The sequence below is a fragment of the Candidatus Hydrogenedentota bacterium genome, assembly GCA_019637335.1.
GTDB lineage: Bacteria > Hydrogenedentota > Hydrogenedentia > Hydrogenedentales > JAEUWI01 > JAEUWI01.
Window position 1 is genome coordinate 57,672 of record JAHBVV010000018.1, and the last position, 57,671, is coordinate 115,342.

Annotated in this window: 38 protein-coding genes (2 of these 38 cut by a window edge); 23 read left to right on the forward strand and 15 right to left on the reverse strand. The window is 64.9% G+C overall.

Annotated elements, in window-relative coordinates; translation table 11 throughout:
* Both dnaX and KF886_17735 read left to right on the forward strand, forming a co-directional pair.
* Positions 1-158 carry the 3' portion of a DNA polymerase III subunit gamma/tau gene (dnaX, locus tag KF886_17730; GenBank protein MBX3179198.1) on the forward strand. It extends 1,627 nt beyond the left edge of the window, so only the last 158 of its 1,785 coding nucleotides appear in the window; its start codon lies off the left edge, out of view; its stop codon occupies positions 156-158.
* A 233-nt stretch (positions 159-391) separates the two neighbouring features.
* Entirely contained in the window at positions 392-1,654 is a 1,263-nt protein-coding gene (locus KF886_17735) for a Gfo/Idh/MocA family oxidoreductase (protein MBX3179199.1), read from the forward strand.
* 652 nt (positions 1,655-2,306) lie between these two features.
* Here the strand turns inward: KF886_17735 and KF886_17740 are convergent.
* From KF886_17740 to KF886_17750, 3 genes are all read right to left on the reverse strand, one after another.
* Complete coding sequence (locus KF886_17740) at positions 2,307-2,894, reverse strand: sel1 repeat family protein (GenBank protein ID MBX3179200.1); 588 nt, start codon at positions 2,892-2,894, stop codon at positions 2,307-2,309.
* A gap of 291 nt (positions 2,895-3,185) precedes the next feature.
* Complete coding sequence (locus KF886_17745) at positions 3,186-3,899, reverse strand: hypothetical protein (GenBank protein ID MBX3179201.1); 714 nt, start codon at positions 3,897-3,899, stop codon at positions 3,186-3,188.
* An 871-nt stretch (positions 3,900-4,770) separates the two neighbouring features.
* Positions 4,771-5,067 (reverse strand): flagellar biosynthesis anti-sigma factor FlgM, encoded by a 297-nt coding sequence (locus KF886_17750; protein ID MBX3179202.1) that lies wholly within the window; start codon positions 5,065-5,067, stop codon positions 4,771-4,773.
* A 335-nt stretch (positions 5,068-5,402) separates the two neighbouring features.
* Here KF886_17750 and flgK point away from each other — a divergent pair, with 335 nt between their 5' ends.
* The 7 genes from flgK to KF886_17785 all read left to right on the forward strand — a co-directional run bounded on the left by flgK (position 5,403) and on the right by KF886_17785 (position 14,552).
* Positions 5,403-7,103, forward strand: a complete 1,701-nt coding sequence (gene flgK, locus KF886_17755) for a flagellar hook-associated protein FlgK (GenBank protein ID MBX3179203.1) — start codon at positions 5,403-5,405, stop codon at positions 7,101-7,103.
* A 1,226-nt stretch (positions 7,104-8,329) separates the two neighbouring features.
* Positions 8,330-9,448, forward strand: coding sequence for an IMP cyclohydrolase (locus tag KF886_17760; GenBank protein MBX3179204.1), 1,119 nt, complete (start codon positions 8,330-8,332; stop codon positions 9,446-9,448).
* Between the two features lie 380 nt (positions 9,449-9,828).
* Positions 9,829-11,229, forward strand: a complete 1,401-nt coding sequence (locus KF886_17765) for a hypothetical protein (GenBank protein MBX3179205.1) — start codon at positions 9,829-9,831, stop codon at positions 11,227-11,229.
* A gap of 222 nt (positions 11,230-11,451) precedes the next feature.
* Positions 11,452-12,846 carry a DUF3748 domain-containing protein gene (locus tag KF886_17770; protein MBX3179206.1) on the forward strand — a complete coding sequence of 465 codons (1,395 nt, stop codon included), beginning with the start codon at positions 11,452-11,454 and terminating at the stop codon, positions 12,844-12,846.
* A 163-nt stretch (positions 12,847-13,009) separates the two neighbouring features.
* Entirely contained in the window at positions 13,010-13,369 is a 360-nt protein-coding gene (locus tag KF886_17775; GenBank protein MBX3179207.1) for a hypothetical protein, read from the forward strand.
* Positions 13,357-13,929: a helix-turn-helix domain-containing protein gene (locus KF886_17780; protein MBX3179208.1), complete on the forward strand. Its 573-nt coding sequence runs from the start codon at positions 13,357-13,359 to the stop codon at positions 13,927-13,929. Before KF886_17775 ends, KF886_17780 begins: the two co-directional genes overlap by 13 nt.
* Positions 13,930-14,078: 149 nt before the next feature.
* On the forward strand, positions 14,079-14,552 hold the full coding sequence (locus KF886_17785; protein MBX3179209.1) for a cyclic nucleotide-binding domain-containing protein: 474 nt from the start codon (positions 14,079-14,081) through the stop codon (positions 14,550-14,552).
* A gap of 355 nt (positions 14,553-14,907) precedes the next feature.
* Here KF886_17785 and KF886_17790 read toward each other — a convergent pair whose 3' ends face one another.
* From KF886_17790 to KF886_17815, 6 genes are all read right to left on the reverse strand, one after another.
* Positions 14,908-23,826 (reverse strand): tetratricopeptide repeat protein, encoded by an 8,919-nt coding sequence (locus KF886_17790; protein ID MBX3179210.1) that lies wholly within the window; start codon positions 23,824-23,826, stop codon positions 14,908-14,910.
* Between the two features lie 926 nt (positions 23,827-24,752).
* Positions 24,753-26,603, reverse strand: a complete 1,851-nt coding sequence (locus KF886_17795) for a phosphoenolpyruvate carboxykinase (GTP) (GenBank protein MBX3179211.1) — start codon at positions 26,601-26,603, stop codon at positions 24,753-24,755.
* A gap of 153 nt (positions 26,604-26,756) precedes the next feature.
* Entirely contained in the window at positions 26,757-27,776 is a 1,020-nt protein-coding gene (locus tag KF886_17800) for a hypothetical protein (protein ID MBX3179212.1), read from the reverse strand.
* A gap of 1 nt (position 27,777) precedes the next feature.
* Positions 27,778-28,539, reverse strand: a complete 762-nt coding sequence (locus KF886_17805; GenBank protein ID MBX3179213.1) for an ABC transporter permease subunit — start codon at positions 28,537-28,539, stop codon at positions 27,778-27,780.
* A complete protein-coding gene (locus KF886_17810; protein ID MBX3179214.1) occupies positions 28,539-29,501 on the reverse strand; it encodes an ABC transporter ATP-binding protein in 963 nt (320 codons plus the stop codon). Before KF886_17810 ends, KF886_17805 begins: the two co-directional genes overlap by 1 nt.
* 101 nt (positions 29,502-29,602) lie before the next feature.
* Complete coding sequence (locus KF886_17815; protein MBX3179215.1) at positions 29,603-30,925, reverse strand: Gfo/Idh/MocA family oxidoreductase; 1,323 nt, start codon at positions 30,923-30,925, stop codon at positions 29,603-29,605.
* A gap of 125 nt (positions 30,926-31,050) precedes the next feature.
* Here KF886_17815 and KF886_17820 point away from each other — a divergent pair, with 125 nt between their 5' ends.
* The 10 genes from KF886_17820 to KF886_17865 all read left to right on the forward strand — a co-directional run bounded on the left by KF886_17820 (position 31,051) and on the right by KF886_17865 (position 44,505).
* Positions 31,051-31,515: an Rrf2 family transcriptional regulator gene (locus KF886_17820; GenBank protein MBX3179216.1), complete on the forward strand. Its 465-nt coding sequence runs from the start codon at positions 31,051-31,053 to the stop codon at positions 31,513-31,515.
* Positions 31,516-31,676: 161 nt separating this feature from the next.
* A complete protein-coding gene (locus KF886_17825) occupies positions 31,677-32,585 on the forward strand; it encodes a c-type cytochrome (protein ID MBX3179217.1) in 909 nt (302 codons plus the stop codon).
* Positions 32,586-32,589: 4 nt separating this feature from the next.
* Positions 32,590-36,207, forward strand: a complete 3,618-nt coding sequence (locus KF886_17830; GenBank protein ID MBX3179218.1) for a nitrate reductase subunit alpha — start codon at positions 32,590-32,592, stop codon at positions 36,205-36,207.
* 25 nt (positions 36,208-36,232) lie between these two features.
* Positions 36,233-37,729 carry a nitrate reductase subunit beta gene (narH, locus tag KF886_17835; protein MBX3179219.1) on the forward strand — a complete coding sequence of 499 codons (1,497 nt, stop codon included), beginning with the start codon at positions 36,233-36,235 and terminating at the stop codon, positions 37,727-37,729.
* Positions 37,730-37,757: 28 nt separating this feature from the next.
* Positions 37,758-38,276 (forward strand): molecular chaperone TorD family protein, encoded by a 519-nt coding sequence (locus tag KF886_17840; GenBank protein MBX3179220.1) that lies wholly within the window; start codon positions 37,758-37,760, stop codon positions 38,274-38,276.
* Positions 38,270-39,589, forward strand: coding sequence for a respiratory nitrate reductase subunit gamma (gene narI, locus KF886_17845; protein ID MBX3179221.1), 1,320 nt, complete (start codon positions 38,270-38,272; stop codon positions 39,587-39,589). Before KF886_17840 ends, narI begins: the two co-directional genes overlap by 7 nt.
* A complete protein-coding gene (locus tag KF886_17850; GenBank protein ID MBX3179222.1) occupies positions 39,589-40,695 on the forward strand; it encodes a cytochrome bc complex cytochrome b subunit in 1,107 nt (368 codons plus the stop codon). The genes narI and KF886_17850 overlap by 1 nt, the downstream gene beginning before the upstream one ends.
* On the forward strand, positions 40,695-41,309 hold the full coding sequence (locus tag KF886_17855; protein MBX3179223.1) for a hypothetical protein: 615 nt from the start codon (positions 40,695-40,697) through the stop codon (positions 41,307-41,309). Before KF886_17850 ends, KF886_17855 begins: the two co-directional genes overlap by 1 nt.
* Positions 41,310-41,342: 33 nt before the next feature.
* Positions 41,343-42,881, forward strand: a complete 1,539-nt coding sequence (locus tag KF886_17860; GenBank protein MBX3179224.1) for a NarK/NasA family nitrate transporter — start codon at positions 41,343-41,345, stop codon at positions 42,879-42,881.
* A 10-nt stretch (positions 42,882-42,891) separates the two neighbouring features.
* Complete coding sequence (locus KF886_17865) at positions 42,892-44,505, forward strand: hypothetical protein (GenBank protein MBX3179225.1); 1,614 nt, start codon at positions 42,892-42,894, stop codon at positions 44,503-44,505.
* 846 nt (positions 44,506-45,351) lie between these two features.
* Here KF886_17865 and KF886_17870 read toward each other — a convergent pair.
* From KF886_17870 to KF886_17895, 6 genes are all read right to left on the reverse strand, one after another.
* Positions 45,352-46,275, reverse strand: a complete 924-nt coding sequence (locus tag KF886_17870; protein ID MBX3179226.1) for a TIGR01777 family oxidoreductase — start codon at positions 46,273-46,275, stop codon at positions 45,352-45,354.
* Positions 46,272-46,967 carry a TetR family transcriptional regulator gene (locus tag KF886_17875; protein ID MBX3179227.1) on the reverse strand — a complete coding sequence of 232 codons (696 nt, stop codon included), beginning with the start codon at positions 46,965-46,967 and terminating at the stop codon, positions 46,272-46,274. The genes KF886_17870 and KF886_17875 overlap by 4 nt, the downstream gene beginning before the upstream one ends.
* Before the next feature lie 136 nt (positions 46,968-47,103).
* Positions 47,104-47,712 carry a cytochrome C554 gene (locus tag KF886_17880; protein MBX3179228.1) on the reverse strand — a complete coding sequence of 203 codons (609 nt, stop codon included), beginning with the start codon at positions 47,710-47,712 and terminating at the stop codon, positions 47,104-47,106.
* A gap of 138 nt (positions 47,713-47,850) precedes the next feature.
* Positions 47,851-48,972 carry a hypothetical protein gene (locus KF886_17885; protein ID MBX3179229.1) on the reverse strand — a complete coding sequence of 374 codons (1,122 nt, stop codon included), beginning with the start codon at positions 48,970-48,972 and terminating at the stop codon, positions 47,851-47,853.
* Between the two features lie 11 nt (positions 48,973-48,983).
* Positions 48,984-50,588, reverse strand: coding sequence for a hypothetical protein (locus tag KF886_17890; GenBank protein ID MBX3179230.1), 1,605 nt, complete (start codon positions 50,586-50,588; stop codon positions 48,984-48,986).
* Positions 50,589-50,683: 95 nt separating this feature from the next.
* On the reverse strand, positions 50,684-51,751 hold the full coding sequence (locus tag KF886_17895) for a hypothetical protein (protein MBX3179231.1): 1,068 nt from the start codon (positions 51,749-51,751) through the stop codon (positions 50,684-50,686).
* A 614-nt stretch (positions 51,752-52,365) separates the two neighbouring features.
* On the opposite strand from KF886_17895, the gene KF886_17900 reads away from it, so the two are divergent.
* The 4 genes from KF886_17900 to KF886_17915 all read left to right on the forward strand — a co-directional run.
* Positions 52,366-54,438, forward strand: a complete 2,073-nt coding sequence (locus KF886_17900; GenBank protein MBX3179232.1) for an OmcA/MtrC family decaheme c-type cytochrome — start codon at positions 52,366-52,368, stop codon at positions 54,436-54,438.
* A gap of 115 nt (positions 54,439-54,553) precedes the next feature.
* Entirely contained in the window at positions 54,554-55,993 is a 1,440-nt protein-coding gene (locus KF886_17905) for a cytochrome C (GenBank protein MBX3179233.1), read from the forward strand.
* A 96-nt stretch (positions 55,994-56,089) separates the two neighbouring features.
* The gene (locus KF886_17910) at positions 56,090-56,725 is read left to right on the forward strand and encodes an ankyrin repeat domain-containing protein (protein ID MBX3179234.1); all 636 of its coding nucleotides are present in this window, start codon (positions 56,090-56,092) and stop codon (positions 56,723-56,725) included.
* Positions 56,726-56,873: 148 nt separating this feature from the next.
* Positions 56,874-57,671 carry the 5' portion of a VCBS repeat-containing protein gene (locus tag KF886_17915; protein ID MBX3179235.1) on the forward strand. It continues 387 nt past the right edge of the window, so only the first 798 of its 1,185 coding nucleotides appear in the window; it begins with the start codon at positions 56,874-56,876; its stop codon lies beyond the right edge, outside the window.

The following is a 57,671-nucleotide window of genomic DNA, read 5'->3' on the forward strand; positions in this document are numbered from 1 at the left end:
ACCCCGTCGACGCGCGCGAGGTCCTCGAAGACCCCGATATCGCCGCCGTCGTCAAGACCTTCCGCGGACGCCTCGCCCACATCCAGCTGCCCGGCATCCCCGGACCCGACGCCATCGGCATCCCCGACACCGCCGACGCCACGGACACCCCGGAATAGTCCACCCCGCCCCCAGGCCCGCCAAGGCGCCGGGCCGTAAGTCCCTCCCGTCCCTGCACCCTAAAGCCTACAGCCTACAGCCTACAGCCTACAGCCTAAAGCCTCCAGCCTGAAGCCTCCAACACTTGAATTCCCGCCCCGGTATGCTATGCTGTCGGGGACTGCACCGCGCGGGCCCTGCGCTGCGGCGCGCCAGTCACGCGATTTCCAACCCATCAAACAGGAGAGCATTCATGTCAGAACAACGCCACGCGGGCATCTCCCGCCGGAACTTCGCGAAGGCCTCGGCAGCCGCCGCCGGCTTCGCCATCCTCAGCGCGCGATCCGGGGTCGCCGAAACCAACAGCGGCACGCTCAAGGCGGGCCTCATCGGGTGCGGCGGCCGCGGGACGGGCGCGGCGATCAACTTCCTCGACGGCAACGAGAACGTCAAGCTCGTCGCCATGGCGGATATCTTCGAGAACAACCTCCAGGGCTCCCTGGGCAAGATCAAGGGCCACGGCAAGCCGGAGATCTCCTCCAAGTGCGACGTCGCCCCCGACATGCTGTTCGCCGGGGTCGACGCCTACAAGGCGCTCCTCAAGACCGACATCGACATCGTCATCCACGCGACCACGCCCTACTGCCGCCCGGAGCAGATCGAAGCCGCCGTCGCCGCGGGCAAGCACATCTTCACCGAGAAGCCCGTCGCCGTGGACCCCGTTGGCATCCGCCGGTTCATCGCCGCCTCCAAGAAAGCCGAGGAGATGAAGCTCTGCATCGTCACCGGCACCCAGCGGCGCCACCAGCAGCCCTACGTCGACACCATCAAGAAGATCCGGGACGGCGCCGTCGGCGAGATCGTCGCCGCGCGCGCCTACTGGAACGGCACCCTGCCCTTCACAAAGACGCGCCAGCCCGAATGGTCCGACCTGGAAGACCGCCTGCGCAACTGGTACGCCCACTGCTGGGTCTGCGGCGATAACATCGTCGAGCAGCACGTCCACAACCTCGACATCATCAACTGGGTCATGGGCGGCCCGCCCGCCAAGGTCGTCGCCTCCGGCGGGCGCGCCTGGAAACAGACCGAGCCCAACCCCGAAGTCTACGGCGACCTCTGGGACAGCTTCACCTGCGACTACGAATACCCCAACGGCGTGCACATGCTCAGCATGTCCCGCCACTGGCCCCACGGCAGCGCCTCCAACGTCTCCGAGTTCGTCGTCGGGACCCAGGGCGGCAGCACCTGCCGCGACATGGGCGAAGAAGGCCGCGACCCCTACGTCCAGGAGCACATCAACCTCGTCGCCGCCATCCGCGGCGAAGCCCCCTACATCAACGAAGGCGTCCAGTGCGCCGAAAGCACCATGACCGCCATCATGGGCCGCATGTCCGCCTACACCGGCAAGGAATACACGTACGAGCAGGCGCTCAACGAAGACCTGAGCATCGTGCCCGACATCCTCGACTTCAACCGCGCCTACCCCGTCGGCCCCGTCCCCGTCCCCACGGGCTGATCGTCCCGGCAAGTCCAACAGACCCCACAAAAAACGGGCCGCGGCAACAATAGCCGCGGCCCGTCCGCGTTCATAGCGACGTAAGAGTCCCCAGCACTCTCACACGAGAAATCCAGGTACTCAGACATTCTTGTCTGAGCAACCCCAACCGCATCCGCCTCTACTGCCAACTGTCAACTGTCAACTGCCCCAGGTGTGCCACGGGCAAGCCCTTGCGGGCTTGTCCGTGGCAATCCCCCAGGGACCGACACGCCAAAACCACCACAATCATGCCTCCCGCCGCTACCCCGACCGGGACAGGCGCGCGCACCGGCGGTGTTCGGGAAGGGCGGCGGTCTCATGCGCGGGACGCCGGTCTATGTGCGCGGGGTCGAGGTGGCCGGCGCGCACCCGTCCCTTGGCGGCGCCATACCCCGACCGGGACAGGCGCGCGCACCGGCGGTGTTCGGAAAGGGCGGTGGTCTCCTGCGCGGGACGCCGGTCTGTGTGCGCGGGTTCGAGGTGGCCGGCGCGCACCCGTCCCTTGGCGGCGCCAAGGGACGTACCCGCGCACCGGCGCCAGACGTTGCAGCAGGCGCCCTCGCGTCCACTGGCGCCCCATGCGTCAACGCTTCACGCCGCAGTGCGGGGGTACGTCCCGGCCGGGGTTGACTTACTTCGGATCAAGTATTCGTTGCGGTCCATTTGAAGACAGCCGGGCCTGCGCCTCCGCCAGCTCCTCTGACGTCATTTTCTTTGCAACCGCATCTCTACGATCTCCCAAATCCCATCCATGTTTTCCAGCCAGGTCATACCACTGATACGCCGCAATAAGATCCCTCGGTATACCTTCGCCTTCCTCGTACAAGTGTCCGAGGTAGGCCATCGCCAAGGCGTCCCCCTGGTTGGCGGCTTTCCGAAACCACTTCGCGGCCTCCGCAATGTCCTTCGGCACGCCACCACAGTCGGAGTACAGGCTCTCACAATCCACGTAGATTTCGCCCAGTCTGGATTGGGCGTCCGCATTTCCCTGCTCGGCGGCCTTGCGGAACCAAACGATCGCCTGCCCAAGGTCCTTCGGCACGCCATGGCCGTAAGCGTAGCTTCTACCAAGCACGAATTGCGCGAGCGCGTTGCCCTGTTCAGCGGCCTGGCGGAACCAGAAAAATGCCTGTTCCAAATCCACCGGCGCCCCGACACCCTTGGCGTAGCGGTCGCCGAGTTTGAGCTGTGCAGCCGCATCTCCTTGCTCGGCAGCCATTCGGATTACGGCGGTCTCCCGGACCTCGGCAGCATATTGGGCGCTATCTACATCCGGTGCGCAGTTGAAATTAATCGACAATATCAGGAGCAAGATTGAATAAACTCGACAACGCATCATTGGAATTGCCTCCGTGGGCTTTTGAGGGGGTACAGATTCCGTGCATTGCCCGGCCTATTGAAATGTTGCTCTATGAGTACTGACATACTACTTCACTAACACCAAGAGACATCGTGCAAGCCCCGGCAAACGCGAATCTAGCCGACCGTCAGAGGATTATCCGGCTCCAGTTTATTTGCATATGGGCCCAAGCCCCGCCTTTTCACGACCCTCGGGCGGCATGGTGGGATACAGCACAGACGGCCCTTCGATTGGCCGGCCCTCGAACTCTTCTTTCGCGATTGCATAACGCGCCATAAGCCTGCCAACCGCACGGTCGTCCTGCAGGATTTCCTCCGCCAATTCCCGAAAATCCTCGTTCTCACACGGTGGGCGAAGATAGTTAAGGAAGATCTTCCTTTCAACCATTTGCCGCATATCCATCAACTTCTTTGTAGTCTCCCGAGATTGCCAGGCGGCTTTCCGTCTTTCATTTTCTTCATGAATCGGATCGCTCTCCGGCACAAACCCGGTGATACTGAGTGGCCGGGGAATCTCCGGGAGCGCATCGGGAACCTCCTCCTCAAGCGCTACGCGTAGCGCCCTCAGATACGGGACGATATCCTCGCACGGCGGCCCGCCGTCTTCTGGTTCTACGCGTTCTCGTTTGAGCTTGAACATCGCCCCGCCAAGATCCATGTACACCTCCATTCGCATCAGGGGTTCCAACGGATACTCGAGGGCCGCCTCCGCATACTCCACGGCCGATTGTGGATCCGGAAGCCCGTTCTGGCAGTACACATCCGCCAGCGCCGCGTAAATGCGCCCCAAGTCCTCGGGCGCATTGTAGCGCTCCGAGAGTTCCACGTACCTGGGGGCCGCCTCCGAAGGTGTGACGACGCGCATGCGGACTTTCGTCGCCAACTCCACCAACTCGACCTGGAGCTGATCGGCGTGCGCCAGCGAAGCGAGAAACAGAATCTGCGACGAAGCGGCTATTCGGATTGTCGTGATTGTTCTCATGTTCGAATTCCTGCGCCGCCTCTATCGGGAAGTCCGCGCCACGTAGAGAACGACCGGAGTGTTCCGTACGGCACGCCGCATTGCCGAAAACTGCCATACAGGCAACGTAGCACACGCGCGCCCAGCCGTCAATACCCCAGAAGCAAGACGCGCCGCGCCCAGAAGCGAAAGACTTTCGCGGAATGAAGTCAGGTCTGGCCCCTGTGCCACACAAACCCGCGTTGCAACGGAAGTGCGAACCAATGGGAGCGCGGGTCGAAGACGCGAATTTGATTGGTGGTGGTAGCCCAGGGCAATCGCATTAAAACTCGATCTCGGCATAAGGGGCGTAACCTTGAGTCGATTCGGAACCTTGAAACAACGAAAGTGAGCGTTTTGGAGCGCCGGCATCTCTGCCGGCAAGGTCGGGGATTCGCCGCAGGCGAAATGCCAGCGCTCCAACACGCGCCCTTTTTCACATTGAAGGTGGCTTATATGGCCCCCGGCTCGAGTTGGAAGTTTAAATGCGATTGCCCTGGGTGGTAGGCGGGTCCATGCTTCTTCCCCAATCAAGTGTACCGGTATCGCAAACCCTCCATGCACCTCCGGTGCATGGCAGCAGGCGGGGACGCCTGCGCTCCCAGCCTTGCGCGCTCTCGCCGTTGTATCGCGGCATTACGATACAGAACGGGCGCGTTTTCATAAGGCTGACGCGCCCAAACAACAAAAGCGCACCCCGCGTGGGGGGTGCGCGCCAGACCGATTGGACGGTGGATTAGAGGTAGTTCAACAGCGCTTCGGCGACTTCGTTCAGGACTTCCTCGACGCGCTGGCGGCCTTCGTTCAGGCGCTGCTTCGCCGCCTCCACCTGCGCCTCGCGAATCTCGGATTCTTTGGCGGACTCGCGGACATACCGCGCGACTTCCGCGGCATCCTTCGCCGCTTCGCTGATGCTCAGGGCATCCGTGCCGGTCGTTTCGGGGCGGTCACCAACCGGCAGATCCCGGGACGTCCTGGCGGGCCGCACGCCGTGCAGCTCGTTGACGCCTCCGATACCTGTGATTCCGACCATTGTGCCTTCTCCATGCTTGCGATTCCGCCGCCGGGCCTCCATGCCGCGTGCGGCGCGGCGCGCCGGGCGTAGAACCCGCGCGCCGCCGTTGGAACCGCCTTCAATTGTGTTCGCTGATGGGTTTATCGGCAGAATTCGGCGGCCGCTTTAGCGGTCGGGGCAACCGGCAGAATTTGCCCTGTATGCGGTAGAAGCTGCCGCGTGGCGGCGCTATATATGGGGCCGCGCCCGCCGTGAACCCCCAGGTTAAGCCCTCGCGCGTCCGCGCCGATACTTGGAACGTACATTGCTCTGTCCCAGGCAATGCACCGAACATCCGGAACCGGGAGTACGCCGTGGGCACCCTTTTCAGCAGTCTCGACATCGGCCGCGCGGGCCTCAACACCGCCCAGATCCAGCTGGACGTGGTCGGCCACAATATCGCCTCGGCCAGCAAGCCCGGCTTCTCCCGGCAGCGCGCGATGGTCTCCACGCGCTTCCCGCTGGAGCGGAGCTACGGCTTCCTCGGGCGCGGGCCCTACATCGCCGGCGTCGAGCGGCTCCGCGACCCCTTCCTCGATATTACCTACCGCGACCAGGTGGCCACCCGGGAGAATGCGTCGCTCCAGGCGCAGTTCTTCTCCCGCGTGGAGGATCTCTTCCGCGAACCCAGCGAGGAAGGCTTCTCGGCGCAGATCAACGCCTTCTTCAACGCGCTCAACGACTTCGCGAACAACGTCGAGGACATCCCGACCCGCGTCGCCACGATCACGCAGGCCGAATCCCTGGCGTCGACCTTTCGCGAGTTTGCGCGCAACCTGGAAGACCTCCGCACGGCGGCCAACGAGGACGTGCGCGCGCTCGTCCCGGCCATCAATTCCACCGCGCAACAGATCGCGGACCTCAACTTCGCTATCCGCACGCTCGAAACCGGCGGCAGCCAGGCGAACGACCTGCGCGACGATCGCGATGTGCTTCTCGACCAGCTCGCGGGCTACATCGCCATCGACTACCGCGAACGGGAGGACGGCCAGGTCGACGTGCTCATCAACGGCGAGCAGCTCGTGGTTGGGCGAAGCTTCCGCGCGCTGGAGACCTTTCCCAGCGGGACCTTCGATCCGAACCGGCCCGATTTCCTGCAGGTGCGCTTCGCGAACACGGGAACCCTTGTAACCGTCACCGACGGGGAGCTGGCGGGCGCCTTCCGCCAGCGCGATGTCGTGCTGCAGGGGCTCGTCGAGCGCAATGATCGCCTGGCCGCCGGATTCATCGAGGGGATCAACGCCATCCACAGCCGCGGCAACGGCCTGCGCTATCTTGACGGCCCCATCGAATCGACCAACGCCGTCACCGATCCCGCGCTGCCCCTGAACGCGGCCGGCCTGCCCTTCCCCGTGCAAGACGGCGCCTTCGACTTGCTGCTCTACGACAACACGGGCGCTCTCGCCGAGACGGTGACCGTGCCCATCACCGCGGGCGCGACCTCGCTCAACGATGTCGCCGCCGCGATCAACGGATCCGCCAACGCCACGGCCACCATCACCAACGGCATCCTCGAAATCACGCCCAACGCGGGCTTCACCTTCACCTTTGCCAACGACACGAGCAATTACCTCGCCGCCACGGGGACCAACGGCCTGTTCACCGGCAACAGCGCCCGAAACATGCGCGTGAGCCAGCACCTGGTCGACAACCCCGCGCTGCTCAGCTCCGGCGACAGCCCCAACCTCCTCGAAACCGGGGACAACGACATCGCGCTCGAGATGGCGGCCCTGCGCAACCGGCAGTTCCTCTCCGGCGGCACGGAGTCGCTCAACGACTTCTACGAATCCACGGTCGTGCAGCTGGGCATCGAGGCCCGCGCCAACCTGGATCGCCGCCAGACCCAGATCTCGGTTATCAACGACCTCAACCTCCGCCGCCAGGAAGTCTCCGGGGTCAACCTGGACGAGGAAGTGACCACGCTCATCCAGGTGCAGAAGGCCTTCGACGCCTCCGCCCGCGTCATCACCGTGACGGATCGCATGCTCGACACCCTCCTCGGCGTCGTCCGGTAGCGCCCGGCCCCCCGCCAGGGCGATCGCATTTGAACTTCCAACCCGAGCCGAGGGCCATATGAACCACCTTCAATGGTAAAAGGGCGCGTGTTGGAGCGCTGGAATTTCGCCTGCGGCGAATCCCGGACCTTGCCGGCACCGATGCCGGCGCTCCAAAACGCTCACTTTCGTTGATTCGTAACATTTTGGTCGCCTGAAGCAGCGCCTCCCGTGGACCGCATTATTTGCCCACGGATAACGCAGGGCAGCCTCTGCCCGCAACCAAAGATAATGATCACCACGAAGGGCACGAAGACCACGAAGAGAAGAAGTTCGAGAAGGAGTGGTATTCACGCGTAGGCGCGATAACGCAGCTGAATTGGCGCAGGCTTTATGTCTGGTTGAAGAGAGAGAACCACGAATTCACACGAATGGACACGAATGAACATTCGTAACACTTCAGCGGAATGAAGCACCCAACGCCTTGGAGGCGATTCTCGGTCAAGACGGGCGTGAATAGCCGGATCGCGTACATTTCGCGGCAACGGAAGCTCGGGAAATAGAATGACGTAGGAGGTTTGGAATGGAATCCCGGCGTCCCCAGGAGCGGAAAGCATTGTGGACCCGCGCCTCTTCACATACACGTCGATCACGATATCTCTCGCGCTCGTCCTGCCGCGGACATGGATGTCCGCGATCCTTTGCGCCTTTCGGCGCATTGGACAGGCGGGACGCCTATCCTACATTTGCGCCTTTCGGCGCTGAACACAGCCGGGACGCCCGCCTCCGGCGCGTCGTGGAGCTGTGCCACTTTCCTTGCGAGGTGGTTTTGCCGGGGTGAGGGGAACTTTTGGAGGTGGGCTCACGTTGCCGCAGGCAAGAATTCCCGCGATCCTTTGCCGCGCTTCCTCGTTATCAACGGTCCGTTCGTGCTGTTTCCGCGTGTTGCTGCTTCAGGCGGCTAAAATGTTACGTTGATTCAAGGTTCCGAATCGACTCAATATTACGCCCATTTACCGAGATCGAGTCTAAATGCGATTGCCCTGGCCCCCCGCGCCTTTATCCCCGCCGCGCCCCTGTGGCACAATACCCTCCCTTCAATCGCGGCGCCGTGACTGGCGACTTGGCGTGGAATCAACCACGAGGAAACGGGCCGCGTTGCATGTTGTGCCGCCGCTCGCCTGGGCCTGGAAGGGCGCGGGAAGGATGCGCCCTTCTGGTTTGACCGACACCAAAGGAGCATTCCCATGGCCGATCAGGATCTCAAGCAGATGTACCGCACGCGCACCGAGGGCGAATTCCCCGATGCCTTCGAACTCCTCGGGCGCGCGTATGAAAAGGTGGAAAACCTCCGCTACGGCACCAACCCGCACCAGCCCGCCGCCTTCTACCGCCCCGCCGATGGCCAGAGCCTCGTGCTCGGGCGCTACGAAATCCTCAAGACCGGCAAGAGCGGCCTCTCCCAGACCAACCTGGAAGACATGCAGCACGCCATCGGCATCCTCAAGTACATGCAGCGCCCCGCCTGCGCCGTGATGAAACACTGCAATCCCAGCGGCGTGGCCATTCAGGTCGATGGCCAGTCCCTGGTCACCGTGTACGAGCGCGCGCGCGACGCCGACGCCCAGGCCGCCTTCGGCAGCGTCGTAGTCTTCAACACCGAAGTGGACGAAGCCACGGCCGCCGCCATCATGGAGACGATCGTGGAAGGGGTCGCCGCGCCGTCCTTCACCGAGGGCGCCCTGGCCGCCCTGAACGACTTCGACCGCTTCAAGCGCAACAAGGAGATCCGGGTCATCCGGGTCCCCGAGTTCTCGACGCTGCCCAAGTACATCGACGAGGCCGCGCGCGGCTACGAGATGAAGATCTTCGACGACGGCAGCATCGTCCTGGCGCAGCCCTACCTCTCGCGCGTCAAGACCGCCGCCGACCTCGTCCCGGCCTACAACGAGCACGCGAAAAAGGGCCGTATCGACATCGCGCGCCAGCCCACCGAACGCGAACTCGACGACCTCCTCTTCGCCTGGTACGTTAACATCCATGTCCGCAGCAACGGCGTCGTCATCGCGAAGAACGGCCAGACCCTGGCCGTCGGCACCGGCGAACAGGACCGCGTCGGGGCCGTGCAGCAGGCGATTATCAAGGCCGGCCAGAAATACCAGGGCGACGAGACGCTCGACGGCGCCGTGATGTCCTCCGACGGTTTCTTCCCCTTCCGCGACGCCGTCGACGCCGTCACCGCCGCCGGCATCCGCGCCATCGTGCAGCCGGGCGGCAGCGTCAACGACTACGACGCCATCACGGCCTGCAACGAAGCCGGCGCCACCATGGTCTTCAGCCTCGAGCGCTGCTTCTCGCACCACTGATCCGCGCCCCCGGGCTGGTGGCGAAATTTCCGCCGGCCCGGGGGGCTCCATGCTCGCTCCGTCTTTTCGCCAACGTGTTACTTTTGTCGTAACACTTTAGCCGTCTGAAGTAGGGCGTTCGCCGATACGAGAATCCTTACTTACAAAGGATGTATTCGTCATTCCCGCGAAGGCGGGAATCCAGAGGGTTTGCGAGGTTAACGTTGCATGGTCTCTGGATCCCCACTTTCGTGGGGATGACGGTGCTCGATCACCGAGAGCCGCCACCGTTGGGTGCGACGAGGGCGACTACTTCATACGGCTAAAGTTTTACCTTTTGTCTTTGTTTCCTTGCGGGTGCTGTGCTTCAATAGGGTGGAAACCTCGGGAGGATCGTTGCCATGAAACGTGTAGCCACGCTTCTTGTGTTGTTGTTTACGGCGATACCGGTCTGGGCGGGGCCGGCGGTGGTGGAAAAGCACAGCGTGCCGCTGGCGTCGGTGCGGGACCGAATTCCGTGCGCGTTTTTCCAGCCCGATTTTTTGCATGGGGACAGCAATTACCACTCGCTGGTGTCGGCGTCGGACGGGAACCTTTATTTTTCGATCGACACGCACAACACGGACTATGCCTGCCGGTTTTACCGCTTCGATCCAAAGACGGAGACGATGACGACGATCGCGGCGATGGACGCGCCGGCGGGGGAGGACGCGACGCGGGAGATATCGCAGGGGAAGATCCATGTGCCGTTCTACGAGCACGGGGGCAAGCTGTATTTTGCGACGCACCTGTCGTTCTACCAGGATGGCCTGCCGGGCTATGACGCGGGGGGAAAGCCGCTGTACCAGGGGGGGCTCTTCATGTCGTACGACCTGGCGTCGGGAGACTTCGAGACGCTGGCGCGCGTGCTGCCGGACGAGGGGATCATCACGTGCCTGCTGGACCCGAAGCGGGAGGTGCTGTACGGGCTGACGTGGCCGTCGGCGCTGCTGGTCTCGTATGACCTGAAGGCGGGCGCGCTGCATTCGTGGGGCGCGGTGCAGGGCCGGGGCGAATGGGGCCACCACCCGGAGGAGTGGGACCGCGTATGCCGGACACTGGCGCTGGAGCCGAACGGGAACCTCTACGGATCGACGATGGACGGGCGGATCTGGCGCTTCGAGCCGGACAAGCGCCCGCGTCCGCTGTCGTACATCGAGGGCCTCGATCTAAAACAGCTGACCTTTTCGCAGTCGGCGAAGGAGACGCTGAAGGGGAATTTCCAGTACAACTGGCGGGTGGTGGAGTGGAACCCGGCGACGGAGAGCTTCTTCGGGGTGCAGTGGGAGACGACGGCGCTGTTCGAGTTTGTGCCCGATCAGGAGTACCTGCGCGCGCTGTGCGATTTCCGGCACGACGCCTATAAGGGCATGCCGCGGAATCCGGAGATCAGCCAGCTGGGTTTTGTGCTGGCGCCCGACAACAACACGATCCTCTACCTGGCGAACGGGCCGGCCGTGACCGTGCCGGGGCGTCCCGAGGTGCAGTCGGGCCTGTGGCTGCTGACCTACGACATTGCGGCGGGAACGATGAAGAACCACGGACTGGTGATCGGCCCGGAGGACCGGCGTCCGTTCTTCACGGAGAGCCTGGTGATCGGCGCGGACGAGCGGTTGTACACCGTGGCGTGGACCGAGGTGATCGATCCGGCGCGCCGCGCGCAGATCGGCGAGGCGCGGGCCTTCGGTCCCGAGGAGACGGAGCGGATGGTCTACGAGATCCAGCTGGTGCGGCTTCCGAAATGGCGGAAATTCGCGCGCTGAACGCGCTCGGCCTCCGCCGAATCCCTGACCGTGCCGGCAGAGATGCCGGCGCTCCAGCGGCGCGACATTTTCCCACGATTCGCAGCCTGTATGTCTCCAAGCCGCCGTCACCCGTTGCAATGCGATTGCCCCGCGGGCTTCGCTGGACTCCCCCGGTTGGGGTGGGCTATCGTGGTGCTTCCCGCCGCCCGATCGCGGGCGCCCCGACCAGGAGAGAAGACCATGAAATGGACCGCACTCATGCTAGCCGCATCCCTCACCGCAACGCTTGGATCCGCCGCGCAGGAAAAACAGATCACCTTCACGCCGAAGAACCACGATCTGGACAACAACGACAACTTTTCGCCGGACGGGCGCTTTCTGTGTTACGACACGCGGAACATGGTGGGCCCGGGGATCGACAACGGGCAGTCGATCGAGCTCGTGGAGGTGGCGACGGGCGTGGAGACGCTGCTGTACAAGCCGGTGGTCTCGGTCACTGGCGAGCGGCCCGCGCCGGGCGTGGGCGCGGTGTCCTTTTCCGGCGCGGCGAACGAAGTGGCGTTTATTCACGGGCCGCCGGTGGACCAGCTCGACTCGCGGGGTCCCTACGGCAAGCCCAACCGGCAGGGCGCCTGCGTACGGACGGATGGATCGAGCCCGGCGGCGGCGCGCGGGGGCTATGAGATGCACTGGCTGGACCACCGGGACATCGCGGCGGACCGGGACACGCTCCCGGGGGCGCACCGCGGGGGCACGCACCGGCACGAGTACACGCTGGACGGGAAGCGGATCGGGTTTACGTACAACGATTTTCTCATGCCGGAGTACGATCGGACCGTGGGCTATATGGCGCCGCATCCGGACGCGCCGGGTGGGGCGACGCATTATTTCGCGAACCTGGTTCCGATCGTGCCGCTGGGCGCGGCGAAGCCGGGGGAGCTGGAGCATGCGTCGAAGGACTCGTGGGTGGGGCGCGAAGGGCTGATGCGGGCGTTCGTGGGGACCGTGCGGAACGCGGACGGGGAGACGTACGAGAATTCGCTGTTCATCATCGACATCCCGGCGGACGTGGACATCACCACGGCGGATTCCGGGAGCGCGACGCGGTATCCCGGGCCGCCGGAAGGCACGCGGATCCGGCGGCTGACGCATACGTGGGCGGATGGCACGGTGCGCGGCAGCTTCGATGGGTCGCGGGTGGCCTATTTCGCGAAGGCGCCGGACGGCACGACCCAGGTGTTCGTGATTCCTTCGGACGGGTCGGATCAGTCGGAGGATCCGGCGAAGCGGCCGCGCCAGGCGACGTTCCTGCCCGAGGGTTCGGCGGACGGCCTGCGCTGGCACCCGTCGGGGAACACGGTGTTCAGCATCAGCAACAACGGGATCGTGGCGACGTGCGTGCAGGAGGGCCCGCTGTTCGGGCGGTCGGTGTTTCTCACGCCGCAGGGCGACGCGCCGGAACGGCTCAAGCTGACCAGCGCGCAGGACGGGACGATGCTCGCCTTTAACAAGCCGGTCCCGACGAAGGATGAAGAAGGGAACCTGGTGAAGGCGTATGACGGGACGGATCTGTTGCAGATATTCGTGCTGCCGTTTCCGGATGCGGACGGGGACGGGATTGTGGATGGGCTTTAGGGTGAAGGGTGAAGGTGCGGCACGTCCGCCGCAGGCGGAAAGGGAGAAGAATTGGGCGACTTGACAGAATATTCCATACAAGTTATATTTGGGGTGTAGGAGATCGTTGAAGTCGCGGTGCGGGTGGCGCGCTCGATTTGGCGGGCTTGTGAGGAGCGGCGGGTTGATTCTTACGAAGCGGGAGCGGTTTGAGCGTTTTCTCGAATGGCTCCGGGTTGCGCCGCCAGCGGATTCTTTTGAAGGCGCGTATGCGCTGGTTTGCACGACCTTGAATGCGGTGGAAGACGCGTTCAGCGGTATTCCCTATGCGCCGGAGCGCTGGCAGAGTGACGGGCGGTTGTACCCCCCGCAGCTGGACAGCCTGCGCCCCGGGCGCAGCAATGAGCGTGTTACGTGTCTTCGCAGCCGCGCGCACTACCTGTATATCGGTGACAATGGCGCAATCGAAATTCAGACGATTCCGGCGGGTGACGTAATACTTCAGAAGCCGGGCGTGGACGGATTGGGATTATGGAAGTCGTGAATGAGTTGAACAGCGCGCTGCCGGCGCCCGATCGGCTGCGGGAACTGACCAGGCTGCTTTCCGGCCGCTTTCCGGAGGCGCGCATTGCGCTGGACGACCCGGCGGATCCGGCGGGCGTCTGGTATGCCGATATCGTGCTCCACGACCACCATGTTGTAGTTCAATGGCATGCGGATCACGGATTCGGCATTTCGAGCGGGGTGGACCACGCCTTCGGCGAGGGCGCCGACGAGGTCTATCAGGAGGTGGAGGCGGCGTATGGGCGCTTGGTTTCCCTGCTGATTTCCGGTGGGTATACGGCGCCGCCGCCCTTGCGCCTGGGCGCGCTTCGAAAGGTCTTGGGGGTATCTCAGGAAGCGCTTGCACAGGATTTGAATGTCCGGCAGGCGGCCATCTCGAAACTGGAGCGGCGGGAGGATCTCCTGCTGAGCACCTTGCAGTCGGTGGTCCGCGCGCTTGGCGGCGAGTTGCATGTAACCGCGCGCTTTCCTGGAGGTCGGGAGCACCGGCTGGAATTCTCCGAGCCGTCGCGATCCTCGCGGGAGCACGGTGGTTCCTGAATCGAGAGCAGGGTGGGAACGGGGTCTCGCCCGTTGTCTTCGTGCTTACAGGTTTAAAGAAACTGCTGGCGCGGGGCGGGTCTTTGTGCTATAAGGATAGGATAGGGCAGGGCGTTGGGGCTTCGGGAAACGGGTTGAGGAGTGAAACGATGGCTGCGCCGGAAAAACTTCAGCATTACGCGTCGAGGATCCGAATTTTCAACGGTTTGACGGTGGAGGAGGTGGATTACATCCTGCATTGCGGGAAGATCATCCATTTCCGGGAGGGGCAGACGGTGTTTCACGAGGGGATGCTGGGGAGCAACCTGTTCGTGATCCTGAGCGGGAAGGTGGCGATCTACAAGAAGAAGCGCCTGATCGCGCATTGCAAGGTGGGGGATGCGTTCGGGGAGATGGCGGTGCTGAATCAGCGACCGCGATCGGCGACGGCGGCGGCGCGGGAGGATGTGAAGCTGTTCACGCTGGATGAACGGCAGATCAATGAGATCCTGGACAAGGCGGTGGCGGTGAAGCTGCTGTTGAACGTGATCCATGTGTTGAGCGAGCGGCTGGAGAATGCAAACCATATTATCGCGCAGCTGAAGGACGAGAAGAGCGAATTTGACCGGTCGGGCGGGGCCTGACCGTTGACAGTTGGCGAAGGGTGAAGACGACCGTCATTCCCGCGAATGGGGCTGTCGCTTTAACTGGTGCGGACGCCTCAAAACCTCCAAGTTTGTGCTGCTGTCCTACAACGTCATTCCCGCGAAAGCGGGAATCCAGTGGAAGTCGGAGGTTTGTGCGATCGCGTTGCTGGATCCCCGCGTTCGCGGGGATGACGGAACTGCTCATTCCTTCCATAGTGTAGGGTGAGTTAAGTAAATCGACAGCCCCGAAAGAGGGAATCCAGAGGATTTCAGCTTTCGCATTTCTGGATCTCCGCGGTCGCAGCGATGACGGTTGCCTTGGTTGAGGCTGTGAAGCCATGGGCTGTTGGGATCAGGGATCGACCGCCTTGGCGATTGGGGTTTCGGGCGGGGTGGATTCGGGGTTTTGGGGTTCCGTTTGGGGGACTTCGGGCGCTCGGATGGTCAGGCCTTCCGCGCCGCGAAGAATGGAAAGCGCGAATTCCCAGTCGCCATGCCGGACGGCGGTTTTCACGAGGATGCGGTTCACGCCCGCGCGCAGGGGGACCTCGATGCGGTCCTGATCGATCAGGCAGATGCGCGAGACGGGATTCTGGTGGACCTCCTGGCCGTTGACCCAGATGCGGGTCCAGCCGCTGCTGCCGTGGGCGAAGGTCACGGCGCGCTCGTCGGGGCTTTCCACTTCGGCGGCGGCGTAGGCGGCGTGGTTGCTGAGGTGGCCGCGCCCGTCCACGAAGAGCCTTCCGGGCGACAGCACCGGGCAGATCGCTCGGGGTCCCACTTCGCGCCAGCCGGCCAGGGCGGCGCCATCGGACTCACCGCGCAGCCACGCGGCCAGGGGCGCGTCCAGCGGGGCGGCCATGGTCTCCCAATCGGGCAACGCCGCCGGATCGCTGAGGCGCCAGGCGTCGACCAGGCCGGTCCACAGCGCGATTTCGTGGGCTTCGTGCGCGGGCGCGCCTAGCGCGTCGGGGTCGATGGGTTCGGGCGTGGCGCCGGCGAGACGGGCGAAGCGGCTGCGAAGGGCGATCAGATCGGAGACGCGGTGATGGGCGGGGTCCGCCTCGATGAGCGAGCGCAGAAGCGTGTCGGCCGCGTCCCAGCGCTCCGGGACGGCATTGGCGAGGATGGCGTCCCGGGCATTCGCCACGCGTTCCTGGCGGGCGGGGAGCATCTCGGCGAAAACCTGGATCGCCTCGGTGACGGCGCCCTGCTTGAGGTGAAGGGTGATGCGGACTTCCGCGGCGTGATCGCGCACGTCGGATCTGAAGGCGGGGTTGTTCCGGGCGCGATCGTAGACGGCGCCGGCGTCTTCCGGCAGTCCGGCGTCCAGGAAGAGGCCCGCGAATTCGTCGACCCAGTTTTCCTGGAAGTCCGGGGAGTCGAGCAGGGCGCGGTAGCGGGCGAGGGCGTCTTCCTGTTCGCCGCGCGCGCGCGCGATCCAGGCCAGGTTGTAGTCGCGCTGTGCATCCGGGTAGCTGAGGGCCTGGAGGCGATCCAGCAGGGCCAAGGTGGTTTCGCTTTCCGGGAGCTTGGCGATGAGGTCGAGCGCGCGGTAGGGATGGCTCAAGAGTTCGGGGTAGCGCTCGGACGCGTCGAGAAGTGCTTTGGCGGCCTCGCCGGCGGCGCCGGACTGCGTGAGCCGGTAGATCAGATCGCCAAGTCCACGCGAATCGTAGCGGGCGGCGGGGAATCCGGCGACGAGCGCGGCGGCGGCGGCGCGCAGGTTGCCGAGGGAATGAAACAGGTCGCTGTACTCGGCGACCTGGCTGGCGCGCGCCCAGACGACGGGCTCCAGGAGGGCGGCCACTTCGGCGCGGGCGTCACCGTTTCCATCGGCGGCGCGGAGCTGTTTCGAGACGACCAGCAGGGCGCCGGAGAGCGACGGAAACTCGCCGGATGCGGCCTGTGCGGCGAAATCGCGCCAGCGCGCGCCCTCTGCGAGAAATCGGCCATAGTCGCGCTCGAACTGTTCCCGCGATTCGCCCGAGCGGACGGCGTGGCGGGCTTCCATCGCGGCGGGGATTTCGGCGGCGGCCCCGCTTTTGAAGAGCACTTCGGCGTAGAGCATATCCGCCTCGGTGTCGCGGGTGCGGAAGGTCGCCGGCGTCTCCAGTACTTCGCGGGCGGCGTCGAATTGGCCGTTTTCCATGAGGAGCTGGGCCAGGGCGATGCCCTCGCGCCCGCCATGGCGTGGACCGAAGGTGCGCCAGAGATCCATGGCTTCCGCGTACGAGCCAACGCCCGCCAGGGAAGCGGCGAGGACCATGGCGGCCTCCGTGTTCGCGGGTTCGGCCTCCAGCACGGCGCGGCAGTCCGCGATGGCCTTTTCCCAGGCTTTCTCGCGGCGGTAGAGCACGGCGCGCTGCAGCCGGTAGCCCGCGTTTTCATCGTTGAATTCGATCTGGTCGAGCATTTCAACGGGCGCACCCCCGCGGGCGGCGGCCTGGCGGGCCTCGTTGATCGCTTGCTGGACCGCTTCCCGGGTGTTTTCGGACGGATCTTCGGGCCGCTTCGGATTGAGGGCCTCGCGCAGGGGCGGCGGGAGCTCGTTAAGGACGGCGTCCCGCCCCTGGGCGACGCGGAAATCCTTGACCTCAACATCGAGCCATTCGAGCGCGGACGCCATATGCCCGAGGTGGGCTTCCAGGCCCGCGAGGAAGACGCGTTCGTTCAGGGTGAGTACTGATTGGGCTCGCGCGGCTTCCACGAGCGCGCGGGCGGCCTCGGCGGGGGCGGCATGCTCGCGGGCCTTTTCGAAGGCCATGCGGAAATGGGAGCTGAAATCGTAGTTGTTTTCTTCCCGGCGCGCGGTCTCCCAGGCGAGCTGCCAGGCGGCCTCGTGATCGCCCGCGGCAATGAGCACCCGCGCGATCCGCGATGCGTCATTGAACGCCAGGCCCTCCGCGCCTCCCGCGCCCCGGTATTCGCGGAAGGCCCGGGCCGCCGCCTCCCAGTCTCCCCGCTGTTCGAGGTAATCCATGTAGCGCCGGAGGCCCTGGGCGTCGCGATTCGCCTCCCAGGCATCCCGGAGCGCGGCGCCCGGATCGCGCCCGGGGACTTCACTGTCGAAGGCGGAGGCGAGCATCGGCCGGGCGGACGCCGGGGCTTTTTCCAGGACGGCGTCCCGCAGGGCGCGAAGGCCTTCGAAGTCGCCGGTATTGCGGTACGCTTCGGCGGCGTAGCGCGCGTAGGAATGGTGCGGGCTCTCGTTTCGGTTAAGCCAGCTGGCGAGTGCGGCCTTCCGTTCCTCGGGCCGCCCGGCGACTTCAAGCAGGCGCTGGTATCGCTGGATCTCGCGCGATTCCTCGGGAAGGCGCTCCATGATTTCGACCGCCCGGCCGTAGTCGCCGAGCTGCTCGTAGATATCCACCATGCGCAGCTGGATGCCGGGATTTTCGGGATGGCGCGCGGCGATGGGGGCCAGGCGTTCGAGCGCGAGCGGGGGAAAATCGCGGTAGTCCTGCGTGAGTTTTTCGGCAAACTGCCCTCCGTACTGGCTGGCCTGATCGAACAGGAGGTCGATGGTCGACGTGGCAATGTTTTCGCGTTTGACATGCTCCTCGATAATGATCTCGCCGAGGTTTCGGTATGTCCAGTCCGATCTGGGCATTCGGGGGGCGATATCGAGAAAATACCGCTCGGCGGGGCTGTGGTAGCCAGCGCGAATCAGGCTTTCGATGGCCTGAATGTGCACGTGCGGGGACGCCTGATGCTCCGCCTGCAATTTGTATTGGGCCACGGCCCCGTCGGGGTCCCCTTTCTTCAGATAGAGCGCGGCAAGCCGCTGATAGTCCCTGCCGCCACGCGCGGGATCCGGCTGATCCACGAAGGCGAGGGCCTCGTCCCATTTCCCCTGTTTTTCCGCGAGGTCCGACAGCAACCGGCGTATACCGGGCTCGTCCTGGCCGCCCAGCAACTTTTCGAGATCGGTGCGCGCGTCGGCGTAGCGTTTTTCATGCTGCGCGATCATGGCGGCCATAAGCGCCCAGCGGCGGGCGTCGGGATCCGCCGCGCGTCCGGCCTCCACGCGGGCCTTGAGATCCGCCAGCGCGCCGGCCTGGGCAAAGCGCGAAACCGCCGTGGCGAAGGGGGCGCCGTGGACGCCCGCATCGAGGTTGTGCTCATCCTTTTCGAGGAAGTCCCGCCAGACCGCGATCGACTTGTCCCGCTGGCCGCCGCGCCAGTAGTAGTCGGCGATTTGGGCGAAGAGCATCTGGTTTTCGGGGTGAATCCGCTGGACGCGCTCCAGCATCTCCGCGGCTTTTCCCCATTCCTGATCGCGCGCGAAGCGCTGGGCCAGTTCGTGCATCTGCGCGGGGTCGCGCGCCTCCTCCATCAGGCGATCCCGAAGCGCCTCCAGGTCCTCGGTCTTGTTCAGTTCCTGGTAGAGCCGCTGCAATTCGTTGGAGAATGCGCGACGGTTGCCGGGGTTTGCGCGGGCGAGGTCTTCGAGTTTTGCGAGCGCGGCCTCCTTTTCGCCGTTGGCCTCCAGGAGGCTGGCGTGTAGCAGGGCGATCTGGGCGTCGTTCGGGCGGCGCGCCAGCAATTCCCCGGCCTGCTTGAGAGCGAGATCGGGCCGCTTGTTCTGCGCGTGAATCCCGACGAGGGCCATGTGCAGGGTCACCGCGTTGGGCTGGCCGGCCAGCTGTTCTTCAAACGAAGCGATGAGTGCGGGCATTTGCCCCGCTTTCTCCGAGGCATCCCAGAGCGGGTGCAGCGCTTGAAGGCCCAGCGAGCCGAGGTTCAGGTTCTGGTGCTGGTAGCCAAAACTCGGGTGGCGGGGGCCGAGCCGCCCTGCGCCGGCGGACTGGAGTTGCCAGGCTTCGCGGGCCAGCGTAATGGCCTGTTTGTGTTCGCCCGCGCGGGTATGGGCCTGCGACAGGAGGGCGAGCGTCTCCGGACGCCGGGCGCGCGCCAGATCTTCTTCGAGCAGGAGGCGGGCCTTATCGGGCGCGCCCCCCTGTTCGAGCGCGCGGACGACACGGCTGAGATAGGCGGTGTTTCCGCCGAGTGCCATCCAATTCCGGTAGTGCGACACCGCCTCATCATGGTTATTGCGCGCGAGGGCGAGGTGCAGCCGCGCCTGGGCAATGTCGGCCGGGCGAAGCGCCGGATCTTTTTCGAGGGCGTCGTAGAGCGGCGCCATTTCGTTGTGGCGGCCGAGCACATCGAGGAACAGTGCCCGGAAATTGATTAGCAGAAAGTCGCCCGGGCGCGCTTCAAGAAGCGAATCCACCTCCGCAAGCGCGGCCTCCGGGCCGGCGGAATTGAATTGCGAAGCGATATAGAAGGCGACGAAACCCGCCGCGCGGGCCTGCGCTTCGGGTGTATTCGCCGCGGTATAGGCGCGCGCCTCCTCGCGAAGGCGATCGATGATCGGCTCCAGTTTATCGCCATCCGTATCCATCTGAACCAGGAATTGAAAGGCCTGAAGGCGCCCATGATCTTGTGGAACGAAATTCACCCCGAACATTTGTCCCAAGTTACCGGACGAGATCCAGGGCCGCCCGTCGATCCGGGGCATGTGCATTCGGGCAGGGCGCTGGGCCATCGTGGGCGCGGCGGGATCCGCTTCCGCGAAAAGGAGATCGGTGTACAGTTCGCGGGCGCGACCGATTTCGCCACGCATGCGGCTGGTCTGGGCGAGCTGGTTGTTAATCTGGCGGCGGAGCGCGGGATTGAGGGCGGCCGCCTTTTCGAATTGGGCCTCGGCCTCGTCGTGGCGATTGAAGCGGCTCAGATGGTAGCCGAGCTCGAGGTGGAGATGCGGATCTTCCGGGGCGAAGGAGACAAGCCGGTCGACCAGTTCGGCGGCTTCCTCGGTGTCTTCCCGGGCGAAATACAGCCCGAGCAGGTGGAACATGGCCCGCCGGGCGGCGCCGGCGTCCTCGCTGGCGGCCAGCGATTGCGCGAGCGCAATGGCGCCGTCGATGTCTTCCACGGATTCCGTCAGGTGGACCAGGCGCCAGCGCAGGTCGGTGTCTTCGGGGTAGATTTCGGCCAGCCCCCGGGCGACGGCGAGGGCCTGCTTGTTGTCCCCGGCCAGTTCGCACACCGCCAGGTAGTCGAAGCGCGCGTCGATATTGTCGGGGTTGGCTTCGGCGCGCTCCGCGTACTCCGCGAGCAGGGTATCCTGTTCGCCGGTTTGCCGGGCGATCTGGACGAGCAGCTGGAGCACCTGGCTGCGCATGGCGTCGAAACCGGAGACATTCCGGCCGCCCATCCGCGCAACGGGCATGGGGCGGAAGGCGGAGGATGACGTGTTCCAGCCGCCGAAGCCGCCCTGGCTGAAGCCGCCCAGCCTGCCGCCGCCGAAGCCGCCGTACGGCATATGCGGCGAGACGAACGCGGGCGCGAGCGGTGATGGCGCGGGGCTTCCCGGGGCGGGCTGTGCGGAGCCCTGGCCGCCTTCGGGTTCCGGGCGCTCGCCGATTTCGAGGATGCGTTTGAGTTCCGCCACGGCCTCGTCGGGCAGGTTGTTGTTGAGCAGTTCCACGGCGTGCTGGTAGCGCAGGTTGTAATCGTAGGGATCGATCGCGAGCGCGCGCTGGATGAAATCGCGGGCGCGCTCCAAATAGCCGTTTTCAAAGAGCGAACGCGCGACCATGACCTGCGCGGCGGAGTCTTCCGCGTTTTCCTCCGCGATGGACTCCCATACCGAGACGGCGGCCTCGAGGTCGCCCGTCCGCGCATGCGCTTGCGCGAGGCGATCCAATTCAAAGACGGACGGCTGGCCCGAGAGCGCAATGAGGGCGGTGTGCGCTTCCACGACCTTCCGGTAGTCGCCGTTGTCGTAGGCCTCGGCGAGTAGGAGCCGGAGCAGGGCCGCTTCGTCCTCAACAACGCCGCGGGCGCTTTCGAGCGCGGCGAAGGCGGCGGGGCGATCGCCGGCGGCGCGGTAGGCGGCGGCGAGCTCCTGGTAGGCCCCGAGATCGCGGGGCGCGTTGCGGAGCCGGTCCTGGAACTCGCGCACGATGATGTCGGCCTGACCCATCCGGACATAGACCGAGGCCAGGCGCGATACGGCGTCGGGCCGCTGCGCGTCCTGGCTGGTTTCCAGCATCTTCCGGAAGGCGTCCGCGGCTTCGCCAAACTGGTTTGTTCGCAGGAGGGCGTCGCCGAAGTCGCGGTAGTAGGCGGGCTCGTCGCCATCGATCTGGATGAGGTTGCGGAATTGCTGGAGGGCCTTTTCGGCTTCGCCGTAGCGCAGGTAGGTCGCGGCGAGCTCGGCGCGGGCCTCGGCGCTGCCCGGCGCACGCTCCACGAGCTGCTCCGCGGCGCGGATGGCCGCGTCCCGGTCGCCGGCGGTGGCGTAGAGGCCGAGCAGTTCGCGCAGGTAGCCGTTGGCGCGGGCGGGGTCGGCCACCATGAGGCCCTCAAGGACGGCGGCGGCCTCGGCGGTTTTCCGGTTCATGCGGAGGGCCTCGGCAAGCCGGCGCTTGATTTCGATGTTGCCGGGGTCGAGTTTCGCGCACTCGGCGTAAAGGGCCGCGGCGCGGGGCCGGTTGCCCATGCGGCTGTAGAGGCGGGCGAGCCTCATGCGCGGTGCGACGGCCTCTGGCGAGGCGGCCACTTCCCGTTCCCAGGCCTCACGCCGTTCATCGAGCGTTTCCAGCGCGGCGTACGCGTCCAGGAGGCCCTGTTCGCCGCGGTCCTGAAAGAAGGCCTGATCCTCCGCTTCGGCCAGGCGCTCGAACAGCGGGATCGCGCCCTCGACATCGCCGGAAGCGACCCGCAGGCGCGCGCTGGACAGGACGTAGTCGAGGTTGTCCGGATCCTGGTTCATGGCGCGGTCGTAGAGCTTGAGGGCGTCCTCGGCCAGGTCGTGCGAGGCCAGGATGCCGGCCACCTCGGCGAGCGCCTCGGCGGGGGTGTCCCCGGCGGCGACGGCGGCCTCCCAAGCGGCGCGCGCGGCGTCTTCCTCGCCCTGTGCGTACTGGATGGACGCGACCCGGAGCCGCCACTCGCGGTCCGCGCGCAATGCCAGGGCGCGGGCGTAGGCGGCGGCGGCCTCCGGGTAGAACTCGCGCCGTTCAAGCCATTCCGCGTGGCGGGCGTGGTCCTCGGCGGTGGCCGCGTCACCGGCGGCGGTTCGCGCCCAGGCTTCCAGGGCCTTTTCCGGCTGATTGTGCCGCAGCCAGGCTTCGCCGAGGCGGCGGAGGAAGTCGGGATCGTTCGGGAAGCGGTCGATCAGCGTTTCATAAGCCGCCGCCATTTCGTCGAGGCGCCCGGCCTGTTCATAAATGCGCAGCAGCAACTCCCAGGCGCTCTGGCGGGTGGGCGCCCGATCGATCACGGCCCGGGCGGTGGCCTCCGCGGCGTCGGGCTCTTCCCGTCGGAGGTGGATCTGTGCGAGCAGTTCCTGGAATTCCAGATCCTGGGGGTTCGCCTCCACGCGGGCCTCCAGATACGCCACGAGCCCTGCAAGATCGCCCTGGGCCTCGTACACCGAAACGAGGCGGTCCTTCAGGTCGGCGTGCAGCCAGTTGCCGGGCGCGGCCAGCGCGAGACCCGCTTCAAACGCGGCGATGGCGCCGGGGTAATCGGGAATGGCGGCGCGCGCGCGGCCGAGCGAACGCAGCGCGCTGCATTGCCGGTAGGGGTCGTCCTTCGCGGCGTCGGCGAGGCGCTCCCAGGTCGCGGCGGCGCGGTCCCACAGGCGGTTGGCCTCGAAGAGCTCGGCGAGTTCCTGGAGCGCGAAATGGTCGCCGGGCGCGGCGTCGGCGAGGCGTTCCCACGTGGCGATGGCCTCGTCCTGGTTTCCGGAACGGAGGTAGACGTTGCCGAGGAGGCGGCTGAGGCGCGCGCGCTCCTCCGGCTGCTCGACGGACTCGAGGGCGGCGGACAACACCTCAATGGCCTCGGCGTCGCGCCCCGCGTCGTAGTAGAGCTGGCCGAGCATCTTGTCCAGCGCGGGGTCGCTTGCCCCCTCGGCGCGGGCTTCGAGGAACGCGGTGATGGCCTCGCCGGTACGCAGCTGGCGCGCGAGGATGCGCCCGCGCAGGATCAGGCGCGCCTCGTACGGCATGCCGTTGTCGCCGGATTCGAGGCGTTTCAGCCAGGCGTCGACACCCTCGGATACGAGCCAGGCGTCGTAGACGCGGTCGAAGGCCTGTTCCTGGTAGGGGTTTCGGGCGAGGACCTGCTCGTAGCGGTCTCGAATCTGCTGCTGGGCCGGATCGAGGGGGACGCCGGCCGGGGGATCCTGCGCGGCGGCGGCTACGGCGATCAGCAACAGAACGGCGCGTGTGATGTGCCGGAAAAACATTTCAGCTCTCCTCGCGGGGGTATGGTTCAGCCACTTCCTCCACTATAACGCATGCGGGGGGGGATTTTGGAGGACTTGTATGGGGCGCGGGGATGGTGTCACCGGTTGGTGGCGTTGTGTGGGCGCCGTCGCCCGACGCACTGTGTCGAGGATTCGGAATGAGAATGGACGGCGGCTTCGCCGCCTGGCAGGCGGGGACGCCCGCGCTCCCAGCCTTTGACGCTCCCATACTCGGGGCATGCTTTAACTTGGTTTGGACGTAACAGTTTAGCCGTCTGAAGCAAAGAAGATTTTCAACCACGAATGAACTTAGAGCAGCCCTGGGCCGCAACCAAAGAAATGATCACCACGAAGGGCGCGAAGCTCACGAAGAGAAAGAGAGACGAAGATTTGACCGCAGAGAGCGCAGAGAACGCATAGGGTGATTTCTTGTACGCGGATGGATTGGGTGGATGATCGAGAGGGCATCCTTAACCACGAATGAACACCAATGCACACGAATGCGCCGGGAGCAGCGGCTGGCCTTGATCAGGAGTTGTGACCACGGATTACACTGATGACACGGATAGAAAGGCGTTCCGGTCGTTGAGGCCAGGCGGCGGCTGCGCGGATCTTTGGAAAAACTCCTTCGTTGCGGCGAAAGGTTGATCTATGTTCTCTGCGGCCAATCAGGTTTTTCGTTACTTGGATGCTTGGCTGTGGGCCTGGGAAAAGGCTGGTTGAACTGAATTTCGGTTACTTATTCGTGTCCGTTCGTGTCCATTCGTGGTTCAACTGCTACTCAAATCCATACAGCTAAAGAATTACGTTTGGACAAGGTAGGTCTGAAAATTCCGGGTCGCGAGTTCTCGGAGCTTACGCACGAACGCCCCTCGGCGGGCGCGTGGGGCGATCGCGTGGCGCGAAGGAAGGCGGTTTTGCGCGGGCTATTGCACGTAGGGGGCGGTCACGTGCGTGGGCTCCCAGTGCTCGGGAGCGCGCCAGAGCGAGCTGAGGACCAATTGGCGCATGAGCATGAATTCCTTGGGGAGGCGATCGTAGAGCTTGATGAAGAGCTCTTCGTGCGAGAGGATTTCGGCTTCCCAGTTGGCTCGGTCGACGGACATGATCTCGTCGAACTGCTTCTCGGTAAAGTCGAGGCCGGTCCAGTCGATGTCTTCGTAGCGTGGGACCCAGCCGAGGGGGCTTTCCTCGGCGTAGGCGCGGCCGTGCACCTTGTCGACGATCCACTTGAGGATGCGGACGTTTTCGCCGAAGCCGGGCCACACGAACTTGCCGTCCGGATCCTTGCGGAACCAATTCACACCGAAGATGCGGGGCGGGTTGTTGATGGTGCGGCCGATATCCATCCAGTGGCTCCAGTAATCGGCCATGTGGTAGCCGATGAAGGGGAGCATGGCGAAGGGGTCGCGGCGGACGTTACCCACGGAGCCGGCGGCGGCGGCGGTGGTCTCCGAGCCCATGGTGGCGGCGAGGTAGACGCCGTAGTTCCAGTTGTAGGCCTGCATGACGAGGGGGACGGTGGAGCTGCGGCGCCCGCCGAAGATGAAGGCGTCGATGGGGACACCGCGCGGGTCCAGGTAGGCCGGGTCGGCGCAGGGGCAGTTGGAGAGGCGCGCGGTGAAGCGGGCGTTCGGGTGCGCGGCGGGTGCGCCGCTCGCCGGAGTCCAGGCGTCGCCGCGCCAGTCCACGAGGTTGGGCGGCGGTGTGGGGGTCATGCCTTCCCACCAGACGTCGCCTTCGGGTGTGAGGGCGACATTGGTGAAGATGGTGTCGCGGGCGACGCTGGCCATGGCGTTGCGGTTGGAATCGAAGGAGGTTCCGGGCGCGACGCCGAAGAAGCCGGCCTCGGGGTTGATGGCGTAGAGTTTGCCGTCGGGCCCGGGCTTGATCCACGCGATGTCGTCGCCCACGGTGGAGATTTTGTAATCGGAGAAGGTCTCCGGGGGGATCATCATGGCGAAATTCGTTTTGCCGCAGGCGCTGGGGAAGGCGGCGGCGATGTAGGTCTTTTCGCCGCCGGGCGCGGTGACGCCGAGGATGAGCATGTGCTCGGCAAGCCACCCCTCGTCGCGGGCCATGCAGGAGGCGATGCGGAGGGCGAAGCATTTCTTGCCGAGGAGGGCGTTGCCGCCGTAGCCGCTGCCGAAGGACCAGATGCTGCGCTCCTCGGGGAAGTGTACGATGTACTTGTCGTCGTTGTTGCAGGGCCAGGCGACATCCTTACGCCCGCCGGTGAGCGGCATGCCCACGGAGTGCATGCAGGGGACGAATTCATTGTGCTTGCCGAGCTCGCCGACGACGGCGCGTCCGACGCGTGTCATGATGTGCATGTTGACGACGACGTAGGGGGAGTCGGTGATCTCGACGCCGATCTCGGCAATATCGGAGCCGATCGGGCCCATGCAGAAGGGGATGACGTACATCGTGCGGCCCTGCATGCAGCCGTTGAAGAGCCCGTCGAGGGTCGCCTTCATTTTGTGGGGTTCGACCCAGTTGTTGGTGGGGCCTGCGTCCTGACGGCGGCGGCTGCAAATGAAGGTGCGGTCCTCGACGCGCGCCACATCCTTCGGGTCGGAGCGAAACAGGTAGCTGTTGGGGCGCTTTTCCTCGTTGAGCTTGATGGCCATGCCCGAGCCGACCATCTCCGCCATGATCCGGGCATACTCGGCCTGCGACCCGTCGCACCAGTAGACCGAATCGGGCTGGCACAAGTTGGCCATCTCCTTCACCCAGGAGATCAGGCCATGGTGCTTCACGTACGGGGGAATGCTCATCTTGGACTCACTTTCTATCGGGTTCCCGTCCGGCGCCGCAATGCCGGCCACGGCGCGCAATGTTCCCGGCTACCATCCAGCCGGGAAAGGCCGTGCGGGTACGCCTGCATGGTACCGTTCCGGGCGCGCCCGCGCAAAATCGTGGCTTCCGGGCTACTCAACGATACCGGTGGCGGGATTGTAGGTCCAGTCCTGGCCGGGGTAGGGGTGCTCGGGTAGTGCGGGGATCGTTCCCGCGCGCAGGACCTCATCCAGGGAAACGGGCCAGTGGCCGTTGTCTTTCTCGTATCCGTCGAGCAGGTTGCGCAGTATCTTCAGGCGGTTGGCCTTCAATTCTTCGAGGGTGGTCGTGTTGTAAATGACGCCGTCGGCGGCGAGGAAGAAGCGCCCGCCCAGCGGGTCCGGCCCCAGGGGCTGGATAATGCCGGCCTGGACCATCTCGTCGAGGCTCTCGGGAAATTCTCCCGTGCGCTGGCGGAAGGCGAGTACGGCCTGATTCAATTGCTCGGTGGCGGTGATGATATCCATCTCGACGAGCTTTCGCGCGGCGAGTTCGCGAAGCAGGGTGTCTTCGCTGCCGGCGAGGCGCGCCCACATTTCCCGCTCGACGTCGGCGAGGTCATACTGGCCGTGCAGCTGGGTGGCCAGATTGCGGATGAACTCGGGGGAGCCCTCGATGGCGGCGGCGAGGCTGAGGTAGTAGGTGGCGCGCTCCTTTGCGCCTGGCTCGTCCTTGCGGTTGAGGAGGAAAATCATGGCGAGCTCGTAGGGGAGCTGAAAGTTGTCGGGATTGGCGATGAAGCCGCGCTCGAGGAGGTCGATGCCGGCGTCGTCGTCGGCGCGGAGCGCGGCGAGAAACATGCCGCCGTAGCGGTAGGCGTCGTCGAACCAGGGGTCGAGTTGGACGATGGTTTCGAGCATCTGCTGGAGCCAGGTGAACTTACGATCGCCCTTGCTTTCCTTGCCGATGTACTGGATGCACTGGAGCCAGAGGAGATCGGCGACGATGTGGTTCATGCCGCCGGTGAAGTGCTTGAGGAGCCTGGCGTTGGGCAGGTAGAGGAGTTCGTCGCCCGATTCGAAGGCGCGGGCGGAGTTCGCCTGGCGCTGGGAGAAAATGGCCCCGGCGAACAGGGCCGCCGCGCAGGCTATGGCGATAAGCCGCGCGCGCACGTCAGACGTCCTTTTCCTGGAAGGCGAGCGCCGCGAGGATCAGGAGCATGACGGTGTACATGAGGCCGTAGGACATGGCCCAGACGACATAGGCCCCGGAGACGGCGACATCGTTTGCGGCTTCGCGGGCGATGTCGAAGTTGCTCAGGTTCGGGATGACGTAGTAGGCCGCCTCCAGCATGGATTTCGCGAAGGTGCCGTCGAACTGCGGCGGGAGGTCGCGGAAGACTTCGGTGGCGTGGCCGAAGACCGCGACCGAGAAGACGATGATCGCGCCGAGTATGGGCGAGGTCATGGCCGACAGCAGGATGGCGAAGGCCGTGATCAGCATGAGCTTCCAGTAGATGAGCAGGATGGCCAGGAAATAGGTTGTGGTGAGCGATCCGCCGAGGAGCAGGATGTAGACCGATGAGACGGCGGCCATGATCGCGGTGACGACCGCGAGCAGCGCCATCAGGCCGAGGTATTTTCCCACGACGAACTCGTAGCGGTGCATCGGCTGCGAGAGGATCGTGTAGAGCGTGCGCTTGTCGATTTCCTTGTAAATGAGGCTCGTTCCCACGAAGATGGCGATGAGGATACCGAAGATGGACGTGGCGCCGAGGGCAATATCCTTCACGATCTTGATGTCCTGCCCGATGCTGATCCAGCCGAGGGCCTTCGATCCGAATATGGTCACGGCGGCGAAGAACAGGAGCACGTAGAGGACCTTGTCGCGGATCGACTCGCGAAACGTGTTCTGGGCAATGGCGAGTATACGCATCAGATGGCCCTCTCCGCGGGCGGCAATGCACTTGCGGGAAGCGCGCCTTCTTCCTGCTGCCGCAGGAAGAAATCCTCCAGCGTTTCCTTGATGGTCTGGAACTCGACCAGGGTCCCGCCCCGCTCATAGATCAGGCGGGCGCCCTCATTGGCTTCGCCCCGATCGGCGAAGGTGAAGATATCCTGCGCGTCGAGTTGCCGATGCTTTGTGGCGAGGGCAATCACCGCGGCGCGACCGGCCTCGTCCAGCCCCTCCGCGATGACGTCGACGGCCTTCACGTGGTGGCCGAGCAACTCGTCAATGCGGCCGCGGTGCGTCAGCCTGCCCTTCACGAGGATGCTTACCCGGTCGCAGATCTGTTCCACATCGCCCATCACGTGGGAACTGAAAAAGATGGTCTTCTTTTCGTCCCGGCACCGCATGATCAGGTCGCGAATCATGCGGCGGCCGACGGGGTCGAGGCCGCTCATGGGCTCGTCGAGGATGAGTAGCGGCGGATCGCCCACGAGCGCGACGGCGAAGCCGATCCGCTGGCGCATGCCCTTGGAGAAGCCCTTGACCCGCTGCTCGGCGATGTCGCGGAGGTCGAGCAGTTCGGAGAGCTTGTCCCACTGCCTCTGGCGCTCCGCGGGGGAGAGTTTTTGCAGGCGCCCGTAGAAGTCGATGGTCTCGCGGGGCGTGAGGTATTCGTAGAAATAGGGCTGCTCGGGCAGGTAGCCCACCAGGCGCCGGGCCTCTGGGGTCCGGACGCTTTTGCCGAAGATGAAGGCCTCGCCACCGGTCGGTTTCAGCAGCCCGCAGAGGATCTTGATGGTCGTCGTCTTGCCCGCGCCGTTGCGCCCGAGAAAGCCGTAGACTTCGTTCTCCTCGATCGTGAGATCGAGGCCATCCAGCGACTTCACCGGCGACTTTCCGATGGCCCGGTACACCTTGCAGAGATCGTTCGTGACGATAGCGCTCAACCCGGAATCTCCTAAGCATGTTCAGTGCCAGCTTTGCGAGGATTCTAGCGCGCCACCCGCGAAGTTGTCCAGTGGCGTACGCCCGGCGAGGCGGTGGCAGCCTACAGGGACCAGCCGTCGCGATAGGCCTGGCGCACGTATTGAGTGGCGTCGGGGAGGTTGGTGAATTCCAACTTCGCCGCGTCCCAGAGCAGTTTGGTGTTCATGCGTTTGGCGATGTTGCCGAGGAGCGTGATTTCGGTGAGTGGGCCCGAATAGTCGAAGGCCGCGTTGGCGGGGCGATTGTTGCGGATGGCGTCGCACCATTCGGCCTCGTGCGTGCCTTCCACCTTGCGGATGTTGGGTTCGGGCGGGGTGAAATCCGCCATGCGGGCCGCGGGCACGAGGCGGGGCGACTGGCCGTAGGTGCCGCAGGTGATGCAGCCCTTTGAGCCCTTGAACAGCGCGCCGCCCTCGCCGTCGCCGAGGTCGTCCTTTTCGCTGAGTTCGCTGGGGCGCGGGGGGCGCAGGCCGTCGTACCAGTTCACGATGACGGCCGGCCGATCGCCCCTGGCGGGGAATTCGTAGCGCACGATGGAGGCGAGGGGATGCAGTTCCCCGGTGAGGCCCGTGGAGCTGGCCTCGATGCTCACCGGCTGGCCGAGATCCAGCGCCCAGACGATGGGATCGAAGGTGTGCGCGCCGCGATCGCCCATCATGCCGCATCCGAAGTCCCACCAGCTCCGCCAGCTGCCGGGGTGGTAGCAGGGGTGGTACGGGCGCGACGGGGCGGGCCCGAGCCAGAGATCCCAGTCGAGCGTGGCCGGTACGGGCGGGGTGTCTTCCGGGCGCGCGCCGACGGGTGAGCTCCAGGCGGCGTGGCCCCAGGGGTAGTAGGTCAGGTCGCACCAGGCGTCGACTTCGCGGACCTCGCCGATGACGCCGGCCTGAATCCAGGTGACGATGTCGCGCGCGCCGGACATGGAGTGGCCCTGAATGCCCATCTGGGTGATCACGCCGGTCTCGCGGGCGATTTCGGCGAGGCGGCGCGATTCGAACACATCGTGGGTCAGCGGCTTCTGGCAGTAGACATGCTTGCCTGCTTCCATGGCGGCCTTCGCGATGACGGCGTGGGTGTGGTCGGGCGTGGCGATGAGCACGGCGTCGATGTCGCGCTGTTTTTCGAGCATGACGCGGAAGTTGGCGTAGCGCGCGGCGTTTGGGTACTTCTCGAAGGTCTTTGCCGCGTAGTCGCTGTCCACATCGCAGAGCGCGATGATGTTTTCGTTTTCCAGGGCGCGGAGGTTCGAGGCGCCCATCCCGCCGACGCCGATCCCGGCGATGTTGATCTTCTCGTTGGGGGAGGCGGCGGCGCGGGCGGGCCGGGCGGCGAGGAGGGCGGACGTGGCCAGGGCGGTGTGCTGAATGAACTCGCGGCGTTTCATGGTCTGGGACTCCGGTTGTGTCTGAATGGCGTACGCGCCGGCTCCATGGTACCCGCTTGGCGGTGTGGCTTCCAGTACGCCGCGCGGGACCTCGGCCCTTGACATTGGGAGCCGGAGCGAACAAAATGGAGGAGGAAGTCTACTATTTCATGTTCAAGCTCTATTCCAAAGGTTGCCAGTACGCGCTGCGGGCGCTTGCCTACGTCGTCACCGAACGGGGCAGCGAGCGCTTTCAGATTGCGGAGATCTGCGAAAAGGTCGGGATTCCCGAGCCGTTTACCCGCAAGGTCTTCCAGGATCTCGTGCAGGCCGGCTTCCTCCATGCCCACCGGGGTCCGGGCGGCGGTTACTCCCTGGCCGAAAGCCCCGACAGGATCTCGCTGCTCGACGTGATACACGCCGTGGACGGCGAGGACACCTTCAATCACTGCGTCCTCGGGTTCGAGGAATGTGGCAGCGCGCACCCTTGCCCCATGCACTACCGCTGGGCCGAGGCGAAGTCCCAACTGCTCGACCAGCTTGCGCAGGATACGCTTCAGGATATCGCGGACTTCGCGGCGAAGCGGCTGAAGAACCTGCCCCGAACCTGATCGCGCGGGGCCGGATCGCCCTTTATTTCCGGGTTTTTAGAAGAATGAACCAAGCCATTGACACGGCGCGGCCAAATAGTGGATAATTTGGTCCGGAATAAAGTGGATAAAAAAATCCACTATATTGGGCCTGGTCACGGGCCCCATGGAGAGGCAATTTGATGCTTGCGAACCTGCCCCCGCTTCGATTCCGCGGCCGCCGCCTGGCGGCGCTGCTGATCGCCGCCGCGCTGGCCCTCCCCTGTGGCGTTGCCGGCGCCCAGGAGACGGCGGCGGAAGCGCCCGCCCCCGAGACGCCCGCTGAAACCGCCGAAGCCGCGCTCGCGCCGGATGCACCGGCCGCCGCGCCCGAGGACGTGGCGGCGCAGGCCTACGCGACCAAGTGCATGGGCTGCCACACGATTGGCGGCGGGGCCCTCTCCGGCCCCGACCTCAAACCATCTGCCGCGTGGCCCCGGAAGAACCTCTGGGACGCGATCAAGCGCATGGAGAAGAACGTGGGGCCAATGGCGGATGAGGAAATCGACCTGCACACCGACTTCCTCCTCGCCGTTGACGCGGCGGAGCGGATCGCTGAGGCGCAGAAGCAGGCCGCGCTCAGGCACGCGGCCACGATGGAACCGGCTTCGGCGGATACGGGCCGCGCGCTCTTTCTGGGGCGGACGCCCTTTGCCAATGGCGGGCTTGCGTGCGGCGCGTGCCACCAGGCGGGCGGTCGCGGCGGATCGCTGGCCTCCTCGCTGGAAGACGCGTTCACGCGGCTGGGCGAGGCCCCGTTGATGGCCGCCTGCGAGTCGCCCGGCTACCCGGTCATGCGGGCCATGTACCTTGACTCCGCGCAGCCGGTGACCCGGCAGGAAGCGCTTCACGTGGTGAAGTACCTGGAGCAGGTCTCTGGCCAGCCGCAATCCGCGATCAGCATCCCGCTGCACCTGCTGGGCGTGTTGGGCGCGGGGGGGACCGTAGTGTTGCTCGCCACCCGTTACAAGAAGACCCCCGGCGGCACGCGGGCGCGTCTCGTCGCGCGCGCCTGCCGCAAGCAGGACACCGGCCAGGACCAGGGAGTTTAATCGCATGAGCTGGATCAAGGACATATTCGAGCCGGAGGCGCGGGCGTGGGAAGACTTCTACCGGAACCGCTGGTCCTACGACAAAGTGGTGCGGAGCACCCACGGCGTCAACTGCACGGGGTCGTGCAGCTGGAACATTTACGTTAAGCGGGGCATCGTCACGTGGGAGATGCAGGCGCTCGACTACCCGATCCTCGATAAGGATATCCCGCCCTACGAGCCGCGCGGGTGCCAGCGCGGCATCTCGTACTCGTGGTACATCTACAGCCCGTTGCGCGTGAAGTACCCCTACCTCCGGGGCGCGCTGGCCGATCTCTGGCGCGCGGCGAAGCGAAAGCATCCCGGCGATCCGGTGGCCGCGTGGCGATCAATCGTGACGGACCCACCGTCCCGCAAGCGCTACCAGCAGGCGCGGGGCAAGGGCGGGTTCCGGCGGAGCACCTGGGAGGAAGTCGAGGAGATCATCGCCGCGGCCAACCTGTACACCGTCCAGGAATTCGGGCCGGATCGACTCATCGGCTTCTCGCCCATCCCGGCGATGTCCATGATCAGCTACGCGGCCGGGGCGCGGTTCATGCAGCTCATGGGCGGCGTGGCGCTGTCCTTTTACGACTGGTACTGCGACCTGCCGCCCGCCTCGCCGGAAATCTGGGGCGAACAGACGGATGTGGCCGAGAGCGCGGACTGGTTCCACTCGAAATTCATCGCGACCGTCGGTTCCAACGTGTTGATGACGCGCACGCCCGACGCGCACTTCCTGGTGGAGGCGCGGCACCAGGGCGCCAAGGTGGTGGTGTTCTCGCCGGACTTCAGCCAGACCTCCAAGGTCGGGGACGAATGGATCCCGATGAACCAGGGCCAGGACGGGGCCTTCTGGATGGCGGTGAACCATGTGATCCTGCAAGAGTTTTACGTGAACCGGGAGACCCCGAGCTTCAGCACCTACCTGAAGGAAAACAGCGACGCGGCATTTCTCGTGCAGCTCGAACCCGACGGGCAGGGCGGCTACAAGCCGGGGGCCTACCTCCGCGCGTCGCAGCTCGCGGAAACGAAGGACGAAGAGCTCGCCGAATGGAAAATGTTCGTTCTCGACGAGGAAAACGCCGCGATCCGGCTGCCGGCCGGCCAGGTGGGCCACCGCTGGCAGCATACGAAGGGCCAGTGGCACATCAAGCAGGAGGATTCTCGCACCGGCGAGGCGTTTGAGGCCCGCCTGAGCGTTGCGGGGCTCGGCGAGGCGGTCCCGGTGCGCTTCAACGACTTCTCCGAGGGCCGGAACGACGTCATCCGGACCCGGCACGTGCCATCGCACACCGTGGAGACGGCGGCGGGGCCGGTGCTGGTCACGACGGCCTTCGATCTGCTGCTGGCGCAGCACGGCGTAAACCGGGGCTACGCCGGGGAGTGGCCCGAGAGCTACGACGACGGCGCGCAGCCCTTCACACCGGCCTGGCAGGAGCCCTACACCGGCATCAAGGCCGCCACGGTCACTCGCTTCGCCCGGGAATGGGCCATCACCGCCGAAAAGACCGGCGGCAAGTGCATGGTGATCATCGGGGCGGGGGTGAACCACTGGTACCACAACAACCTGATCTACCGCGCGTGCATCAACGCGCTTCTGCTCTGCGGCTGTGTGGGGAAGAACGGCGGCGGCTGGAACCATTACGTGGGGCAGGAGAAGCTGGTGCCGCAGGGGTCCTGGGGGCCTATCGCCTTCGGCGCGGACTGGGGCGGCCCGCCGCGCCTGCAGAACACGCCGTCCTTCCACTACATGCACTCGGATCAGTGGCGCTACGATCGCGCGTTCCGCGAGATGTGCCCGGTGGCGGAAGAAGATCACCCCATGGCCTCCGGGCATACCGCCGACAAGCAGGCCCTGGCGGTCCGCAGCGGCTGGCTGCCGTGCTTCCCCCAGTTCACGGAGCACAACTTCAAACTGGTGAAGGAAGCCGAGGAACGCGGGGCCGATCCCGTGGAGCACCTGGTCAACCGCCTCAAGGACCGATCGCTCAAGTTTGCGATGGAGGATCCCGACAATCCCGCGTGCTACCCGCGCGTGTGGTACATCTGGCGCGGCAACGCGATCCAGGCGTCCGCCAAGGGGCACGAATACTTCCTGAAACACTACCTCGGCACGCACCACAACACGATCGCCGAGGAAGTGGCGAAGGACGATGTCGAGGACGTGGTCTGGCACGACAAGGTCGAGCTGGGGAAGATGGACCTGATCGTCGATTTGAACTTCCGGATGGACACGTCGGCGCTGTACTCGGATATCGTGCTGCCGACGGCGTCCTGGTACGAAAAAGACGATCTCAGCTCCACGGACATGCACTCCTTCATCCACCCGCTCCAGAAGGCCGTGCCCCCGTGCTGGGAATCCCGGAGCGACTGGCAGATCTTCCAGAGCATCGCGAAGAGCACCTCCGAGATGGCGCGGCAGTACCTGCCGAAGCCGCAGCGCGACATTGTGATCTCCCCGCTGCTCCACGACACGCCCGCCGAAGTCGCGCAGCCGTCCATCAAGGACTGGGCGAAGGGCGAGTGCGAGCCCATTCCCGGCAAGACCATGCCGAACATTACGGTGGTCGAGCGCGACTACACGAAGGTCTACGAGAAGTTCATCTCGCTCGGCCCGAACTACCGCGACAAGGGGTTGGGCATTCACGGCACGGTGTATCAGGTTGACGACGTCTACGACCAGTACCTGACGAACCACCGCACCGAGGAATGGGGTGGCAAGCGCTATCCATCGCTCCGCGCCGATCGCGACGTTTGCGAGGTGATCCTGCACTTCGCGGCGGAGACCAACGGCGAACTGGCGCACCGCGCGTACGAGGTCGAATCGAAGAAGACCGGCATCGACCACACGCACCTGGCGCGCGACACGCGGGGGGTGGTGTACAACTTCGACGATCTGTGCACGTCGCCGCGCCGCACGCTGACGACGCCGTACTGGACCGGCGTGACGAATGGCGGGCGCACCTACGCCGCGTTCTGCCAGAACGTGGAGGAACGGATTCCCTGGCGGACGCTGACCGGGCGGCAGCACCTGTACCTCGACCACGAGGCCTACCGGGCCTATGGCGAGCACCTGCCCACCTTCAAGCCGCGCGCCGACCTGCGCACCACGCGCGACCTGGACTACACCGGCGTCGAGCCGGGATCCATGGTGCTGAACTACCTGACGCCCCACGGCAAGTGGCATATCCACTCGACGTTTGGCGACACCCTGCGGATGGAGACGCTCTCGCGCGGTATCGAGCCCTTCTGGATGAACGACAACGACGCGGGCCTGATCGGCGTGCACGACAACGACTGGGTCGAGGTTATCAACGACCACGGGACGGTGGTCACGCGCGCCTGCGTGAGCGCGCGCATCCCGCGCGGCATCTGCTTCATTTACCACGCCACCGAGCGGACGGTGGGCGTGCCGAAATCGCAGCACCGGAAGCGCCAGCGCGGCGGCGCGCACAACAGCCTTACGCGCGCCCGGCTCAAACCGCTCTTCATGATCGGCGGCTACGCCCAGTTCAGCTACGCCTTCAATTACTGGGGCCCCCAGGGCGTTAACCGGGACACCTTCGTGATCGTGCGAAAAATCGACAAGCCGGCCTGGTAAGCCCGCGCTGGAAAGGATTTACGAGATGGATGTACGCGCACAGGTCTCCATGGTGTTCCATCTGGACAAGTGCATCGGCTGCCACACGTGCAGCCTGGCCTGCAAGAACCTGTGGACCGAGCGCCCCGGCGCGGAGTACATGTGGTGGAACAACGTGGAAACCAAGCCCGGCACGGGCTATCCCACGCTGTGGGAGGACCAGCTGAACTACAAGGGCGGCTGGGAGGTGAATGAGAAGCGCGAGCTCGTGCTCAAGAGCCAAAGCCGGGGCGGCGCGTTCCACAAGCTCTTCTACAACCCGAACCAGCCCGGGCTCGACGACTATTACGAACCGTGGACCTACCGCTACAGCGATTTGTTTGATGCGCCGGAGGGCCACGACCAGCCAACGGCGCGGCCCATCTCCCAGATCACCGGCGAGCCGATGGACATCGAGGCCGGCCCGAACTGGGACGACGACCTGGGCGGCTCCCCGATCTACGCGGAGAACGATCCCAACCTCGCCGGGCTTACGGAAGACGAGCGCCAGGCCCTGTTCGATGTCGAGAGCATCGCCATGATGTATCTCCCGCGCATCTGCAACCACTGCGCGAATCCGAGTTGCGTGGCCTCCTGCCCCTCCGGCGCGCTCTACAAGCGCGGCGAAGACGGGATTGTCCTCGTCAACCAGGACAAATGCCGCGGCTGGCGCGCGTGCGTCGCGGCCTGCCCGTACAAGAAGGTGTACTACAACTGGCAGACCGGGAAGTCGGAGAAATGCATACTCTGCTACCCGCGCATCGAGACCGGCCAGCCCCCCGCCTGCTTCCACTCCTGCGTCGGGCGGATCCGGTACATGGGCGTGCTGCTGTACGACGCGTCCCGGATGGAAGACGCGATGAAGGCGCCGGAGAAGTCCCTGGTGGAGGCCCAGCGCGCGCTGCTGCTCGACCCGAACGACCCCGAGGTTATCGCGGGCGCGCAGCGCAACGGCATCAGCGAGCAATTCGTGCGGGCGGCGCAGGAATCCCCGGTGTGGAAGTACGTGATGGAATGGAAGCTCGCGCTTCCGCTGCACCCCGAGTTCCGGACCATGCCTATGCTGTATTACGTGCCGCCGCTCCTGCCGGTTTCGGGGCGAAGCGGCGACGGCATCTACGAGCAGGATTCCGACGAATTCTTCACGCACCTCGAAAAGTCGCGGCTCCCCGTGAAGTACCTCTCCCGGCTCTTCAGCGCGGGCAACGAGGGTATTATCCGCGCGGTGATGAAGCGGCAGATGGCCGTGCGCTATTTCAAGCGCGCGCAGGACGTCAGCGATGTGGACTCGGCGCGGGTGGACGCGGTGCTCCGGGAGGCGCACCTTACGGCGGAACAGGCCGAGGCCATCTACCAGATGACCGCGCTGGCGCCGATGAGCAGCCGCTACGTGATGCCGCCCATCCAGCGGGAGGAAGCCATCGAGGCCACCGGCTGTTCGCCGCAGCAATGCCGGGGACAGTGCGGGCTCGGCGTGGCGGCCGAACCGAAGCGGGGCGCCTGACATGGTCGCGGCGCCCCGGACTATCGACATGTACACCGCACTGGCGGATTTCCTTGCCTACCCGGAAGCGGATGATCGCGCCGATCTGACCGCGTGGTCCGACTACGTGCGCGACGAGTTTCCTGCCGCCTCGACGCACCTCGATCGCTTTCTGCGCGAGACCGAGCACCTGAGCGCCGAGGAGCTTCAGGAAATCTACACGCGCGCCTTTGACGTGGCCCCGCAGTGCGTCCCCTATCTCAGCGTGTATCTCTTCGGCGCGGAGAGTTTCAAGCGCGCGGAACTGATGGCCGGCCTGAAGGAGGTGTACGAGCGTGCGGACCTCGACTGCGGCCAGGAGCTGCCGGATCACCTGGCGGTGGTGCTGCGCTGCGCCGCCGCGTTCAGCCACGAAGAATGGAATGAATTGATGGGCTGGTGCGCGCCCGGGCCGATCAAGGCGATGATCGCCGGCCTGAAGCAGGCCTCCAGCCCCTATCTTCACGTGCTGCTTGCCATCCGTCACGTGTTGCAGACCCAGTATCCCCGGGAGTTCGCGTCATGCTAGACCAGTTTCTCTTCGTCGGCCTGCCCTACATCGCGCTGTTCGTGCTGGTGGCCGGATCAATCTGGCGGATCCGCCGGCATCCCTTCAGCGTCTCTTCGCTCAGCTCCCAGTTTCTCGAAGGGCGACAGTTGAAGTATGGATCGCTCCCCTTCCACCTGGGCATTCTGATTATTCTCGTCGGGCACGTCATCCCCATCCTGCTTCCGGGAATCTGGCAGGCCCTCATGGGCGTGCCCGTGCTCCTGATCAGCGTCGAAGTCATCGGCATGATCGCCGCGTTCCTGGCGTTGTTCGGGCTCGGCGTGCTCCTCTACCGGCGTCTCACCTCCGCGAAGATACAGGCGGTCACTACGCCGGCGGACCTGGCCGTGCTCGGGCTGCTCATTGCGCAGGTGCTCGTGGGCATCGGCGTAGCCGGCGGCCACCGCTGGGGCGCGGCGTGGTCCACGGGCACGACGACGCCATACCTCTGGAGCCTGGTCGCGTTTCAGCCGCGCACGGATCTCGTGGCCAGCCTGCCGCCGACGGTCAAGCTGCACCTCGCGCTGGCGTGGGTCATTCTGCTGCTCATTCCCTTCACGCGGCTGGTTCACCTCTTCACCTTCCCGCTCTCCTACCTCTGGCGCCCGCCCATCAAGGTCGTCTGGACGAATCCCCGCCGCTTTGCGTATGTGCCCGAGCCGGTGCGGCAGGCGGCGGACAGCCGCCGCTACTTCGTGCGCGGGGCCGCCGGTGTCGGCGCGGCGGGCGTGCTGCTCTCGGCGGGGGTGCTGGACAAGCTCGGGCGTTTCTTCCAGGGCGCGCGGATGTCGAGCGAGGCGGAGGCGGAACTGCTCGCGAAGAAGCTGGAGCGCCTCGAACTGGCGGCGAAGGAGCGCGAACTGGAGCTCGAGCGGATCAATAGCGCGTACATTCACGTGGCGCGCCTCGGCGAGCTCAGCGAAAAGGACGGTCGGTACTTCACCGACTACGAGATGCGGCCGGCCCTCGCCTTCCGCGATGAAAACGGCCTGCCGCTGCTCATATCGGCGAAATGCACGCACCTGGGCTGCACCGTGGCCAGCACGCTCGACGCGGACAGGCGGCTCCTCTGCCCCTGCCACGTGTCCTACTTCGACGTGCGCACCGGCCAGCCGAATCCCGGCGCGCCCGCCAAGGCCCCCCTGCCGCGCATCGGCTGGGTGCTGATGGACGCCGCCGGCGATATCGTGGCGAGCCAGGGCCCGGACGGGCCGGTTCAGGGCGCGCCCGACCCCGAAAAACTGGACAGCTACGGCGTATTCATCGCCCGGCGCATGGAGGAACTGGCCTGATGAGCGGTAACGAACGGGTACAGGCCCTCGGAACCTGGCTATACGAACGCGTGCCCCTGCACAAGCTGAATTTCGAGGACATGCTGAAGAAGAAGGAGGTGCCGGTTCACCGGATGAGCTGGGCCTACTACCTGGGCGGCCTGGCGCTCCTTTTCTTCGGGATCCAGGTTGTCACGGGGCTGATGCTGCTCTTCTACTACCAGCCGACCGTCGCGGACGCCCATGCGTCGGTGGAGTTCATCACGAAGCACGTCAGCGGCGGCGCGCTCATCCGCAACCTGCACACGTGGTCGTCCTCGGGGATGATCCTGTGCGTGCTGGCGCACCTGCTCACGACCTTCGCCATGAAGGCCTTCGAGAAGCCGCGCGAAGCGCTGTGGGTTTCCGGCGTGCTCCTGCTGATCGTGACCTTCGGGTTCGGGTTCACCGGCTATCTGCTGCCGTGGCACCAGATCGCGGTCAACGCCACGAAGGTCGGCATGCAGTCGATCGAAGAAGTGGGAGCGTACCTGCCCGGGGCGCTCTCGGAACTGCCCGCCCGGGCGAAAGAGTTGATCCAGGGCGAAAAGGCCGTGGGCCAGGCAACGCTCAGCCGCTTCTACGCGCTCCACGTGGTCGTGCTGCCGCTGGTGGCCTTCATGATCCTGGGGCTGCACCTGCTGCTGGTTCAATTGCACGGCATGAGCCAGGGGGTCGACCGGCCCACCGGGAAGACCGAGCGCTTCTTCCCGTTGTTTGTGCTCAAGGACTTCTCGCTCTGGGGCATGGTGTTTCTGGTCGTCTTCGTGTTCGCGCTGTGCCTGCCCTTCGAGGCCTTCTTCTCCTATCCCCTCTTCGAGCCCTTCGATCCGATGGGGTCGACCCCCGACGGCATTAAGCCGGAGTGGTACTTCTTCTTCGTGTACTACCCGCTGGAGCTGCTGCCCTTCTGGCTGGTGATGATCGTGACCAACGGCGTGCTCGCGATGCTGCTGCTGGCCCCATGGATCTTCCGGGGCACACAACGCAAGACCCTCGGCTGGATCGCCGCGGCGGCGGGCGCCTACCTCGTGATTATCACCATCTTCGGACAGTCCATATACGAGTTTCTGAAAGGAGCCCACTGATGCGTCAGGCAACGCCACAATGGGCGCGCGGAATCGCCGCCCTGGCCCTGGTGTGGGCCGGCCCCGCGCTCGCCTACCCCGAGTTCGAGGCCTACGTCGAAAAAGTCTCCGGCATGCCCGTGAACTGCAGCCTGTGCCACACCCACCCGGATGGCCCCGAGGGCCTGAAACCGGGACAGATCGGCAGCCTGAAGCCGGCGGATCTGGAACGGCACAACCGCGCGCGCGCGGCGTTTGAGCCGGGCCAGGCGGTGGACAGCCCGATTCTCAACGAATTCGGCAACTTCCTGATCGAGCAACTGGGGAAGACCCGCTTCCTCCAGATGCGGCTGGAGCCGGAAACGCTGGCCGACGCGATACCCGCGGACAGCGATCTAGATGGCGACGGGGTGACCGACCGCGCCGAGTACCTCGCCGGAACGCACCCGCTCGACCCGCACCACGGGCCGCCGTGGCAACTCTTCTGGATCAACTTGAAGCGCAAGTTTTTCCACGTCGTCATGATCGCCGTCGCCACGGCCCTCGGCCTCTACGGGCTCAACAACCTGCTGCGCGGGTTCGAGCTGCTCGGCGGCGCGCCAGGAGACGGGGACGATCCACAACAGCCTACCTGAGCCCGCCGGGCCAGCGCCGATGAAAGCGCCGCAATGAACGAGTCCCCCAAAGCCTATGTCGTGCTGGCGATGAACACGATCGCCTTTACCGTCTGCTTTGCGTGCTGGATGATGAACGGGGTTCTGGTCACCTTTCTGGTGGAGAACCAGGTGTTTGCGTGGAGCGAATCGCAGGTCGGGTGGCTGATCGGCATTCCGGTCCTCAGCGGATCGATCCTGCGGCTGCCGGTCGGGATCCTGACGGACAAGTATGGCGGCAAGCCGGTCTATACCGTAGTGATGCTGATCTCCGCGGTTCCGATGTATTTTCTGAGCTACGCGGATTCCTACCTGTCGTTCCTGTTGCTCAGCCTCGGCTTCGGGATCGCGGGAACCTCCTTTGCCGTCGGTATTGCGTATTCGTCGGTCTGGTTCAAGAAGGAGCACCAGGGCACGGCGCTGGGGATCTTTGGCGCGGGCAACGCGGGGGCGGCGGTGACCAGCATGGGCGCGCCTTTTCTCCTGCGCTGGCTGACGGGCGGTGGCGAGAACGTGGAGGCGTGGCGGGCCATGCCGCGGATCTACGCCGGCGTGCTGGTCGCCATGGCGGTGCTGTTCCTGCTCTTTACGGTCCACAAGAAGGTGGACGATTCGCATATCACCAGTTTTCGAGCGCGCCTCGCCCCGCTGCGCTACATGCGCGTCTGGCGCTTCGGCCTGTACTACTTTCTCGTCTTCGGCGGCTTCGTGGCGATGGCGCAATGGCTCATCCCGTACTACGTGAACGCCTACATGATGCCGCTCGCGACGGCGGGTCTGATGGCGGCGATCTTCAGCCTGCCATCCGGGGTTATCCGCGCGCTCGGCGGGTACATGTCCGACCGGTGGGGCGCCCGGCGTGTGATGTACTGGGTGCTCGCCTCCTGTCTCATCTGCTGCTCGCTGCTGGTCGCGCCGCGCATGGAGCTGGAATCGCCGGGGAAGGGGATCATGGCGAAGCGCGCCGGCGTGGTGACGTCGGTCTCCGAGGAGGCGATTGTCGTGGGCGAAACGCGGTACCCGCTCCGCACGGCGGAAGGGAAATCGCTTACGGACGCGCAGAAGCATGACGGGGTGCTCGTGTGGCCCACGTTTGCGATGTGGCAGGAGCCCGTGGTGGCGCCGGGCGACGACGTTGTGAAGAAGGAGCTCCTCGCGCGCGGGGTCACGCGGGTGTACTTCCAGGCGAACGTATGGATCTTCACGGGGCTGGTTTTCATTGTCGGGATCATGATGGGGATCGGGAAGGCGGCGGTCTACAAGCACATCCCCGACTACTTCCCGCGCGAGGTGGGGGTGGTGGGCGGCATCGTCGGCGTGCTCGGGGGTCTGGGCGGGTTCATCTGCCCGATTATTTTTGGATACCTGCTCGAACGCACGGGGATTTGGACCACCTGCTGGCTCTTTTTTGCCGTGCTGTCCGGGATTTGTCTGTGGTGGATGCACCGGGTCGTCCAGCGGATGCTGCACGAGGCGGCGCCGGAGCTGATCGGCCACATTGAAGACTTGGAACACGCACGGGAACAGCAGCGCTACGGGCGCGGCGCAACCTGAGGAACGCACCATGGCGGCCTTGAGACAATGGGAGCCGGAAGACGAGGCCTTCTGGAAAAATGGCGGCAGCGCGATCGCGCAACGCAACCTCTGGATATCGATCCCGAACCTGCTCCTGGGCTTCGCGGTCTGGATCCAGTGGAGCGTGATCATCGGGCTCATGCAGGGGGCGCACGACACGAATCCGGACCTGTACAACTTCACCTTTGGCAATGATGGACAGCCGCTTTCCGGCGAGGCCTACAAGGCCCTGCTCTACACCTTGCCGGCGGTCGCGGGGCTTGCGGGCGCAACGCTGCGCATTCCCAATTCCTTCATGATCGCGATATGCGGCGGTCGCAACGTCAAGGCGCTGACCACGCTGCTGCTTATCCTGCCGGCGCTCGGCGCGGGCCTGGCGCTGCGAAATCCCGATACCCCGTTTCTCATGTACATCCTCCTCGCCGCGCTCTCCGGCGTGGGCGGCGGCGCCTTCGCGTCGTCCATGTCCAACATCAGCTTTTTCTTTCCACGGCGCATGCAGGGCCTCTCGCTGGGGCTGAATGCGGGCCTGGGCAATCTCGGCGTGGCCGTCATGCAGCTTTCCGTGCCCCTGGTGATTACGATCGGTATCTTCGGCGGCCCTTCGCAGGCGCTCGACGGCAATCCCGTCTGGATTCAGAACACCGGGCTGGTCTGGGTTCCGGTGCTGGCCTTTTTTGCCGTGGTCGCGTGGTTTGGCATGCACAACCTGCCGCAACACGACTGCGGATCGGCACTGTCCGCCGCCGGGCGCTTCCTGTGGCTCGAACTGCTCGGTTTTGTCGGGGCCGCGGTGGCTATCGTGCTCCTGCTGCTCCCCTGGGGGGGCGTGCCGGAGCTGCTGAAGATTCTGGTGGTGTTGATCGTCGCCGTGCTGGTGACGCTGGCCTGCATGCGCTACCTAACGCCCGCGCAGACCCAGGCGCGCCTCGTCAGCCAGTTCGGCATCTTCAAGAACAAGCACAACTGGATCATGACCTACCTCTATGTCATGACCTTCGGATCCTTCATCGGCTACTCGAACGCGTTTCCGAAGTTGCTCAAGGATGTCTTCGGTTACATCCGCGTGGATGAGGCCGGCCAGCCGCTGGCGGAAGCCATCGTCAATCCGAACGCGCCGAACATCCTGAAGTACGCGTTCCTGGGCGCCGCCATGGGCGCGGCGATTCGACCGATTGGCGGCTGGCTGTCCGACAAGTTCGGCGGCGCGCGCGTGACGCACTGGGACACGATCGTTATGATCGCGAGCGCCGTGGCCTGCGGGTATGTCGTGAGCCAGGCGAACGTCTCGCCGCAACCCGAGAAGTACTTTGCGGCGTTCCTGGCGATATTCATCCTGCTCTTCGCCACCACCGGGATCGGCAACGGATCGACCTTCCGGATGATCGCGGTAATCTTCTCGCGGGAACAGGCCGGCCCCGTGCTGGGGTGGACCTCCGCCATCGCGGCGTACGGCGCGTTCCTGATTCCCAATGTGTTCGCGAGCCAGATCAAGGCCGGCACGCCGCAGTACGCCATGTACGGCTTCGCGATCTACTACGTGACCTGCCTTGCGCTGAACTGGTGGTACTACGCACGCAAGGGGGCCGAGGTGAAGTGCTGAGGCGGGCGCACCACGACGGTGGCAGGGCCGCCTCTGGCCGCAACCGAAGAAATGATCACCACGAAGGGCACGAAGACCACGAAGAGAAAGAGAGTTGAAGCTTTGACCTCAGAGAACGCAGAGAGCGCAGAGAACGCAGAGAGCGCAGAGAGCGCAGAGGATGGCTCTTGTACGCAGATGAAGTAGGTGGTTGAATGAGGGTGCGTTTTTGACCACGAATGGACACCAATGCACACGAATGCGCCTCGAGCAGCCACTGGCCGCGATCAGGATTTGTGACCACGGATGACACGGATGACACGGATAGCAATTGGTTCCGGTCGTTGAGGCGTGCCGGCGGCTGCGTGCGATTTTCGACGCAGCCTGTTCGGATTGCCCAGCATCGAAATGGTAGCGGAGTGGATCGGGCGGCGGGCTGCTTCTTCTTGTTTGTTTCGAGTGCCGCTTCAATCCGTGTCATCGGTGTAATCCGTGGGCAAGAAAAGAATTTCGACCACGAAACTTGCGGAACGGCCGGGAGATACTCCTTGGATCTATCGCTTCGTAAATGCTTTTACAACAGACGGTTATATGGATCTTGAACGAAAGAACTTGCTGAAAAAACAAGAAAATGACGGATAGTAGTACGAAGGGCACGAAGAGAAGAAGTTTGAGAAGGATAGGCATTCACGCAAAGGCGTCGGCGCGGACTTCACGCCTTCCTGATTCAATTGAACCATAACTACACACGGGGTAGCCTCAGGCGGCTGCCGAAAGAAGACAGGACGCGATTTACGCGAAAGTGGGAATCCAGTGGGATTCTCGGGCAAGCGTGTTTGTGTTTCCAGGTGTGCGCGTTCGCGGCGATTACCGGGCGGCAGCGCCCAGCAGATCCTTCAGTGCGCCGGCCAGGTCCGGGTAGGCGAATTCATAGCCGGATTCCAACAATCGCACCGGAATAACCCGCCGGCTCTTCAGGACGAGCTCCGTTTCCGTCCGGATAATGGTCGCGCCCGCCTCCAGGAGCCACGTGGGCAGCGGCAGCCCCAGAGGCATCCCGCAGGCGCGGCGCAATGCGTGCATGAACTCGGCGTTCAACACCGGGGCGGGCGCCGCCAGGTTAACCGTGCCCGCGATCGTTTCGTGGCGGATAATGTGATCCGCCATCCGCGCGAAATCCGCCTCGTGCAGCCAGCTTACGTACTGCCGGCCATTTCCCTGGCGCCCGCCGACACCAAGCCGCGCGAGCACCCGCATCGGCGTCAAGGCCCCGCCGCCCCGCCCCAGAACGATCGCGGTGCGCAGCGCAACCCGGCGCACGGTTCCTGGTATGGGCGCATCGAAGAACGTTTGCTCCCAGCGCTGGCAGACTTCCACTGAAAACCCTTCGCCGATCTCTCCGGTCGGCTCGTCCATGTTCCGGTCTTCCGCATGGCGGTATATTGTTCCCGAGGATGCGTTCATCCACAGCCGGGGCGGATGGGCGCAGGCCGCCACGGCCTCCGCGAGCATCCGTGTGGATTCCAGGCGTGAACTGTATATTGCCCTCCGGTTTGCTTTCGTGTAGCGGCAGTCCACCGACTTCCCGCTCAGGTTGATCAGCACAGCCGCGCCCTCCAGGTGCGCTGCCCACGGTCCGGGAGTTCTCCCGTCCCAGGCGAGCACGCCGCCCGGTCCCCGCGCATGACCGGGCCGGCGAGTGAGTGTGTATACCTCGTGGCCCGCCTCCGTGAAATAGCGCCGAAGCACCTGGCCCAGGAATCCACTTCCGCCCGCGACGACAAGCTTCATCGCCCATCCTCCGCCGCCGGGGCCGCGCTTGTGGCGAGCTCCACAATGCGCGCGGCGGCCTGGCTGATTCCGCCCATGAAGGGCAGTGCGGTGGCCTGGATGAGTTTCTGGATCAGCCCGAGGCTCACGGAAATCAACTCCCGGGTGCGTTGCTGGTTGGCGGAGGCGTCGTTCACCCAGAACAGAATGACGCCCATCTGGTAGAGCCAGAGGATGCGCGCCAGGTGCGGGCGGATTACCGCGTTGGCCTTCAGGTTGCTCCCCTCCAGCGCCTGCTCGATCAGCGCGATGGCTTCGTCGCGCACGGGCTTGGTGTTCGGGCTGAACGGGGAAAGCGGGTGGCTCCAGTCCGCCGCGTGCCGCGCGAGCACGGTGGTCAGGGCGCGAAACGGGGCCATCTGCGCGAGCTTGAACTCGATCAGGGCCGCCATGCGCTGCTGAAAATCCTTCGAGGCCGCCACAATCTCCCAGTTGTGATCCCGGGCCTCCGCGCCGGTGTGCGCGTAAAAGTGCAGCACGAGTTCGTCTTTCGTGCGGAAGTAGTAGTAGGCGGCGCCCAGGGACATGCCCGCCTCGCTGGCGATCATGCGCATGGTGGTCTTGTCGAAGCCATGGGTTTGGAAGAGTTCCAGGGCGGTGGCGAGGATATGGGACTGGGTGGCTTCGCTCTTGGCGGTTTTTTTGGGGGGCATGGTCTGGCCTTTCTGGTTTGAACACGTTCAAAGTATAGCCCGGGAAAGGGCCGCTGTCAAGCAGAACCCGCAAAGAAAAAGCGGCCCGCATCCACTGCTGGATGCGGGCCGCATAATGGGCAGTCTGGAGGAGCGCTTACTCCTGCTTCGCCTTCATCGGGTTCGGGTGCTCGATGATTTTCACCGCCTGCTCGTAGTCGAAGCCGGCCTTGGAGCCGTCTTCCTTCGTGTATTTTTCAGGATCCCAGGTGGGGCTTTCTTCATTGTGGCACTGGAGGCAGAGGGACTCCTCGACTTTCAGGAGGTTCGCCATCCAGTCGACCTCCTCCGAAGTTTTCTTCTTGAACATGACGTCCTTGCCTTCGGCGACGTGGAATTCGCCGGGGCCGTGGCAGGTTTCGCACTGGACGCCCATTTCGGGCTTAATCTTTGCCGGCGCGGCCATGGCCTGGAAGTCGTAGGCCGTGACGTGGCACTTGAGGCACTCGGGGGCTTCGTGCGGGGGCTTGGTCATGCCGCGCTCCTGCGCGACCTTCAGCGCCGCCTCGCTCTTGAGGTTTTCGAAGGCCTTGGAGTGTTTCTCCGCCTTCCAGGCGGTGAACTGGGCGCCTTCGGGCTTCTTGTCGTGGCAGACCTTGCACTGATCCGCGCCAATGTACTCGGGTTTCTTGTCCTGGGCGTGCGCGACGCCCGCAGCCAGCATCAGAGCGACCGCGCCGATGAGACCTTTACGGAAGAATTGCATGGTACCTCCTTCAATTTCTGATTTTTGTCCTGGCAATGCGTGGCTGCCCGCGCAATACCTCCAAGTATAGCGCACATTCACCGCGCGCGAAACTTTTTTGTGCGCGAACCCCGCGAACTGGACGCGGGACGGCGCGAACTATTCATGGCACACCCGGCAGGCGACCGAATTGTTGGTCGGGTGCGGGGCGCGGTGCGGCAGCCCGCCCGGGTGGCACTCGGCGCAATTCGTCGGGAAGATGCCCAGGGTGTGCGGCGACCGGGTCGACGTCCGGTGCTCGATGTTTTCATGGCAGACGGTGCAGGAGGTTTCCTGCGCGGGGAAGTGGCAGGAGACGCAGTGCTGGTTGCGCGAGCCGCCGAATCCGGCGCGATGGGAGCGCGGCGCGGTCTTCTCGTGGCATTTGATGCAGGAGTCTTCCTCGTGGCAGACGGCGCAGCTCTCGCGGTTGATGAGGGCCTGGAGGCCATGGGGTTTGCGGCGCCAGGCGATGGTGTGGTTTTGCGGCTTCTCTCGGCTGTGGCAATCGTCGCAGGTGGCCACCGTATCGTGGCACATGGCGCAATACTGTGGGTCGAACTGGGCCTCTTTACCGTGTATTTTCAGCCAGAGGTCCGGCGAGTCGTGCGCGATGCGCGCGCCGCTGCGGAACTTGGGGCGGGTTTCCTCGGTGATCTCGGAGTGGCAAATCGCGCATTCGTTGGCGACAAAGGCGATATTGGGCTCGCCCGACTCCAGCATGGGCGCGTCGCTGGTCTTGTGGCAATCCATGCACCAGGGCATGAGCGGGCCCTTCGGGAGATCGGGGATTTCGCCGGGGGTCTTGTGGCACTCCATGCAGGAGATTTCCGCGTCCATGTGCTCGGCGTGTCCGAAGATGGTCTCCACGCTCATGCGCTTGACCAGGGGATCGACCGACTGGTCGTCGCGGGTGTGGCAGAAGCTGCACGCGGCCCGGTCGGCGGCCGGGACGTTTTCCTGGGCTTCGACCGCCATCACGACGTCGAGATCGATCTCGTGGCAGATACTGCACAGGTCGTGACCGGGCATCACGTGCGCGGCGTCTTCCCAGATGTGGCAGGTGGTGCAGTCGAGCTGCTGTTCGATATGCGCGTTGTGGCCGGACTTGAGGCCGCGGCTGTGCGGTTCCGGCGCCGCGGCGCGCCCGAAGAGGGCGCCGCCGAAGATGAACGCGGCGCAGTAGAGCGCCACCCCGGCTGCCAGGGTCCAGCGGAAGCCCCGCCCGCGGATTATTTCCATTCCATTCTTCATTAGAATCGTATCCGGTAGCCGGCCCGGAGCCGCCAGTATGGCGAATCGGGCGCATCATCTTCCTCGAAGGATACCTTGGCGAATAGCTCCTGGTCCTTCCGGAACTCCCATTCGATATCGGTAAAAATGCTGTAAACGTTCTCGCGCGTATCCACCACCCGGGTCGCCGCGTATTGCGCGAAGAATGACCTGCCGGGATAGACGCCGGGAAGCAGGGCGACGATCGCGTCGTTCAGTCGCGCGGTGCGGTAGTCATACTCGATGACGCGATCCTTGTAGCGCACGAAATCGACCCCCGCGCGCCACTTCACGGTTTCCCACTTCCGCTCGACCTCGCCGGTCACGGTCCAGTAGCCCTCGCCCTCCGAGGTGTCCCAGTATTCGAGGGAGGTGGAGACATCGAATTCGCGGTACAGGTCTTCGACGTACAGGACGGTGGCGAGGCGGTAGTAGTCGCGGCTGCCGGTGTAGAAGTCGTCGTTTTTCGCGTCGCGGATTTCGCCTTCCAGGGAGAGGGTGACCCGCTTGGTGATTGGGCGGTGCAGGCCGATGTAGAGGGTCTTGTGTTGCCGGTACTGGCCCAGGATTTGGTAGAAGGGCGAGAGATCCGCCGTGGTGTCGCCGGTCGTGTCGAAAAGCTGGCGGTAATCCACGTCGTAGAGGAGATCCAGCCGCGGTATGTAGCCGTTGAGGCTGAGCACGAGTTCGTTCACGTCGCCTCCGAGCGTGCCCAGGCGCGCGAAGAGGCGGGTGTTTACGCCGAAGCTGTGCCAGAGGCTCAGGGTCACGCGGCTGTCATTGATTTCATTGGCGATGGGCCGGTTGAAGCCGCCCAGCAGGGAACTCCGGCGCGCGCGGGCGACGCCATAGCGGCTTTCCTCGGCATAGTAGCCGTCCAGCGCGAGGCGCGTGTGGACGCCCGGTATAAAGGCGACGCCGCCGCCGAGCACGAGATCGTCCGAGGTGTCGCGGTATATGGAGGCGCGGGCGCCGATGAAGCCGTACCACTCGAGCCGGTCGTGGCGCTTCTTGAGGTACAGCCCGTCCACCCGGTTGTAGGTCGCGCCCTCGCGGATGCGGTGCCGCCCCAGGCGCAGCACGGATTGATCGCCCAACACGCCGTCGATGTCGGCGTACAGGTAGAGCAGCCGCGCCTGCACATCGGAGGCGGACGCGTCGTTGATGTCGCGCAGGGTATTGGGTTTTCCGCGGTCCGAGGAGAGGTCCTGGTGCAGCCAGAGCGATCCGCGCAGGTGCAGCCGGGGCATTTGGGGCGGGTCCATCTCCAGGCGCAGATACTCGCTCAGGTCCCAGTCGTTTCCGCCGCCGGAGATAACACTGTCGATTTCCGCCTCAAAGGAGCCGCGATACCAGGGCGCGGTGGCGGCCCGCGTTTCCGGCGCTTCCCCCGCGTCGGGCGGGGTTTCACCCGAGTCCTCTTCCGCGGGCGCTTCGTCGCCCTCGCTCTCGGGAGCCGCATCCTCCGGCGGCGCTTCGGCCGCCGCCTCCGGACTGGCGGCCTCCTCGACGACCGTATCCGGCGCGGCTTCGGCGTCCTGGGCGCGGGCGGCCGGGTGGAAGCAGGCGGCGATCAGCAGGATCAACAAGGCGATCCCCCCGCCGCAACGTTTCGCTTCGTGCCTTCGAGAAAGCAACGCCCGTAACCTTTCCATGTGCCGGTGTGCCGGCGTTTGCGCGATCAGGGCCGCGCCCCGAGCATTTCGTAAAGGGATTGCAGGTATTCGTTGTTGGCCCGATCCGCGGGATTGTGCGCGGTCCCGGAACCCGGCGCGCTGGAATCGTGGCAACCGGTCACGCCGGCGCACGAATTGGGCGGCGCGGGCGTGACGCCTTGCGCCACGGCGTCGTTCGTGGCGATGGGCGGAATGGTAAACAGCGAGTGGTCGTGCCCCGCCGCGCCGCCGGCGTCCAGCGGCGGGAGGTGACAGCTCGTGCAGCGGCTTGCGCCCGACCCCGCCGGATCGACCGGATGGAAGGGGCCGGTGTGAAAATCGACGTCCGCGTCGGTCCGGAAGCCGAGCTGCGCACTCTGGTGGCACTGCAGACAGAGGCGGTTGTCCGCCGGATTGGCGCGGAACATGTCGCCCTGGTGCATGTTGTGGCAGCTTGCGCAGGTGGCCACGTCCAGCTGCGCGTGGGTGCTCGCGGCGAAGCCCGCCACGGCGCCCTCGTGGCACTCGCCACAGAGCATGGCGTAGTTTTCGCTGCCGAACCGGGCGGGCGAAGTGGCGCTGATCGCCATGCCTCCCTGCTTGTGCACGTTGTGGCAATCGGTGCAGGTTGCGGCGCCCGCGTTGAAGTGCGCGGTCCGCAGGAAGCCGCTCACCGAATCACCGCCCGGCGTCGTGGTGTCCGCGTGGCATTCGGTACACGCCGCGTGCCGCTTTTCGAATGGCAGGCGCCCGGGATTATCGATGAAGAGGCCGAAACGCCCGCCGTTGCGGACATGCCGCAGGCCGGGGCCGTGGCAGGTTTCGCAGGAGATGGACTTGTGGGGCCCCTGGAAGTGCTCGCGCTGGTCGCTTGCGCTGCGGCCGTCGTGGCAGGCCATACAGGTGGCCGTGCCGACCTCGCCGGGCCCCAGTGCGGTCCCGCGGCATCCGTCCACGCCCAGCCCGAGCAATGCGGCCGCCGCCAGGCCGAATCCTCCCAGCGCCGCGCGCGCGCGCCGCATGCGGCGGCGTGGCGAGGCCGCCGCGATTACACCGCGCACCCCCTCCCCCATTCCCAAATTACGGTCCACCATGTTCCCTCGCCGATCCAACCCGTTTCTCCGCCCGCCCAGCAGCCGCCGGAGACTACGCTGGCGTATCCCGGTCTTGCGGCATTGGCTGTCTGGCGCCAGACAGTAAGCAATCTTGTTGCCAACTCCCGAACGGAGTGGCGCTTGGTTCCCAATGGCGTTCACGCTAGCACGAACGCGCGAGCAAGTCAAACAAAACTACCTTGCGAAACGAACCGATCTGGTGTAAGGTGGAGCAGTAACCGGCGCACTACTGTGCAATTGAGCAGGCGCCGGGTGTTCAATTGAACACATCGAGATCACTTCTGAGCGACGGGGGGAATCCGGACCCGATAGTGAGTGACGGAAATGGCCGAAAATGCGCGGGTAGACGGGCAAATCGAGGGCCGGGGAAGCAGACGGTAATCTTGGCATGGAAACGGCTTGCATTGCAGGTTAGATAGCCAGCATCAGGGCAGCAAATGGCCATGGCGGCTGTCGAATTGGAAGTGTGTCGCATCGGATCCGCATGGGGTCGGCTTCGGTCGTGGCGACCACGGCGCCGGAGAGCGAGTTGGGAATCCGCCCGTAGAGGGCGTTCAGGAACGCACGGGGAACCGTGAAGGGAGAATCAGGTTATGGCCAGCCAGCGTGAAGTGAGGAAAGCCACCGGGTGGGCGTTCGTGTCGTTGTTAGCGACCGCCGTTCTGTTGGTGGGCTGCCCCGTGACTCCAAATCCGGATCCGGACCCGGATCCCGACCCGGAACCCCAGGTGGTGGTTCCGGTTTCCACTTCACCGGGCCTGAACGTGGAAATCGAGAAAGTGGAGATCCCGGCGGACCTGAAGCCGGTGATCCATCTTACGATCACGGACAACGCGGGCCAGCTGATCCCGTTGCGCGAACTCACGGACGCGCGCTTCATTCTGGCTTACCTGAATCCGTCGCCTCCCGAGGGGAGCACGGCCCACTACATCAGCTATAACACCCGAACGGAAGCCGCGGCGGGCGGCGGCACGGTGCTGCAGGCGACGTACGACGGGGCCGGGCTGGGCGGCCTGACCCAGAAAGCGGACGGGACCCTGAGTTATAAGTTTGGAACGGCCCTGCCCGCGGACTATATCGAAAGCGCCACCCACCAGATCGGCGGGCAGCTCTCGCGGCGTTTTCCCATCGACGAGGTCGTTTATCCCGCGAACGCGGACTTCAAGTTCCGCCCGGACGGCGGCATGGAACTGGGCGCCCGCGAGATTGTGAACACGGAGACGTGCAACGTCTGCCACACGCGGTTGGCGGTTCACGGTACGCGCCGCGAAGTACAGCTTTGCATCCTCTGCCACAACCCGGGATCGACGGACGGGAACACGGGCAATTCGGTCGATTTTGCGGAGATGATACATAAGATCCACCGGGGCGCGGGCCTGCCCAGCGTGCAGGATGGCGAGCCCTACCAGATCATCGGTTTCCGCAACACGGTGCACGACTATTCCGAGGTGCATTTTCCGCAGCCGGTACAGAACTGCACGGCGTGCCACGCCAACACCGACATGGCGAACATCTACATGACCACGCCCACCATCGCGGGTTGCGCCTCCTGCCACGACCGGACCTGGTTCGGCGATCCGCTGCAAACGCCGGCGGGCTGGGAAAACCACCTGGCCGGCCAGCAGGTTGACAATCGCCTGTGCGCGCTGTGCCACACGCCGACCGCGCCCGGGCCGTCTCCGATCATGGAAGCGCACCGGCTGCTGACCGATCACCCGAACGCGCCGGGTCTCGCGCTGACCGTCAACCGCGTGACGACGGCCGAGACCGAGACGGGCATCGCCGTGACAATCAACTTCACCGCGGAGGACGAAAGCGGCGCGCCGTACACGCAGCTTTCCGCGCTCTCCACGGTCGCGGCGACGGTCGCCTACCCGGCCGCCGAATACGAGACTTCATTCCGCGAGACGATCAACGCGGGCAATTCCGTCGCTAATGGGGATGGAACCTTTAACTACACATTTAACCGCCAGCTACCCGCGGGGCTTACCGACACCGTCGCCGTGGCGATGGACGGCCGGTTGAACTTCGCCATTGGCGACCTGAACGTGACCCAGGGCACCTCGTCCAACGGCCGGATGATCTTCACGGCCAACAACAGCCAGCCCGTCGAGCGGCGCCAGATCGTGGACGACGCGAAGTGCAATGCCTGCCACGGGGAGGTCCGGCTGCACGGAAGTCTGCGCGTCGGCGTCGAGTACTGTGTGATGTGCCACAACCCGAGTTCCTCGGACATCAACCGGCGGCCGGAAGGCGCCGGCGATCCGGAGACGATCAACTTCAAGGACATGATCCACAAGATCCACCGCGGCGCCGAGCTGGAAAGCGGCTACACGGTCTATGGCTTCGGCAGCACCGCGTTCGATTTCACCGGCGTGCACTTCCCTGGCGACCTGCGCGCCTGCGAAATGTGCCACGTCGAAGGCTCCTACAGCGTTCCGCTGGCTATGGAGACCCTTTCAACCATTGTGACGGATGCGGCCGGCGCGCTTCTGAGGGAGAAGCTTCCCGAGCGGGCGGCCTGCGTATCCTGCCACGACAGCCTGATTACCGAGGTGCACGCGATCCTGCAGACCGACCCGAACACACGGGTGGAGTCTTGTTCGGTGTGCCACGGCAACAACGCGGATTTCTCGGTGCTCGACGTCCACAACATGGGCCCGTGATCGCGGGATTCGCCAGTATAATCAGTAGTACGGGTCGCGGGGAAGGTGGTAGTACCGAGCCGCCTTCCCCGCGGCATCCATGATGGTTCGGGCCGTAGCGCGGGAGAATGGATTCATGACAAGGACACCCAGGGGATGGAAGTGGGCTATCGGCCAACTTGTCTGGCGTAACTGGCTGACGTTGTTCGGCAGCAGCCTGACCACGGTGAGCGCACTGGCGATTATCGTGTTCATGGTGCTTGGGGGGGCGGGCGTCGCCCTTTCGCCCTATATCGGCCTGCTCACGTACCTGGTGCTCCCGGGAATCTTCGTTTTCGGCCTGCTGCTCATTCCGCTGGGCGCCTGGGTTGACCGGCGGCGGCGCCGCCGCCTCAACGAAGATGAGCCCGCCCATATCGATCTGGATTTCAACAACCCGCGCATCCGGCGGCTGGCGATGATCGTCACCGTGCTTACGGCGGCCAACATCGCCATCATATCGGCGGTGAGCTACGAGGGCGCGGTGTACATGGAATCGGTGGCTTTCTGCGGCACGACATGCCACACCGTGATGGAGCCCGAGTTTACGGCCCACATGAACTCGCCGCACGCGCATATCAGCTGTGTGGAGTGCCACATCGGCCCGGGGCTGTCCGCGATGGTCCACGCGAAGCTCAACGGGCTCAACCAGGTGTACGGCGTGCTGACGGGCTCGTATGAACGCCCAGTGCCGACGCCGGTGCACGGCATGGCGAACGCGGAGCTTACCTGCGGCGAGTGCCACAACCCGGGCATGGATCTGGGGAACACCTTGCGGGTAACGACGGATTACGCCACCGACGATGCGAATACGCCCCTGACGTCCGTTCTGCTGATGCGCGTGGGCGGGCGGGGCGTCGAGGGCACGGGCATCCACAACTGGCACCTCGCTCCCGGCCGGGAGGTCTACTTCTATTCGCCGGACGACAAACGGGAAGTGATCACCTATGTGAAGGTGGCCAATGAAGACGGCACGGAAGTGGAATACTTCGTTGACGGGGCCGAGGTTGACCCCGCCTCCCTGCCACCCGGCGCCTTGCGGAAGATGGACTGCACCGATTGCCACAACCGGGCGAGCCACGTCTTCGAAATGCCGGGTCCCGCGTTGAACAAGGCCATTGCGCGTGGCGAGATCGATGTTGCGCTGCCGTCCGTGAAGGCGGCGGGCCTGGAGGCGCTGGAGGGCGCGGTCGCGGCGGAGGATGGCCCGGCCTTCATTGCGAAGTCGGTACAGGACTATTACGCGGCGAACTACGCGGACGCCGCGGCGCAACAGCAAGCGCTGATCGATCGGGCGATCGCGAGCATGCAGGGCATATACAAGCGCAACATCTTCCCGAAAATGAATATCGGGTGGGGGACGTATCCCGACCACAATGGCCACACCATGTTCAATGGGTGCTTTCGCTGCCACGACGACGGTCACAGCAGCCGCGACGGCGCGCACGTCATCAGCCAGGACTGCACCGCGTGCCACAACGTTGTTACGTGGCAGGAGGAGAACCCCGAAATACTTTCGACCCTGGGGCTTCAGTAAGGTACGGCTTGCCGCGGCGTCGCCCGGGATGGCGCCGCGGGGCACAGCAGGTGTCCCGGCGCGCCCGCGCGAAACGGCGGGTGAAAAGGGGATGGTATGACGCGTTCGGTTCAATGCACGGTGTGGGCGGGGCTGCTGGTCGCCGCGGGTTGCGTGACGCCCGAGGTTCGCTACGAGACGATTCACGAGGCGGCCGCCGAAGGGAACACGCACGATGTTGCGGCGATGGTCGATGGCGGCCAATCGATCAACGCGCGGGGCGAGCACGGCATGACGCCGCTGCATAGCGCTGCCGCCTGGGGCAATGAGAACATCATGGCGTACCTTATCCGCAACGGCGCGGAGGTGAACGCGACGAACGACTGGGGGCTCACGGCCCTGCATATTGCCGCCGCCCGGTGCCACGATCACGATGTGTTGTTTCTTCTCGAGCACGGGGCCGATCCCAACGCCCCGACCAACGCGAGCTGGACGCCGCTCCATTATGCGGCGGCCCGCGGCAACGTGCAGGTTACCCGCACCTTGCTCGACGCCGGGGCGAACCCGGACCTCCAGAACCAGACCGGCGACACGCCGCTGCACCGCGCCGCGCGCAACGCCAGCGAAGACGTGGTGCGGCTGCTTCTGGAGCGTGGCGCGGACCCGGCCCTGAAGAACGCCGACGGCGACACCCCCGCCGCCGCCGCGACCCGCGAGGGCCACGCGAACATCGCGGCGATCTTCGGGCGGTAGGGGGGCGGCGGCCCGGCACGGTTCCGGCGAATTGTGGGCGCGCCGGGCGGGTTGACGCGTTTCCGCCTGTCCGATCGCGCCGGTGTTTGTTATACTGGCTCCTTGAAAAGAGAAGGCGTCTCGATTCTCCCACCGTAAAGGAGCCCCCATGCTTGTACCCGTTCTCGCCGCGCTCGCACTCGCCGTTACCCCCGAGCCCGCGGGCGATCCGTGGCCCATGCACACCATCGACAACACCTCCGAGGGCGCCGATGGCGTGCGCCTGGCCGATTTCGACGGCGATGGCCTTCCCGATATCGCTACGGGCTGGGAAGAGGGCGGGGTAGTCCGTATCTACCGCAATCCCGGCCCCGAAAGGGTCCGGGAACCGTGGCCGATGGTCGAGATCGCGCAGGTGCGCTCGCCGGAGGACGCCGTCTTTGCCGATCTCGATGGCGACGGCGCGCTGGACGTCATCAGTTGCAGCGAGGGCGAGGAGCGGCAGATCTGGATCCATTGGGCGCCGTCCGATCCCGAGCTCTACATGGACCCGAGCGCCTGGACAACGGAAGCGCTGCCCGCCGCCGCCGGCATGACCCAATGGATGTACTGCCTGCCGATGCAGGTGGACGGCCAGCGCGGCATCGATCTGGTCGCCGGATCGAAGAATTTTGATGCGGTTATCGGGTGGTTTGAATCCCCGGAGAATCCGCGCGACCTCGCCGCCTGGCGCTGGCATCCGATGCGGCAGGCCGGCTGGGTGATGTCGCTCATCGCCCACGATGTCGACGGCGACGGCCATATGGACGTGGCCTACACGGACCGCAAGCAGAACCTCCGGAGCGCCGGATGGCTGCGCAATCCCGGCCCGGACGATCCCGAGGCGCTGCGCAGGCCCTGGGACGACCACACCTTCGGCGGGCGGGAATCGGAAGTGATGTTTCTGAATCATGGCGCCTTTTCGCCC

What these genes read in the sequence shown, in the direction of transcription:
- KF886_17860 (MBX3179224.1), top strand. Translation starts at nt 41,343, where the DNA reads ATGAACGAGTCCCCCAAAGCCTATGTCGTGCTGGCGATGAACACGATC.
- KF886_17900 (MBX3179232.1), top strand. Translation starts at nt 52,366, where the DNA reads ATGGCCAGCCAGCGTGAAGTGAGGAAAGCCACCGGGTGGGCGTTCGTG.
- KF886_17825 (MBX3179217.1), top strand. Translation starts at nt 31,677, where the DNA reads ATGCTTGCGAACCTGCCCCCGCTTCGATTCCGCGGCCGCCGCCTGGCG.
- KF886_17750 (MBX3179202.1), bottom strand. Translation starts at nt 5,067, where the DNA reads ATGGTCGGAATCACAGGTATCGGAGGCGTCAACGAGCTGCACGGCGTG.
- KF886_17855 (MBX3179223.1), top strand. Translation starts at nt 40,695, where the DNA reads ATGCGTCAGGCAACGCCACAATGGGCGCGCGGAATCGCCGCCCTGGCC.
- KF886_17895 (MBX3179231.1), bottom strand. Translation starts at nt 51,751, where the DNA reads ATGGTGGACCGTAATTTGGGAATGGGGGAGGGGGTGCGCGGTGTAATC.
- KF886_17795 (MBX3179211.1), bottom strand. Translation starts at nt 26,603, where the DNA reads ATGAGCATTCCCCCGTACGTGAAGCACCATGGCCTGATCTCCTGGGTG.
- KF886_17830 (MBX3179218.1), top strand. Translation starts at nt 32,590, where the DNA reads ATGAGCTGGATCAAGGACATATTCGAGCCGGAGGCGCGGGCGTGGGAA.
- KF886_17905 (MBX3179233.1), top strand. Translation starts at nt 54,554, where the DNA reads ATGACAAGGACACCCAGGGGATGGAAGTGGGCTATCGGCCAACTTGTC.
- KF886_17760 (MBX3179204.1), top strand. Translation starts at nt 8,330, where the DNA reads ATGGCCGATCAGGATCTCAAGCAGATGTACCGCACGCGCACCGAGGGC.
- KF886_17770 (MBX3179206.1), top strand. Translation starts at nt 11,452, where the DNA reads ATGAAATGGACCGCACTCATGCTAGCCGCATCCCTCACCGCAACGCTT.
- KF886_17780 (MBX3179208.1), top strand. Translation starts at nt 13,357, where the DNA reads ATGGAAGTCGTGAATGAGTTGAACAGCGCGCTGCCGGCGCCCGATCGG.
- KF886_17785 (MBX3179209.1), top strand. Translation starts at nt 14,079, where the DNA reads ATGGCTGCGCCGGAAAAACTTCAGCATTACGCGTCGAGGATCCGAATT.
- KF886_17805 (MBX3179213.1), bottom strand. Translation starts at nt 28,539, where the DNA reads ATGCGTATACTCGCCATTGCCCAGAACACGTTTCGCGAGTCGATCCGC.
- KF886_17880 (MBX3179228.1), bottom strand. Translation starts at nt 47,712, where the DNA reads ATGCAATTCTTCCGTAAAGGTCTCATCGGCGCGGTCGCTCTGATGCTG.
- KF886_17790 (MBX3179210.1), bottom strand. Translation starts at nt 23,826, where the DNA reads ATGTTTTTCCGGCACATCACACGCGCCGTTCTGTTGCTGATCGCCGTA.
- KF886_17870 (MBX3179226.1), bottom strand. Translation starts at nt 46,275, where the DNA reads ATGAAGCTTGTCGTCGCGGGCGGAAGTGGATTCCTGGGCCAGGTGCTT.
- KF886_17740 (MBX3179200.1), bottom strand. Translation starts at nt 2,894, where the DNA reads ATGGCTGCCGAGCAAGGAGATGCGGCTGCACAGCTCAAACTCGGCGAC.
- narH (MBX3179219.1), top strand. Translation starts at nt 36,233, where the DNA reads ATGGATGTACGCGCACAGGTCTCCATGGTGTTCCATCTGGACAAGTGC.
- KF886_17910 (MBX3179234.1), top strand. Translation starts at nt 56,090, where the DNA reads ATGACGCGTTCGGTTCAATGCACGGTGTGGGCGGGGCTGCTGGTCGCC.
- KF886_17850 (MBX3179222.1), top strand. Translation starts at nt 39,589, where the DNA reads ATGAGCGGTAACGAACGGGTACAGGCCCTCGGAACCTGGCTATACGAA.
- KF886_17875 (MBX3179227.1), bottom strand. Translation starts at nt 46,967, where the DNA reads ATGCCCCCCAAAAAAACCGCCAAGAGCGAAGCCACCCAGTCCCATATC.
- KF886_17885 (MBX3179229.1), bottom strand. Translation starts at nt 48,972, where the DNA reads ATGGAAATAATCCGCGGGCGGGGCTTCCGCTGGACCCTGGCAGCCGGG.
- KF886_17865 (MBX3179225.1), top strand. Translation starts at nt 42,892, where the DNA reads ATGGCGGCCTTGAGACAATGGGAGCCGGAAGACGAGGCCTTCTGGAAA.
- KF886_17765 (MBX3179205.1), top strand. Translation starts at nt 9,829, where the DNA reads ATGAAACGTGTAGCCACGCTTCTTGTGTTGTTGTTTACGGCGATACCG.
- KF886_17840 (MBX3179220.1), top strand. Translation starts at nt 37,758, where the DNA reads ATGTACACCGCACTGGCGGATTTCCTTGCCTACCCGGAAGCGGATGAT.
- narI (MBX3179221.1), top strand. Translation starts at nt 38,270, where the DNA reads ATGCTAGACCAGTTTCTCTTCGTCGGCCTGCCCTACATCGCGCTGTTC.
- KF886_17820 (MBX3179216.1), top strand. Translation starts at nt 31,051, where the DNA reads ATGGAGGAGGAAGTCTACTATTTCATGTTCAAGCTCTATTCCAAAGGT.
- KF886_17745 (MBX3179201.1), bottom strand. Translation starts at nt 3,899, where the DNA reads ATGCGCGTCGTCACACCTTCGGAGGCGGCCCCCAGGTACGTGGAACTC.
- KF886_17815 (MBX3179215.1), bottom strand. Translation starts at nt 30,925, where the DNA reads ATGAAACGCCGCGAGTTCATTCAGCACACCGCCCTGGCCACGTCCGCC.
- KF886_17735 (MBX3179199.1), top strand. Translation starts at nt 392, where the DNA reads ATGTCAGAACAACGCCACGCGGGCATCTCCCGCCGGAACTTCGCGAAG.